At 34.2% G+C, this 57,671-nt stretch carries 50 protein-coding genes and 5 pseudogenes (2 of these 55 cut by a window edge); 40 read left to right on the top strand and 15 right to left on the bottom strand.

Translation table 11 applies throughout. The features are described from left to right. The 16 genes from ACUN26_RS28650 to ACUN26_RS28575 form a co-directional block, all read left to right on the top strand. Positions 1-2,258 carry the 3' portion of a pLS20_p028 family conjugation system transmembrane protein gene (locus ACUN26_RS28650; RefSeq protein ID WP_197209987.1) on the top strand. Its footprint begins 268 nt before the window's first position, so only the last 2,258 of its 2,526 coding nucleotides appear in the window; the start codon falls outside the window, past its left edge; its stop codon occupies positions 2,256-2,258. A gap of 47 nt (positions 2,259-2,305) precedes the next feature. Beyond that, complete coding sequence (locus tag ACUN26_RS28645; protein WP_001258275.1) at positions 2,306-2,593, top strand: DUF5592 family protein; 288 nt, start codon at positions 2,306-2,308, stop codon at positions 2,591-2,593. A 14-nt stretch (positions 2,594-2,607) separates the two neighbouring features. After that, positions 2,608-3,417 carry a hypothetical protein gene (locus tag ACUN26_RS28640; protein WP_001173332.1) on the top strand — a complete coding sequence of 270 codons (810 nt, stop codon included), beginning with the start codon at positions 2,608-2,610 and terminating at the stop codon, positions 3,415-3,417. Between the two features lie 15 nt (positions 3,418-3,432). Then, complete coding sequence (locus tag ACUN26_RS28635) at positions 3,433-5,370, top strand: VirB4 family type IV secretion system protein (RefSeq protein ID WP_000457226.1); 1,938 nt, start codon at positions 3,433-3,435, stop codon at positions 5,368-5,370. 4 nt (positions 5,371-5,374) lie between these two features. Beyond that, positions 5,375-6,502 carry a bifunctional lytic transglycosylase/C40 family peptidase gene (locus tag ACUN26_RS28630; protein WP_000550846.1) on the top strand — a complete coding sequence of 376 codons (1,128 nt, stop codon included), beginning with the start codon at positions 5,375-5,377 and terminating at the stop codon, positions 6,500-6,502. 27 nt (positions 6,503-6,529) lie between these two features. Continuing rightward, a complete protein-coding gene (locus ACUN26_RS28625; protein WP_000653496.1) occupies positions 6,530-7,108 on the top strand; it encodes a hypothetical protein in 579 nt (192 codons plus the stop codon). A 21-nt stretch (positions 7,109-7,129) separates the two neighbouring features. Beyond that, positions 7,130-8,026, top strand: a complete 897-nt coding sequence (locus ACUN26_RS28620) for a hypothetical protein (RefSeq protein WP_000578558.1) — start codon at positions 7,130-7,132, stop codon at positions 8,024-8,026. A gap of 259 nt (positions 8,027-8,285) precedes the next feature. Continuing rightward, positions 8,286-8,546 carry a hypothetical protein gene (locus ACUN26_RS28615; RefSeq protein ID WP_002093867.1) on the top strand — a complete coding sequence of 87 codons (261 nt, stop codon included), beginning with the start codon at positions 8,286-8,288 and terminating at the stop codon, positions 8,544-8,546. Beyond that, complete coding sequence (gene mobP2, locus ACUN26_RS28610; RefSeq protein WP_000063692.1) at positions 8,539-9,729, top strand: MobP2 family relaxase; 1,191 nt, start codon at positions 8,539-8,541, stop codon at positions 9,727-9,729. The genes ACUN26_RS28615 and mobP2 overlap by 8 nt, the downstream gene beginning before the upstream one ends. Before the next feature lie 3 nt (positions 9,730-9,732). Further along, positions 9,733-10,170, top strand: a complete 438-nt coding sequence (locus ACUN26_RS28605) for a hypothetical protein (RefSeq protein WP_000368961.1) — start codon at positions 9,733-9,735, stop codon at positions 10,168-10,170. 42 nt (positions 10,171-10,212) lie between these two features. Beyond that, complete coding sequence (locus ACUN26_RS28600; protein WP_000923992.1) at positions 10,213-10,488, top strand: hypothetical protein; 276 nt, start codon at positions 10,213-10,215, stop codon at positions 10,486-10,488. Continuing rightward, the gene (locus ACUN26_RS28595) at positions 10,481-13,006 is read left to right on the top strand and encodes an LPD25 domain-containing protein (protein WP_000042391.1); all 2,526 of its coding nucleotides are present in this window, start codon (positions 10,481-10,483) and stop codon (positions 13,004-13,006) included. Before ACUN26_RS28600 ends, ACUN26_RS28595 begins: the two co-directional genes overlap by 8 nt. Before the next feature lie 144 nt (positions 13,007-13,150). After that, positions 13,151-13,285: a hypothetical protein gene (locus ACUN26_RS28590; protein WP_001103678.1), complete on the top strand. Its 135-nt coding sequence runs from the start codon at positions 13,151-13,153 to the stop codon at positions 13,283-13,285. A gap of 15 nt (positions 13,286-13,300) precedes the next feature. Then, positions 13,301-15,958 carry a type IA DNA topoisomerase gene (locus tag ACUN26_RS28585; RefSeq protein ID WP_000520754.1) on the top strand — a complete coding sequence of 886 codons (2,658 nt, stop codon included), beginning with the start codon at positions 13,301-13,303 and terminating at the stop codon, positions 15,956-15,958. Positions 15,959-16,043: 85 nt separating this feature from the next. Then, positions 16,044-17,021 (top strand): DUF3991 and TOPRIM domain-containing protein, encoded by a 978-nt coding sequence (locus ACUN26_RS28580; RefSeq protein ID WP_000135030.1) that lies wholly within the window; start codon positions 16,044-16,046, stop codon positions 17,019-17,021. After that, positions 17,014-17,676, top strand: a complete 663-nt coding sequence (locus ACUN26_RS28575; protein WP_000067639.1) for a restriction endonuclease — start codon at positions 17,014-17,016, stop codon at positions 17,674-17,676. The genes ACUN26_RS28580 and ACUN26_RS28575 overlap by 8 nt, the downstream gene beginning before the upstream one ends. Before the next feature lie 215 nt (positions 17,677-17,891). Here ACUN26_RS28575 and ACUN26_RS28570 read toward each other — a convergent pair whose 3' ends face one another. Then, positions 17,892-18,044 carry a hypothetical protein gene (locus ACUN26_RS28570; protein WP_000290204.1) on the bottom strand — a complete coding sequence of 51 codons (153 nt, stop codon included), beginning with the start codon at positions 18,042-18,044 and terminating at the stop codon, positions 17,892-17,894. 115 nt (positions 18,045-18,159) lie between these two features. On the opposite strand from ACUN26_RS28570, the gene ACUN26_RS28565 reads away from it, so the two are divergent. From ACUN26_RS28565 to ACUN26_RS28540, 6 genes and pseudogenes are all read left to right on the top strand, one after another. Then, positions 18,160-18,348, top strand: coding sequence for a hypothetical protein (locus ACUN26_RS28565; protein ID WP_000440215.1), 189 nt, complete (start codon positions 18,160-18,162; stop codon positions 18,346-18,348). Between the two features lie 26 nt (positions 18,349-18,374). Further along, complete coding sequence (locus ACUN26_RS28560) at positions 18,375-18,638, top strand: hypothetical protein (protein WP_002040359.1); 264 nt, start codon at positions 18,375-18,377, stop codon at positions 18,636-18,638. An 855-nt stretch (positions 18,639-19,493) separates the two neighbouring features. Continuing rightward, positions 19,494-21,041 (top strand): NPP1 family protein, encoded by a 1,548-nt coding sequence (locus ACUN26_RS28555; RefSeq protein ID WP_000767375.1) that lies wholly within the window; start codon positions 19,494-19,496, stop codon positions 21,039-21,041. 645 nt (positions 21,042-21,686) lie between these two features. After that, positions 21,687-22,205, top strand: coding sequence for a GNAT family N-acetyltransferase (locus tag ACUN26_RS28550; RefSeq protein ID WP_000405934.1), 519 nt, complete (start codon positions 21,687-21,689; stop codon positions 22,203-22,205). A 310-nt stretch (positions 22,206-22,515) separates the two neighbouring features. Continuing rightward, positions 22,516-22,653 (top strand): annotated as a pseudogene (locus ACUN26_RS28545) (recombinase family protein); the annotation flags it as partial. Between the two features lie 255 nt (positions 22,654-22,908). Beyond that, positions 22,909-24,321 carry a cytochrome P450 gene (locus ACUN26_RS28540; RefSeq protein ID WP_000809077.1) on the top strand — a complete coding sequence of 471 codons (1,413 nt, stop codon included), beginning with the start codon at positions 22,909-22,911 and terminating at the stop codon, positions 24,319-24,321. A gap of 200 nt (positions 24,322-24,521) precedes the next feature. Here ACUN26_RS28540 and ACUN26_RS28535 read toward each other — a convergent pair whose 3' ends face one another. Further along, positions 24,522-25,877 (bottom strand): TrkH family potassium uptake protein, encoded by a 1,356-nt coding sequence (locus tag ACUN26_RS28535; RefSeq protein ID WP_000250127.1) that lies wholly within the window; start codon positions 25,875-25,877, stop codon positions 24,522-24,524. A 552-nt stretch (positions 25,878-26,429) separates the two neighbouring features. Next, entirely contained in the window at positions 26,430-27,866 is a 1,437-nt protein-coding gene (locus tag ACUN26_RS28530) for an IS4 family transposase (RefSeq protein WP_001053981.1), read from the bottom strand. Positions 27,867-28,133: 267 nt separating this feature from the next. On the opposite strand from ACUN26_RS28530, the gene ACUN26_RS28525 reads away from it, so the two are divergent. Then, on the top strand, positions 28,134-28,331 hold the full coding sequence (locus tag ACUN26_RS28525) for a DUF3955 domain-containing protein (RefSeq protein WP_000760016.1): 198 nt from the start codon (positions 28,134-28,136) through the stop codon (positions 28,329-28,331). A gap of 418 nt (positions 28,332-28,749) precedes the next feature. Here ACUN26_RS28525 and ACUN26_RS28520 read toward each other — a convergent pair whose 3' ends face one another. Next, positions 28,750-30,162: an IS4 family transposase gene (locus tag ACUN26_RS28520; RefSeq protein ID WP_001053932.1), complete on the bottom strand. Its 1,413-nt coding sequence runs from the start codon at positions 30,160-30,162 to the stop codon at positions 28,750-28,752. Between the two features lie 313 nt (positions 30,163-30,475). Between ACUN26_RS28520 and ACUN26_RS28515 the strand changes: the two genes are divergently transcribed. Next, on the top strand, positions 30,476-30,955 hold the full coding sequence (locus tag ACUN26_RS28515; protein ID WP_001033377.1) for a DUF2691 family protein: 480 nt from the start codon (positions 30,476-30,478) through the stop codon (positions 30,953-30,955). Between the two features lie 312 nt (positions 30,956-31,267). On the opposite strand, the pseudogene ACUN26_RS28510 reads toward ACUN26_RS28515, so the two are convergent. Beyond that, a pseudogene (locus ACUN26_RS28510) lies at positions 31,268-31,516 on the bottom strand (Tn3 family transposase); the annotation flags it as partial. A 279-nt stretch (positions 31,517-31,795) separates the two neighbouring features. On the opposite strand from ACUN26_RS28510, the gene ACUN26_RS28505 reads away from it, so the two are divergent. The 4 genes from ACUN26_RS28505 to ACUN26_RS28490 all read left to right on the top strand — a co-directional run bounded on the left by ACUN26_RS28505 (position 31,796) and on the right by ACUN26_RS28490 (position 34,236). After that, entirely contained in the window at positions 31,796-32,074 is a 279-nt protein-coding gene (locus ACUN26_RS28505; RefSeq protein ID WP_000648352.1) for an AbrB/MazE/SpoVT family DNA-binding domain-containing protein, read from the top strand. 248 nt (positions 32,075-32,322) lie between these two features. Next, positions 32,323-32,658, top strand: coding sequence for a hypothetical protein (locus tag ACUN26_RS28500; RefSeq protein ID WP_000788513.1), 336 nt, complete (start codon positions 32,323-32,325; stop codon positions 32,656-32,658). A 26-nt stretch (positions 32,659-32,684) separates the two neighbouring features. Further along, positions 32,685-32,873 carry an RNA chaperone Hfq gene (hfq, locus tag ACUN26_RS28495; protein WP_000282535.1) on the top strand — a complete coding sequence of 63 codons (189 nt, stop codon included), beginning with the start codon at positions 32,685-32,687 and terminating at the stop codon, positions 32,871-32,873. 133 nt (positions 32,874-33,006) lie between these two features. Further along, entirely contained in the window at positions 33,007-34,236 is a 1,230-nt protein-coding gene (locus tag ACUN26_RS28490) for an NAD(P)/FAD-dependent oxidoreductase (RefSeq protein WP_001044754.1), read from the top strand. A 234-nt stretch (positions 34,237-34,470) separates the two neighbouring features. Here the strand turns inward: ACUN26_RS28490 and ACUN26_RS28485 are convergent, their stop codons facing one another. After that, positions 34,471-34,680: a zinc ribbon domain-containing protein gene (locus ACUN26_RS28485; RefSeq protein WP_080001279.1), complete on the bottom strand. Its 210-nt coding sequence runs from the start codon at positions 34,678-34,680 to the stop codon at positions 34,471-34,473. A gap of 24 nt (positions 34,681-34,704) precedes the next feature. Continuing rightward, positions 34,705-34,887, bottom strand: a pseudogene (locus tag ACUN26_RS28480) (nucleoid-structuring protein H-NS); the annotation flags it as partial. Positions 34,888-35,199: 312 nt separating this feature from the next. On the opposite strand from ACUN26_RS28480, the pseudogene tnpB reads away from it, so the two are divergent. Then, a pseudogene (tnpB, locus tag ACUN26_RS28475) lies at positions 35,200-36,321 on the top strand (IS200/IS605 family element RNA-guided endonuclease TnpB). A gap of 28 nt (positions 36,322-36,349) precedes the next feature. Here the strand turns inward: tnpB and ACUN26_RS28470 are convergent. Next, complete coding sequence (locus ACUN26_RS28470; RefSeq protein ID WP_000758859.1) at positions 36,350-36,874, bottom strand: DUF2716 domain-containing protein; 525 nt, start codon at positions 36,872-36,874, stop codon at positions 36,350-36,352. Between the two features lie 663 nt (positions 36,875-37,537). Here ACUN26_RS28470 and ACUN26_RS28465 point away from each other — a divergent pair. After that, positions 37,538-37,870 carry a DUF1904 family protein gene (locus tag ACUN26_RS28465; RefSeq protein ID WP_001120957.1) on the top strand — a complete coding sequence of 111 codons (333 nt, stop codon included), beginning with the start codon at positions 37,538-37,540 and terminating at the stop codon, positions 37,868-37,870. Positions 37,871-38,236: 366 nt separating this feature from the next. After that, complete coding sequence (hfq, locus tag ACUN26_RS28460) at positions 38,237-38,425, top strand: RNA chaperone Hfq (RefSeq protein ID WP_000282528.1); 189 nt, start codon at positions 38,237-38,239, stop codon at positions 38,423-38,425. A 106-nt stretch (positions 38,426-38,531) separates the two neighbouring features. Here hfq (ACUN26_RS28460) and ACUN26_RS28455 read toward each other — a convergent pair whose 3' ends face one another. Further along, positions 38,532-39,227 (bottom strand): ArsR/SmtB family transcription factor, encoded by a 696-nt coding sequence (locus tag ACUN26_RS28455; protein ID WP_000993334.1) that lies wholly within the window; start codon positions 39,225-39,227, stop codon positions 38,532-38,534. 100 nt (positions 39,228-39,327) lie between these two features. On the opposite strand from ACUN26_RS28455, the gene ACUN26_RS28450 reads away from it, so the two are divergent. After that, positions 39,328-39,948, top strand: coding sequence for a flavin reductase family protein (locus tag ACUN26_RS28450; RefSeq protein ID WP_000738042.1), 621 nt, complete (start codon positions 39,328-39,330; stop codon positions 39,946-39,948). 550 nt (positions 39,949-40,498) lie between these two features. Here the strand turns inward: ACUN26_RS28450 and ACUN26_RS28445 are convergent. Both ACUN26_RS28445 and ACUN26_RS28440 read right to left on the bottom strand, forming a co-directional pair. Then, positions 40,499-41,587 carry a saccharopine dehydrogenase NADP-binding domain-containing protein gene (locus ACUN26_RS28445; protein WP_001036803.1) on the bottom strand — a complete coding sequence of 363 codons (1,089 nt, stop codon included), beginning with the start codon at positions 41,585-41,587 and terminating at the stop codon, positions 40,499-40,501. A gap of 120 nt (positions 41,588-41,707) precedes the next feature. Beyond that, positions 41,708-42,019, bottom strand: coding sequence for an ArsR/SmtB family transcription factor (locus tag ACUN26_RS28440; RefSeq protein WP_000995772.1), 312 nt, complete (start codon positions 42,017-42,019; stop codon positions 41,708-41,710). A gap of 358 nt (positions 42,020-42,377) precedes the next feature. On the opposite strand from ACUN26_RS28440, the gene ACUN26_RS28435 reads away from it, so the two are divergent. After that, positions 42,378-43,811: an IS4 family transposase gene (locus ACUN26_RS28435; RefSeq protein WP_001053925.1), complete on the top strand. Its 1,434-nt coding sequence runs from the start codon at positions 42,378-42,380 to the stop codon at positions 43,809-43,811. Positions 43,812-44,115: 304 nt separating this feature from the next. Here ACUN26_RS28435 and ACUN26_RS28430 read toward each other — a convergent pair whose 3' ends face one another. Then, positions 44,116-45,522: an alpha/beta hydrolase family protein gene (locus ACUN26_RS28430; protein WP_000889694.1), complete on the bottom strand. Its 1,407-nt coding sequence runs from the start codon at positions 45,520-45,522 to the stop codon at positions 44,116-44,118. A 631-nt stretch (positions 45,523-46,153) separates the two neighbouring features. Between ACUN26_RS28430 and ACUN26_RS28425 the strand changes: the two genes are divergently transcribed. Together ACUN26_RS28425 and ACUN26_RS28420 are read left to right on the top strand one after the other, a co-directional pair. Next, positions 46,154-47,044, top strand: a complete 891-nt coding sequence (locus tag ACUN26_RS28425; protein WP_000395463.1) for a helix-turn-helix domain-containing protein — start codon at positions 46,154-46,156, stop codon at positions 47,042-47,044. Between the two features lie 504 nt (positions 47,045-47,548). Beyond that, positions 47,549-48,400: a hypothetical protein gene (locus tag ACUN26_RS28420; RefSeq protein WP_001093203.1), complete on the top strand. Its 852-nt coding sequence runs from the start codon at positions 47,549-47,551 to the stop codon at positions 48,398-48,400. Between the two features lie 504 nt (positions 48,401-48,904). Here the strand turns inward: ACUN26_RS28420 and ACUN26_RS28415 are convergent. Then, entirely contained in the window at positions 48,905-49,036 is a 132-nt protein-coding gene (locus tag ACUN26_RS28415) for a hypothetical protein (protein WP_000442770.1), read from the bottom strand. 100 nt (positions 49,037-49,136) lie between these two features. Between ACUN26_RS28415 and ACUN26_RS28410 the strand changes: the two are divergent. The 3 genes and pseudogenes from ACUN26_RS28410 to ACUN26_RS28400 all read left to right on the top strand — a co-directional run bounded on the left by ACUN26_RS28410 (position 49,137) and on the right by ACUN26_RS28400 (position 53,390). Then, positions 49,137-49,319 (top strand): annotated as a pseudogene (locus tag ACUN26_RS28410) (hypothetical protein). A 359-nt stretch (positions 49,320-49,678) separates the two neighbouring features. Further along, the gene (locus ACUN26_RS28405) at positions 49,679-51,208 is read left to right on the top strand and encodes a thiol-activated cytolysin family protein (RefSeq protein WP_000859049.1); all 1,530 of its coding nucleotides are present in this window, start codon (positions 49,679-49,681) and stop codon (positions 51,206-51,208) included. 532 nt (positions 51,209-51,740) lie between these two features. Continuing rightward, a complete protein-coding gene (locus ACUN26_RS28400) occupies positions 51,741-53,390 on the top strand; it encodes a M4 family metallopeptidase (protein ID WP_002093862.1) in 1,650 nt (549 codons plus the stop codon). Positions 53,391-53,615: 225 nt separating this feature from the next. Here ACUN26_RS28400 and ACUN26_RS28395 read toward each other — a convergent pair whose 3' ends face one another. Together ACUN26_RS28395 and ACUN26_RS28390 are read right to left on the bottom strand one after the other, a co-directional pair. Continuing rightward, positions 53,616-54,785 (bottom strand): hypothetical protein, encoded by a 1,170-nt coding sequence (locus tag ACUN26_RS28395; protein ID WP_000022069.1) that lies wholly within the window; start codon positions 54,783-54,785, stop codon positions 53,616-53,618. A 426-nt stretch (positions 54,786-55,211) separates the two neighbouring features. Continuing rightward, a complete protein-coding gene (locus ACUN26_RS28390) occupies positions 55,212-56,147 on the bottom strand; it encodes a nucleoside hydrolase (RefSeq protein ID WP_000756794.1) in 936 nt (311 codons plus the stop codon). A 329-nt stretch (positions 56,148-56,476) separates the two neighbouring features. On the opposite strand from ACUN26_RS28390, the gene ACUN26_RS28385 reads away from it, so the two are divergent. Further along, entirely contained in the window at positions 56,477-56,746 is a 270-nt protein-coding gene (locus tag ACUN26_RS28385) for an amino acid carrier protein (RefSeq protein ID WP_225988031.1), read from the top strand. A 331-nt stretch (positions 56,747-57,077) separates the two neighbouring features. After that, on the top strand, positions 57,078-57,671 hold the beginning of the coding sequence (locus tag ACUN26_RS28380; RefSeq protein ID WP_000732095.1) for a right-handed parallel beta-helix repeat-containing protein. The gene runs 684 nt beyond the window's last position; only the first 594 of its 1,278 coding nucleotides appear in the window; its start codon is at positions 57,078-57,080; its stop codon lies off the right edge, out of view.

Here is a 57,671-nt window from a genome sequence, read left to right as displayed (position 1 = left end):
TCATTATGAACAAACAAATGAACCGTTCTCAAATTATCATCAATATTTTTGTAACACTGAGTGTACTTTGTTTATTAAGTACTGGTATGACAAAGGTTGATAAGTTCACCGATGACGCCATAGCAGTTGTAAAAGCAGAACAAAAAGGTTCCTTAAGTGATGAAATTATTAAGAAGAACATAACAGATGTTGCAGTAATAGATCAAAATGGATGGAAAAAGAAAGAAGATTTGAATCCGAAAAATAATATTCCTGAAAAAAATATTAGACAAATAGATATTACAGAAAAAATTGATTCCGATTTCAAATTTACGAAAGACAAGGATTTATCAGATGGTGGTCAAAAAATCCTACAGAATAAAAGGGTGATGGATGCATTAGGAGTTGCATCTTTAGCTGAATTAAAAGATGGGTGGTTTGATTTCTTTCCAGAAAAGTATTATCGCTGGCATTGGAATTTTTGGAACATATTCTTTACTTTACTGATAACAGGATTAACTTTGCTATTGGTAAGTATTAAATTAGCTAGATTATTTTATGAGTTAGCATTTAACTACTTGTTAGCGAACATATTAGCACCAGCCGATGTTGCGAATGGTCAAAAGTTAAAAGCTGTATTATCTAATATCCTCAATATATTTATAGCAACGATTATGATATTCCTATCTTTGAAGCTATATATAATGGGAACAGCGTTTCTCCATGACAAATTAAATGGTGTACCGTATCTGATTGCATTAGCCGCATTTAGTATGGCAGTTCTAGATGGCCCGGCAGTCGTAGAAAGACTATTTGGAATAGATATTGGTTTAAAGAGTAGTTGGGGCATGTTAGTAGGTGGTTACGCACTTGGTAAAGGAATCGCTGGTCTTGCAAGTTCAAAACCAATGAAGGGTCTAGGAAATATGATTGGAAAAGGAGCGAAAGGTGCAGCGCAAGGAACTGGTGTTGCAGCGGCTAAAACCGCAAGTGCGGCAGCGATGGCAACAGGTGGAATGGCTGGTCTCATAAGTGGCTTGAAAAATGGAAATGAATCTGAAAATAAAGATTCATTGCAAGATCAAATGAAAAAAGCTGGTGAGAAGAAAGCAAATGGAAATGATGTAGCAAATAAGGAAAAAGGTAACTTAAATAAGGAAAAAGATAAAAAGAATGGTGGTATGCCATCTATTCAAGAAGACATGAAAAAAGGAGGGAACGAAAACCCAGGGGTAGCGAATGGGCAAGAATCGGGAACAACTAGTCTTCAAGATGAAATGAAAGAAGCTGGAAAATCAAATGGAACAAGTGAAGGAAATCAAACACCAGGAACAGTAAGACAAGGAACAAGTGAAGGAAATCAAACACCAGGAGGCGTAAGACAAGGAGCAAGTGAAGGAAGTCAAACACCAGGAGGCGTAAGACAAGGAGCAAGTGAAGAAGGTCAAACACCAGGAGGCGTAAGACAAGGAGCAAGTGAAGGAAGTCAAACACCAGGAGGCGTAAGACAAGGAGCAAGTGAAGGAGGTCAAACACCAGGAGGCGTAAGACAAGGAACAAGTGAAGGAAGTCAAACGGCAGGAACAGTATCAAGCGGAAGTAGCCCGGCATCAATGGAAACATCAAGACCAGTGCCAAGTGGAGGAAGCCCGGCATCAATGGAAACATCAAGACCAGTACCAAGTGGAGGAAGCCCGGCATCAATGGAAACATCAAGACCAGTACCAAGTGGAGGAAGTCCGGCACCAGTAGAAACGTCAAGACCAGTGCCAAGTGGAGGAAGCCCGGCACTAGTAGAAACGCCAAGATCAGTACCAAGTGGAGGAAGCCCGGCACCAGTAGAAACGCCAAGATCAGTACCAAGTGGAGGAAGCCCGGCACCAGTAGAAACGCCAAGATCAGTACCAAGTGGAAGTAGCCCGGCACCAGTAGAAACGCCAAGATCAGTACCAAGTGGAGGAAGCCCGGCACCAGTAGAAACGCCAAGATCAGTGCCAAGCGGAAGTAGCCCAATTATTCCTTATGAAAGTGATAAGGAAGTGGCAGCAAGTAGAAGTCAGGAAACACGTACATTAGGACAATATGCAACGGATACAGTTAAAAAAGGTTATAACTCCACTACATCATCCGTTAAGCAAACAGTAAGAGGGGTTCAAGAACGAATCAATAATTCAGACACGGTACAAAATACAAAGCGTTTTTATCAGATGGGGCAAAACACGGGTAAAAGTTGGAGAGATATTGTAAACAAAAATAAAAAGAATACAGATAAAAAATAAGCGTAATCGTACGCTTATTTTTTATTGTCGAAAAGGAGGGAATCCCGATGAGAAGCTATCGGATTCCAAAGGAAATCAGTACAGAATTACGGATTAATAAAGTGCTTTATTTAATAGATTTCTTTTTATTAATTGGCTTATTAGTTGTAACGATGATTCTTAGGAATTTTGTACATGATTCCTTTCAATTACCATTTGTTATTTTCATGGCAGTTATTGCAATTATCATGATTTGGCGACCAAGTACGAATCCTCAAAAACGAATGTATGAAGTATTGATTATTACATTGCTAAGAAGAAAAGGTGCATATTGCGCCATTGATAACGATCAATAAGGGAGGGATCACATATGGCGTTATTCAGCGAAAAAGATGTAGAGAAAGAAGAGCCAAAACAACTAGAAAGACCGAAGGAAAATGCATTTCGATTTAACGAAAAAAATGTAAAAGAATCAATTTCTGAACCAAAAGAAATTGTGAAGGTGGTACCAAGCAAAAAGAAAGAAGAAAAAACAAAGGTAGAAACAAAAGTAAAAAAACAGAAGAAAGAAAAGCCAAAGAAAGACATTTCGAAAAAGAAAAATCAAAAATTGTTGGTTTTTTTATCTAGAAAAAAGAAAGAAGCGCCACCAAAGGTAAAGAAAAGTATTGCGGAAATTATGCAAATTGTAGACATGACGGAGGATGGCATATTTGAACTGAAAAATGAGGAGTTTTTAGAAATTCTTCAAGTAGAAGGTGACGATATGTTCTCTAAGAATAGTGATGAACAAGCATTTGTTATCTTCTCACATGCGTATTTTTATCAAGCCTACAAACAGTCCATTAAACTCGTTTTTTTAAACTTCCCATGTCAAACAACCGAACAACAACGATATATTGAGAAGAAAATTAAAGAATGTACTAGTCCTTTGTATGAACGAATTTTAAATCAAAAGTTAAAAGAACTTCAGTTTTTAGAATGGGGTAGAACCAATCGGGAAGCCTTCTTATTTATTTACGGAGAAACGGAATTAATCGTAAAAGAACGTGTAGATGCAGCAAAACGATATATCAAACGCTCTACTGAACTATTAGAGGTGGATGAAGAGAAAAAGTTAGAGCTTATGTTTAAATTGTTCAATCAAAATGCAAAATTAGGAACGAAAAATATATGGTAGTAAGGGGGAAACAGTATGTTTGCGTTCAAAAGTAAAAAATCCAAAAAGGAAAAACAAGAAGAACTAAAAAAGAAGAAAGGTTACAACCCTTATTTAGTGGCTAGAGTTCAGCCACAAGGGGGAATTAGTTTTAAAGAAAGTTATTTTCAAACAGGTGATGGATTAGGTACTTGTGTGCATGTTTTTGACTTTCCAACAGAGGTAAATGATTTTTGGTTAGAGCAAATTATGAATATGCCAAATGTGATCACAACATTAGATGTAATGAGTGATGACCGAAGAGAGGTTGTTGAATCTATTAATAAATCCATGAGTGAACAAAGTGTTCGACATGATACGGCAAAGGATAATATAGATCGGATCGATGCAAAAAATGAATTTTTAGAGCTGGAAGCTCTCTATACGGATTTGAAACAAGGTGAGGTCATGAAACGTATTCACATTCGTATTTATGTCTCCGCTAGAACAATAGATGAGCTAGAAAAACAAGTAAAAGAGATCCTGGAAACATTAGAATCTTATAACTTTCGAGGAGCTGTCTTTTTAAATGAACAAGAGTATGAATGGGATGCACTCGTAACGAGCTTTGATACACAAAAAAATTATGTGAACCGAAGAAAAGGGAAAGAAATTCCGGCAGTCAGTTTGGCTGGTGGGTGTCCGTTTCATTATTCATATTTGCACGATCCATACGGTACGTATTATGGAACAACGAAAACAAAAGGAAATGTTATTTTTGATATCTTCCATAAAGACAATCAAAGAAAGAGTTATAACGGTGTAATGATTGGAAAGTCTGGTGCGGGGAAATCAACGTTGTTAAAAAAGAAAACGGTGGATTATGCAAGTAAGGGTCACTTTGTTCGGGTGTTTGATGTTGTAGAAGAGTTTACAGATACAGTAGAAGAGCTAGGTGGAAAGACAATTGCGTTAGACGGATCACAAGGTCAGATTAACCCACTTCAAGTATATAAGACAGCAGAAAGTGAGGAAGTTAGTTTTACCCAGCATTTATCTAAACTGACAATTATTTATCGGTTCATTGCACCAGAAGCAAAAGATGATGAAATTAAAGAATATGAAAATTTACTTCGTAAACTATATATTCGTATGGGATTATGGAATGACGAAAAAGGAGCGAAAAATGAAATTACAACAAGAACACCAAATGAGTATCCCATTTTCTCAAACTTTTTATCTTTTGTTCGTGATGAATTATATGAGAATGTAGACAATAGAAAACATCATGGGAATTTAGGAGAAAACAGAAAACATCGTTTAGAACTGATCGAATTAAATCTTGTAAATTTAGTAGAAACATATGCAGAATTATTTGATGGACCTACTACAATTGAAGATTTCAAGAAAGAACAAGTTGTATCTTTTTCCTTACGAAATATATCCAGTTTTAAAGCAGAGGTATTCCAGGCACAGATCTTTAATGTGTTAAATCTCCTTTGGAATGAAATGATTTCAAATGGTGCACCTCAATTAAAAGCATTTAACAAAAAGCAGCTTGCTTTTGAAGATGTAACTCGTTATTTCATTATTATTGACGAGGCGCATCATATAATCAACACGAAAAAAGAAAGTGCTCATGCGCTACAATTTTTAACGAAACTTAGCCGAGAAGATCGAAAATACTTTGCAGGGCTTCTATATGCAAGTCACACGATTCGAGATTTTGTACCGGAAGGATCTTCACAAGAAATGATTGATGAAATTAAAAAACTATTTGAACTTACACAGTACAAATTTATTATGCAGCAAGATAATAACAGTTTAGATATGTTACGAAAAGTATTTGCAGGACAGTTAAGTGAAAGTGAGATTGCAGCAATTCCACATTTACCAACCGGGGATGTCATTTTAAGTATTGGGGCTGTAAAAAACATTCATTTTCATGTAGAAGTAACAGACGAAGAATTGATGTTATTCGGGGGAGGTGCTTAATACCATGCATCTAGTTTTAAAGGTTATACCAAAGAAATGGCTCATCACTTTAGCGCTAATTGTGATGGGTCTTTTTTCTTTTCTTTTACTTGGAGTTATGAGTATTTTTATTGCGGCAATGGGTGGAGAAAGTGGAACAGACGCAGGTGATATTACGTATACAGGTGAAGGGCAAGTCATGAATGTTTCGCCCGAAGTTTTAAAATGGGAACCTACGATTCGGAAGCATGCGAAAGCTTTTGGCGTGGAACCGTTTGTCGCTTTAATGCTTGCTCAAATGATGCAGGAGAGCGGAGGCCGAGGTAGCGATCCGATGCAATCATCAGAGGGTGCTTTTAATACGAAATATTGTAAATCACCAAACTGTATTACAGATCCAGACTACAGTATTTGGGCTGGTGTACAGGAGTTTAAACATGCGATAGAAAGAGCCGGAGTAACGAGTCCAGGGGACATGGATCATATCAAAACCGCCCTTCAAGCATATAATTTCGGGACAGGATTTTTCGATTTTATTGGTGCAAATGGTGGCAAGTATACGAAAGAATTAGCAATCAAATTTTCACAACAACAGTATCAAAAAGTTAAACATACTGGCATGTATCATTGCCTTAGACCAGAAGCCGTGCCATATCAAGCGTGCTACGGCGATATTTTGTACGTTGACGCAGTTTTAAAATATTATCAGCCGGGTTCTGTCGTTTCTGGTGGAGGAGGAAATCCAGGAAGTGGAGGCAGTAGCGGTTCAAAAGTTGCCGATGTAGGTCGCCAATGGATAGGGCGTTCTACCTATGTATTTGGTGGAGGACGTAACACAAATGACATCGCAAGAGGAATTTTTGATTGTTCAAGTTTTGTACGCTGGGCATTCGAACAAGTAGGGATGTATACCAGTCCGATAGGAGCTGTAAGTACGGAAACATTAAACAAAATTGGTACAAAAGTATCAGCAAATGATATGAAACCGGGTGATGTTATTTTCTTTGATACCTACAAACATGACGGACACGTTGGAATTGTAATTGATAAGAATACTTTCATAGGATGCCAAACGAATAAAGGTGTTTCTATTGAAGATTTAAATAATCCGTACTGGAAAAAAGTCTTTTCTGGTCATGTAAGAAGGTTCTAAAAACCGAAGGAATAGGAGACTGTAAGAATGAAAGATAAACGAAAATCTTTGTTTATTGTGTTTGTCATTTTAGTTGTAGGTGTGACAGCTTTTAATATCTATTTGAGCAAAAAGTCAATGAGTGATGGCAAAGAAAAACAGTTAAAACTTTCAAATGAATTACTAACAAAACAAAATGAAGACTTAAAAAAACGACTAGATAAGGTGCTTCCTTCCGCACAGGAACAACAGAGAAGGGCATACTTATCGACAGCCGAAACATTTATACAATTATCATTTCACAGAGAAAAAGAAGGGTACAGCGAGCGAAAAGAAAAGGAAAAATCCATTATGAGCGAAGAACTTTTACAACAATTTTATCCAACTGATAAATACGAATTAGGAGATACGTATAAAACGAAACCAATAGAAATGAAGTTTTATTTACAAGAAAATGAACCCGATAAAGAGGAGGTAAATGTGTTAGCTGAATTTATAAATGTCACGACAGATTCAACGCAAAACCGAGAAGAAAAAGTAAACAATGTGTTACGAATCATCATGAAAAAAGATAAGGAAACATGGCGAGTTACAAGTGTGGAAGAGTTAAATATGAAAGTTTTATAACGAAAAAGGTGGGGTGAGAGTGTGATAGGTGCAATTGGTAAGAAGAGTGAAAGAATCAATCTAAGAAAAAATAAGTCGTGGATTTACCTAACAATTATCAGCTTTCTATTTTTTGGATTTTTCGCTTTCTTGACATCTAAAATTTACATGCCAAACGATGAAAAACTATTCCATACAGAGACAAATAAAGTAATTAAGTTGTCGGGTATGGGGAAATTGATTGTAGAAAAAAGGGAATACAATCCACACAAAAACTTTATACAAATTTACTTTCGATTAGAAGGATATGAGGAAACAGGATATACATTTAAGGCACAGCAAAAAGTAAATCCAGGTGTTCAGTTACCTGTCAAAGTATTGTATGAAGAGAACGGAAAATACGTTGTAGAAGTAAAAGAGTTATCTCCGAATTGGGGAGCGTTAGCTTTCGATATTTACAATAAAAACGGTGAAAAAGAACAAATGGATATTCGTAAATTCACACAAGATGTTAATCAATATGAAGAAGAAAATGCAGCAACAAAAAGTCCGAATAAATTAGTTCAGACGATTTTTACGGATCAAAGTAAAACAAAAGCAAATGACGAATTGTTAGCTGAAGATAAAAAAACATATGAGCTAGATTTTATAGAAAGAGACAAAAAGGATATCGAAACAAAGATAAAAAATTATGGGAAAGCAATCAAACTGGAAGAAGAAAATGCAAAGACAGTTTATGAAAAAGTAAAAGAATTACAAGATGAAATGAAGTACCAAACTGAAGCAGAAAAAACAGAAACACAATCAAAAATAGCATCCTTAGAATCTAAAATAAAATCATCAGAAAAGAACGTGGAATTGTTTAAAGGAGAACAAAAAATTGCACGAGATAAGATCAAAAAATTAGAGCAAAAGTCACAAGAAATTAATAAAAAGTGAAAAAAGATATAGGGACATGATGGAGACATTGAGGTGAAATAAGGGGACATGAAAGGGACATTAAGAAAAAATAACGGGACGTGGTGGAGACATTAATCAAAAAGATAGGGACGTAATGGGGACATTCAACTTCTTTTCTTGCCCCCACCGTTTCGCTAGGCTCCGCCTAGCCCCACACCCTTGGTGGGGGCAGAAACCCCTTATGCTCTTCTCACTATTTTTGGTTCTCTACCCACAATTGCAGAAAGGAGCGGAAATTGTGAATCTAAAAATAAGAGACATAGATCCAGTTGCCTTAAAGAAAATAGATGAAATTGCAAAGGAAAAGGGAATATCCAGGCAAAAGTTTTTGAAAGCACAAATTGAAATGTTGGCGTTTTTTCAGCAACAACATAAAAGGGAAATGGAATTAGAAAATCTCATTGAAAAGAACATCCATATGATGAGTGATTGTTATAGCGCAATGGAAAAAATGAATGAGTTTATTCAAATGATGATGCAGGATGTTGAAAATGAGTAATGCCGTTCCTGTTCAGTCTTCAATAACACCAGGTGTTGTTTTAAAAACGAAATTTGTGTTACCAAGTTCGGACGCATTTCAGAACTATATTGATTATGTAGATCGGGAGGAAGCGAAAAGTGAAGTGAAGCTGAATCCGAAAATGTTCCAAACGTATCAAGACTATATGGGGAATTCAGAAAAGACATCGGCACTATTTACGGAACACGCAAATCGTTTAACAGAAAGTGAAAAAAAGTCCTTAAAGGAAATGTTTAAAACCGCTCATGAGAATGGAAGTATCATGTGGCAAGATGTCATTTCTTTTCATAATCCCTGGTTAGAGAAACAAGGAATTTATGATGAGAAAACAAAAACGTTGGATGAAAAAAAGTTAATGGATGTAACACGGCTTGCGATGAAGGAAATGCAAAAGAGAGAGGGGATAGAAAAAAGTTCAATCTGGTCAGCAGCCATTCATTTTAACACGGATAATATTCATATTCATGTAGCAACTGTTGAACCATTTCCAACAAGAGAACGTGGCAAAAGAAAACCCAAAACATTAGATGCGATGAAGGGCAAAGTCGTAAACAATTTGTTAGATCGTAAGCAGGAGCAAAAACAAATTAATGATCTGATTCGAAATAATATGGTAGGAAGTAAAAAAGAGGACTCCGTTTTTGATTGGCGTAATCAACATCTGAAACCGTTGTTTTTACGAATTTATAAACAGTTACCAAGTGATAAAAGACAGTGGCAATATAGCTACAATACAATTCAACCATTGAAGCCGGAAATTGATGAATTGAGCAGTAGATATATTCAACATCATCATAAAAAAGATTACGATCAGTTTCTCCAAAAATTAGATAAAGAAGTTCAAGTTTTTAAAGAAGCTTATGGGGAAGGAAAGTATGATAAGAAGCAATATGAAAATTATAAAACGAATAAAATCAATGACCTATATAAAAGAATGGGGAACGCTTTTTTGCAAGAAATGAAGGCATATGATAAGGAACAAAAGAGAATCCATCATATGAAAAAATCAAAGCCGTTTCAAAAATTTCAACAGAATGTATCTATTCAGTATTCCATGAAAAAAGTGGAACGTGCTTTTAAAAGTGAGTATGAAAGTTGGAAAAATCAAAAGTATTATGAGCGTATGCAAAGAGAAAATGCATATGAAAATGAAAGGGGTTAAATCATGGATAATAAAAAAATACGAATGAAGTTATCGTTAAATGAAAATGTCCATCAATACATTCAAGATTATATGGATGAATATAATATTACACATCCAGGAGATGCTATATCGAAAATTTGTATGGAACATCAAGCATCAAAAACTTCAGAATGGTCATTGAATTATATTTCTGAAGTTGTATCAAAAAACTTACACGATGTGTTGAAAAGTGAACTAACAAAAATTCGTCTCGGTGCAAATAGTGCGGATAGAAATACGCAAATTTTAATTGAGTTATTAAATGGTTATTTCTTTTTAGAGGGCGTAGATAGCCTTATTACGACTGATAAACAAGAGATGGGAAGTGTGAAGATAGCAAAAGAAGTCGTAGCGGAACGAATTAGTCATGCAAGACAAAAACGTATAGATCATGAGGCATCAAAGAACAATGTAACGTAAGCTACATTGTTTCTTTTTATAAAAAAACAGGAGGTTATTAGGATGTTATTATTTCGTGAAGATATCGCATTAGGTGTCATTAAAGAGGTTGGAGAAGGTGAACTTGTTTTACTTGTAAAAGAGGAAGAATTAACAATTAAAATTACACGAGAACAAGAGGAAGAACTTGAAGTTCATGTTATGAATCAAGAAAATATGTTAGTTCCGGTTAACGTAAAAACACATGCACTTTTCTTTGATACAACGGAAAGATGGAATGAAGAAGAAATGGAGGAATTGCAAAGAGCAAGTGAAAGGGTAGGAGAAGATCATGAGTAAAAATTATAAGAAAAAGTATCAAACGAAATCACCAGAAGAAAAGAAAGAAGCGGTGCAAACTTTAACAAAAAAGATGGAAAAAAGCGTAGAAGGTTATTTTCGTACACCGGAAGATTTAAAAGAGTACTTAACCTTTATGGCAAAGTTTTATCACTATTCACCATCTAATATTTCATTAATACAGAGTCAATTCCAGGGAGCCAGTGCAGTTGGTTCCTTTTCTTTTTGGAAAGAAAAAGGATTTCCAGTTAAGAAGGGTGAGGAAGGAATAAAAATCCTTGTTCCAAACCGAACCGTAGCAAAATTTAAGGACAAAGAAGGCACTTGGAAAACAGTAACTAAGGCAAATGAGGAAGAGAAGAAACAAATTGAATCTAAAAGCGTAGAAGTGATGCCTGGTCGCTTATATTTTGCTGTCGGTCATGTGTTTGACCTGTCTCAAACAAACGCAAAAGCGGAAGATCTACCTCGTATTTTTCCGAATCGTTGGCTAGAAGGGAGCGTTACGGATTACCAGAGTTTGTATAAAGGAATGGAAGCCATTGCGGAAAAAAACGGTGTAAAAATTATTGAGCCGAAGCAAGAACTTGGGGTCGCAAAGGGAGTTAGTTACACCTTAACAAAAGAGGTTGCTTTGAATCCTAGAAACAGTGAATTACAAAATGTTAAAACACTTCTTCATGAATTGGCACATGCCAAACTTCATACAGCAGAGACACATATGAATTACACAGCACCAGAAAAAGAGTTTCAAGCAGAAATGACAGCTTACGCCGTTTCTTCTTATTTTGGAATTGATACAAGCGAATATTCATTAGGATATTTAGCGAGCTGGACACAAGGAAAAGAAATGAAAGATAAAACTAAGTTGTTGAAAGAAGTACATGAAACTTCGATTGAATTTATTGAGACGATTGAAAACACATTAGAAAAGGAAAAAGAACAAATAAATGAAAAAGAGGTGGAAAGTATGGCAAATCAAAATGAAAAACAGGATGAAAAAAATATTTTATTGGTCGAATTTATGAGTTTAAGTAACACGACACAAGAACTGGTTTCTGTTGCAGAGTTAAGGGAACAAGCAGATAGGAATCGTGAGTTTGAACCTGTAGAAGGTGGAGAAAAATTGAGTGATAAAGAATTTATTGATGCATTTAACGTGGCAAATCAAGAGAAGTATGCAGCATTAAATCAGGATGAAATTACTCGTCCAACTATGTTAATTCAATGGAGCGAAAACGAAAATTTTAAGGGTAGTCAGTTGATTCCATTTGGAGAGGCCAATGAAAAAATGGCTGAAGTCATTAAAAATATTGAAAAAGCAAAAGAGGAAGCAAGAGAAAGGGATGAATACGTACCATATGATAAAACTCGTTATCATATTGCCATTCCAAAAGAAGTAGATAGAGATTTTGGGAGAATGGAGCTTGTGAGTATGGAGCTTGTGAGTATGGATCGTTTGGATATGGGGGATGGGGACTACAAGACACCGTATGAACAAGTATTAAACGAGAAAAGGTATTTATCGGATGAAGTAAAACAAGCGTTACGAGATGAAGTGATGAATTATAGAAATAACAAAGAAATACCGATGGAAAAAGCACAAGAAAATCCATTAGAAAAACCGAAAGAGACACCCAATCACTTAGTTACAATTGAAGTATTAGCAAACGGTATACAAGATGAAGAACTGGCAAGAATCCACATGATGGATGCTGTTACGAAAGATATAAATTATTTGTCTGTATGGAATCAAGATAAAACCGATCGGGACGATTTATACGTTTCCCTAATGGAAAAGAACGGGAAACGAGAAAATGTCTATTTAGATAACATTTTGAAACCAGATTTATATGAAAAGGTTCAAAGTTCTATCTTTGATGGAAGAGGGAATTTGTCATTTGTTGTGTATGAAAAAGATGCAAATATGAGTCTAGATGAAATCGTAAAAGATGAACGATATGGACTCTTAGTTGATAAAGCGGAGGGACAAAAAGATTACTCATTTAATGAAAAAGAAGTGGAATTATATAAAGAAATGAAGACAGATGGATATGCACCTATTGCTTCTCTAGATCAACAAATTCAGCCTTTAAAAGAAGAGGAGCCAACTACATTAGATAAAGATTTAAGCCGAAAATTCGAAGCATACAGACGTTCACAATATGAAGAAACACCAGATAATATTGATAGTATTGTCACTCGTGTAAAAGCTGAAGAGCGATATTATACAACAAAGTATGTTTCGATTGATAATGAGTTGGTAAGCCAAGAACACGTTGTGAAATTAGAAAATCGGGTGGATGAGAAACTTGGGAAAGAAGGAATAACGGTGAATCAGTCTACAACTTCAAATGAAATGGATGTAGATAAAAGTTTTCAACCATTAAACGGAAAACAAATGAACAACAAGGAAAAAGAAAAGGAGCGAGAGCCTATTGATCCAGGTAATGTAGACCAGTCAAAGATTACAAAGAAATCAAGTAGAAAAAGAGAAACAATGGAAATGGAACGATGAAAAATTGTATAGCAGGAACACCAGATTAAATCATTTTTTGTTACTCAATTGAGAAAACGGAAAGTGATTTTTTTATATCCAGAAATGAAAGAGGGTAAAAGAAAAGCCCTCTTTCTTGTTTATAGAACGAAAGGAGTGAATGTCATGAATGTATGGCTGTTTGCAGGCTGTATGTTCCTTGTAGCTGTCTTTTTGAACATGTTGCTATTATTCGGTCAGATAATGGTGAAAAAGCGGAGAAATAAGAAATGGAAGCGTGAAACTGAAATTACAGATTAATAGGAGGTATTACGTATGGGGAAAACATTGTTTATTGCTGAAAAGTCGAAGGTAGCTGTTGAATTATTAAAATCACCTAGATTTAGAAACTCACAAAGATATCCAGGGAGCAAGCCATATTATGGCTACTATGAAAATGAAAATTACATTATTAGTTGGTGCCGGGGGCACTTATTAGAACTAAAATATCCGGAGGAAATGGATGAAAAATACAAAGAATTTAATTTTGATCACTTGCCTATTATTTTAGAGCCGGAATATAAAGCGAAATCGGATAGTCTCGAACAAATTCAAATATTAGTTAAACTGTTAAATCGTCCCGATGTAGATCACGTGGTCAACTCCTGTGATGCAGATAGAGAAGGTGAGCTTATCTATCGTGAGATAGTTGAACATGCAGGTGTGAACAAGCGAGAATCCCGTCTTTTTATTTCTTCCTATGAAGCCGCAGAATTAGAAGGAGCATTAAACCGATTAGAACCAGGAACAGACTATGACGGGCTTGCTCAATCCGCTAAAGCGAGGCAATACCTGGATTACATTCTAGGAATTAATGTTACGAGAGGTTGTACATCCAAACTAGCAAGAAATCAATTCTTATTGGCTTCTGGTCGTGTTCAAATGTGTATCTTGAATGAAATCCGTCAAAGGGAAATCGCTATTCAAAATTATAAAGAACAAACCTATTACAATTTAAAGCTACTAACGGAAAATGGTTTATCACCAGTAATGAAAACAGAAGATCAACTGATAGATCCATCGCCACTACAAAAGCTTGGAGATAGCTTGAAAGAAACGAATGTAATCGTAACGGAATTTAAAGAGAGTACGAGAAAAAAGAAACCAAAATTACTATATAACTTAACGGATATCTACAAAGATGCTCACGCCAAACTGAAGATAAATGCAGAAACAGCAAAAAAGCATATTCAGAGTTTGTATGAAGAAGGCTTTATCACATATCCTCGTTCTTCATCCAGGCACTTACCTACAGAACAAGTGGAACGAGTGAAAGAAGTAATGGCAGCATTAGAAAAAAGCGCCTATGCAAATCTTGTACAACAAGTTTTTCCATCTTCGATTACGAAAAAACATTCTACTTTTAATGATGAATTAGTCAGTAGTCACTTTGCCATCATCCCAACAACAAAATTATATGTCGGGACCAACCGAGAACCATTAGAAAAACAGTTATATGACTTAATTGTAAAACGATTTATCGGGAATTTTATGAAACCAGCAATCTACCTGGTAAGAGAAGTACATTTTATAGATCAAGAGGGCAACACATACAGTACAAAAGAAAAAATCCTACAAGAGAAAGGGTTTCTAAGTGTGTTTCAAGAGGATATAGAAGAGGGGTCAGTTGAAGCATTCCAGATACCTATTTTACAAGAAGGAGATTCTTTCAGAATCGTTCAGTATGATTTGATTGAGTCTCGAACAAAGAAACCAGCCTTTCATACGGAAAGTTCCATTTTAACCTTTATGGAGACGGCAGGGCGTAAATTAGATGATGAACATTTGAAAGAACTTATGAAAGGAAAACGGATTGGGACAGTCGCAACGGAAGAAACGTTCATTCCAAAACTGTTAGAGCGAAGCTATATTGATGTTACCAATAGTCAGATTCGAACCACTAATATTGGTCGTGCGTTTATAGATGCTTTTCCGGTAGATGAAATCAAAAATCCAGCTTATACGGCTGAAATGGAAGGGATGATCTACATGATCGAAAAGAATGAAATGAAATATGAGGAATTTGTGGAGAAAACAAATTCGTTTGTAAAAGACACGGTGGAACAATTAGGCGCAATGAATGATAAGGTGTCGGATAGCATTATTAATACTTGGAATCAGCAAATTGAGGTGTGCAAATGCCCTTGTAGAAAAGGAAAAATCCTTCATAAAGGCAATTTTTATGGGTGCAGTAATTATCCGGAATGTGAAATCTCCTTACCGAAAAAAATTAAAGAAAAAGCGATTCCGGAGGCGCAAGCGAAAAAGCTGTTTGAAGATAAGAAAACAGATCTTTTAAAAGGATTTAAGTCCAATGAGAAGGAGTTTTCCGCTTATCTCGTATTACATGAAGGAAAAGTTAAATTTCAGTTCCCAACACAAGAGGAGCTGTCATTTGGTAAATGTCCAAAATGTAAAAAAGGGGATATGCTTCATCGTAAAACATTTTATGGATGCACAGAGCATAAAAACGGATGTGATTTTATGTTATCAGCCAAAATGAAAGGGAAAGCAATCCCTGGTAATCAGGTGAAAAAGTTAATTCAGTATAAAACAACGGATTTTATCAACGGCTTTCAAGGAGAAAAGGGAGAATTTACAGCAGCTATCTATATGGAAGCGGACGGAAGTTTGAAATTCCGTTTTCCAACGACTGAAGATCGTACAATTGGTAAATGTCCATTGTGTAAGAGTAGAGTCCTTGTAGGGAAAAGTAACTACTTATGTGAGAAATACAAAAAAGGCTGTGACTTCATTATTTTTGGTACATTCTCTGGCAAAAATCTAAGTAGTAACCATGTGAAAAAGTTATTAGAAAAGAATGTAACGGATCAGATTAAAGGGTTTATCTCAAACAAAAACGGGAAAAAATTTGACGCTCGTTTATCATACAGCGTACAGGAGAAGCGATTAAAATTCTTATTCGGCAAATAAAAATTGAATGTATGTAAAAGAGGACTAGGAAACGGAATAGTCCTCTTTTTTATTTCATTTTATAGAGTAAAGGGGGGATTCCGTAATGGCACGTGTCAGTACGGAGGATGCGATGAAAGCAAGAAAAGTTGACTTGATTTCATATCTAGAAGCAAAAGGAGAAACGTTTAAGAAAGAAGGCAACTATTATCGTCATACGGAACATGATAGTCTCATCATTAAAGGGAATCAGTACGCCTGGAATAGTCGAGGAGAAAAAGGATATGGAGCGATTAGCTTTGCCATGATGTACTATGACATGACATTTCCTCAAGCCGTGATGGATATTCAGAAGGGGGACTACAAAGAGTTTGATCGTTCAAAAGCTGAAGAGGAACGCAAAAAAGAGCAGCAGCCTTTTAGTTATCCAAAACACTTAGAGGTGCCGAAACAAACAGAAATCAAGCAATACTTAATTGATGAGCGGAAAATAGATCCCCGCCTGGTGAACTGGTTAATTAAAAAGGATCTTATCGTCCAGGATAAGAAAAACAATGTCGTGTTCAAATGGAGAGAAGAGGGTGGCAAAGGGCAAGCAATTGGAATGAACCGTCAAGGTACTGTAAAAATGGAGAATAAAAGAGGCAGCTTTAAACAAATCGTCCCGAATTATGAAAAAATCAATGCAGGTTTTACGGTTGATGTGGGTAAGCCGGATAAGATCTATTTTTATGAAGATCCAATCGACATGTTATCTCATTGGAGCATTAAACAAAATAATATCCAAAACGCTCGTCTGGTTTCTATGCATGGATTGAAGTCAAAAACAGTGATTCAATCTTTAATGGATGCGAAAAAAGAAGGGCACGATATTAAAGAGGTCATAATGGCAGTTGATAATGATAAGGCTGGGAAAGACTTCATTCAGACAATGAAATGCTTTGTAGATCTTAAAGAGGATATTCCAACGAATGAAAAAGATTGGAACGATGTCCGGAAGAAACAAGTGAGTGAGCAACAGCAAAAAGAAACAGCTCAACCAAAGAAAATGAGACCAATTAAAGAGGTGGAGAGAAGTGTCTAATCTACCGGAAATGCCAAACATATTACAAATTTTGATGTATGGTTTTATCCTTTATGTTCTTTTTCGTATTTGTAAATTTATGTACCGTAAGATCAAGGAGCGAAGAATATTTAAGCGAATGGCTAAGTCTGGTATACGTTATATAGACAAAATGGACGGCCATCAATTCGAAGTATACCTAAAAGCTCTCTTTCGAGAGTTGGGTTATTCTCCAACAGTCACAAAGCAGTCAAATGATTTCGGAGCGGACCTGGTATTGAAGGGAAAAAATCGTATTGTCATCCAGGCAAAACGCTACGGTATGAAAAATAGAGTCGGCATTAGTGCCGTACAAGAGATATATGCAGCACAAGCCTATTATAAAGCACATGAGGGCTGGGTTGTAACAAACAGTGTATATACAAGACAAGCAAAGGAATTAGCGGAAGTTTGCAATGTAAAACTAATAGATCGTGTGGAACTTCAGAATTTAATTAATAAAATTAATCCCGAATATTCGGCTGAAGATGTATATCAAGGAGTAAAACCTGCAGAACGGAAATGTCCAACATGTAAACATGATTTAGTGATCCGTAATTCAAATAAAACAGGAAATAAGTTTTTTGGTTGTTCTCAATATCCTACATGTACACATACAGAACCAATCAATACATGAGCTGTGATGAAAATCCGGCTCTTTTTTCACTTGTTTAAAGAATACATGAAAAAAATCAGTTGAACTAAAAAAATGACCCTTCAGATTTTGTTGTATGGGGTTTTGGTGGGAATATTAATGTAATAAGTCGTATTTGTTATAAAAACGCATGTAAAGGAAGAAGGGGAATTTAAATGCGTATTTAGGTTTTTTAGGAAAAATAAAAAGGGTAGTCATTATTTACGACTTAACCCTTTGTCTACGATCTGACGTATTGCTTCGTTTCGATTCTTCAGCTTATTATCATGCCAATAATTTTCTATTTGTTCTACTTGTTCTTTTGTAAAAGTAACTAAAATTTGAGTGTACTTGTCTTTATTAACAGCCATATTACAACCTCCTCTTTAAAAATAATTATAAGTTATATAACTTATATTGACAACTGGAAAAATGAGTAATAGAATTGTTATATAAGTTATATAACTTTATTGAGGAGGTTATTATATGGAACGGAAAGTTAAAAAGATGATGGCTGATCTTCAATTTATTATGAATCATGGTCAAATCAGTGTAGATTTTATGGATCAAGGATATAAAAGAATGCTTTTTAGTGCATTAGAAGCTACGGGAAAACAGTTTAATGTGAATACCAATGAACATAATGAAACAACCTTGTTCTTAGAGTTAGTTTAGTAAATTTACGCAATGAGGAGCTGTTAATGATGGAACAGTTAACTATTTTTGACGTAATGGATGAAACTAAAAATAAGCTTTATGAGGTATTAGAGAAAAATGGATTAAATTATAAAATTCATAAATACTATTTATATTCGAATTATGAAGGGGCTGTTCAGTATTATTATATAAGAACAACTGATAATACAATTATTGATTTGTGTCTCTCGGATTTTCCAGAAATCTTCGCAGTCCATGAAGGATTTAGCGATAAACAAATTAGAAAGATTTACAACTGGAACTTATAAGCTATATAAATAACAAATTTAATTATTGGAGGAATGGAAAATGAAAATTGGTGTATCTGAGTGGAAAGCATTGAAAAGAGAGACAAAGTTAAAGCTATTGCGCTATGCGATGTTAGAAAGTAAGTATAAGTATGCAAAATAAAAGCTCTTCATTTGCAAGAAGCAAACAAAGAGCAAAGTCATGAGTGACCATCTGGGAAAGAAATTGGCACATTTCTTTCCCTCTTATTTTAACATATAAAAAGATGTAGAGAAAAGAGGCATGTAGGATGGAAGAAGGACGTATTTCCTTTCAGCAAAGGTTTAAAGAATTTCTTGTTATGATTGTCTGTTTTTGGTTCATTATGTTTCTCATGTATGGCGAAAGCCTGTTACAATAGAATGAAGTCGAAAGTCTAAATACCCTTAGGTAGCTCTCATAGGTTTAAGATCTATGGGGGCTTTTTTAAAAAGAGGAATATAAAATTTCACGTACCGTAATGATTAATAAAAAATAAACTACATAATCAATAGTCTACATTTAATTTTTTGCCTAAATAATCCGCTTAATGGATACTGCATTGTTTGGGATGTTGCAGATTCCTTATAATAAGGATTCTTTTTTATTATATATAAGCAAAAGAGAACTCTTAAATAAAAATTAGAATAATAGAAGGCCTTCGAAAGAGTGCTTTATCTATTTCTGAATATAACACTGATTTGAATTGTATTTCTCAATAAAAAAGAAATGAAAATGGGATAAAATAAACTTTATGATATATATTTAGGGGTCACCACGCTATTTTGAGGATTTTTACGTTTAGGCACAGGTTGACCTTTACGATGTATGTTATTTATATAACTAGGAGGGGGAACATGAAATTAATATCAAAAATAGTAATGACTGCGTTAATAGTATTGAGTACATTTGCATTCAACTTAGGTGGAGAATTTGATAAGAGTTTTCTTTCTACCCCAAAAGCATATGGGGATGTAATCAAAGCACTTCCACAAAATGCGTCAAAGATAGAGTTAGATTATGCTCCTAAGTATGACTACGACACAGACGGGTGTTATGCGACTGCAGCAATTTCTCCAGATGGCACGACTAACCCTGGCCTAAGTTTGGGCGGTTCCCCGGAAAGTGTCTGTAGAGATGTTAACCGACTGGAAAATTCAAACACTTATTCTCGGGCCAAATCAAATAATGGTTGGACTGCCATTATGTATGCGAGTTACTTTGAGAAAGATCAATCAACTTCGGGCCCTGGTGCGCTTGGACATCGACATGACTGGGAACACACAATAGTTTGGGTTAAAGATAGTCAGGTTCAATATGTAACTTATTCAGCACATGGTAATTGGTACACTAACCCTCGCTCAAACGTTAGATTCGATGGAAACCACCCGAAAATTGTATACCATAAGGACGGCGGCTCGACACATGCTTTTCGCCTGGCTAATAGCAATGACGAGCCGCCAGAAAACTATTATGACCAGTGGCTCCAACTACCAATGGTTGGTTGGAATGGCTATCCAAGCCCAAATATTCGTGAAAAACTAATGACTACGAACTTTGGAGAAGCAACACTTGAGATCAAAGATGGAAGATTTGAAAAAGCCCTTGCTAACGCAAAGCCACCCATTAACTTTGACCCTTATGCACCGGAACTGGAAGATGGTGGTACTTATCAAATAGTTTCTATTTTAAATAATAGTAGTGTCGTTGACTTAAATCAAGCAGATGGAAATGTTCAATTGTGGCAAAATGGCAACGCTAATAATCAAAAATGGAAGCTAGTATATGATTCAAATAAATCAGCATACCAAATTAAAAATATAGCAAATCAAAATTTAGTATTAGCTTGGAATGATCTTAATGGTTCTAATAATGTAGTTGCTACATCTAATCAAAATAAGGAAGAGCAATATTGGATACCAACAGAAGCAGGAAATGGATATTATTATGTAAGGAATAAGAAGGATCAAAACAAAGTGTTAGATGTAAGTGGTTATGGTACTGCAAATGGAACAAATGTTACAGTATATAATTTCCATGGTGGTAATAATCAAACATTCCAATTGTCTAATGTAACAGGGACTTTAACAAGAGAAGTGGAGTCACTCTATAAGGCACAGCCTGGTCAAACCAGTAGATCAAGTAATAATTTTTCACTTGAACATCTCGCGGCAGGTACCAAAGTACGAGTTGTTTTAGAAGGAGCAGGTGCTACCTCTTTGTCATTTAAAATCGCAAGAGATAAATCAGGTACAGACCCTGTAATTTGGTCAAATGTTAGAGATGGTTCTATTCTAACGATCCCTTCAGGAGATGATAGAAAGAATTTGTATATCGCAGGTCCTCCTAGCGGATATACTTCTAACGGTACATTTAAAGTGAAATTTTACGCTCTTCCAAACTAAAAAATATTATAACGTTTCTATTCCTTTTATATTAATCTAATTAGAAAATGAGTATGCATACTTCAAAAAATTATTTCGGCTTGCTCGATTGGATTAACTATATTAATAGGAAATATAGTGTTCTGTTGCAAAGTTTTGTTAAGAGATAAAAAGGTGGGGTTAAGTACAGCTGAAAAACCGAAGTTTGAGCCATGACTTCGGTTTTTTTTATATAGGCCTAGTGATGGGGTAGCTGTTCTGGTTTGTAGCGAAGTTTCCTAATAATGGATTTTTGTATTTTTAGTCGCTAATTGTCCATCCAGTTCTGTTGCAAAGTTTTTTAAATGAGGGGTACAACCGAGATACGTGTAAAAATAGGTCTTAGACTTACTTTTATTTCCAATGTTATTTAACATGAGTTTTTTGCCTAGTATCGCTTTGTAAAAATCCTTGGTATATCTAATAAATATTTCACTGTTGTTGATTTAAAATAAAGTCGGATGTTTTATAATAAAGTTTGATTAAAAGTCCTGTATGATATGCAGGATTTTTTGTTCCGCAAACGAGCTATAGTATGTAATAACACTTGTTAAGCCAACTGGGATTGAAGAAAGAATGTTATAATAAATTTTATTATTTTACTGTTTTACATTGGAGGCACTTAACTTGGAAATTAGGAGAGCAAATAAAGAAGATATAAAGGGCGTTTCAAGGGTTTATGTTGATAGTTGGAGGACTACTTATCGTGGTCTAGTACCTGACGATTATCTGGATGAATTATCGTACGAAGATGCAGCAAAAAGATGGGTTGATTTTTTAAATAACGAAAATGAACCTTTTATTTATGTTGCGATTAATGATACAGGGAATATTATAGGTTTTGCATCAGGTAAACGTATTGATGAGAAGAATTTTGATGGAGAACTATATTCGCTTTATCTCTTACAGGAATGTAGAGGATTAGGTGTTGGTAGGCAGCTTATTTCAGCTATTGCTAAGCATTTTAAAGAAAAAGGTATTTATTCTATGATGGTTTGGGTAATGAAACAAAATAAATCTGGACTTGGTTTTTATGAACGTATGGGAGGAAAAGAATATATTCATAGGGCTAGTACGTTTGGAGGAACAGTAGTAGAGGATGTTGCGTATGGTTGGAAGGAGATCTCAGAATTATGTGTTGAGTAAGAGGAACAAAGATTTACACGCGTGTACCTTGTTTATTAAGGGGCGCGATTGTAGAACATGAAGTAAAAGGGCGATACATATTAGTCATTTCTAATATGTATCGCCCTTTATTTTTTATGGCTGTTACTTTACCCATAAAATTGACGCTAAAAGAAGCATATCTTTGCCGGAAATCACATGTTTTTGAGGAGTTTTAGTTGATTATTTGAGGAAAAAGGAAGTATATTTTTGCCGTGGATAAATTATTAACCCATAAGTTTGCCGTGAATGCTGTTGGTTCGTAATAAAGTTTGATTAAAAGCATGCTACAATAGAAGAAACTTATCCTAAGTGGAAAAATAGAGAAATAACTGGGGTTCAATTTATGGAACTATTAGAGCTGAAGAAAAATCCTTTATATAAAATAATGAAAGAATATGAGGAAAGAAAATTAGAAATTAATATGTAAAAATTATGAGCCGAATTTTTATTAAAGAAAGAAATTTGGCTTATTTTATGTCGAAATTGCTTAGCGTATAGTTTCGTTAAATTTTAGGCGATACCTCATTAGTAAATAAGAAGGATTTTTTAGATAATTTATAGTAAGTATCTATTATAAAACGATCCATCTAAATAAGATTTCTGTTCAACATATGAATGAAAAAATGACTCGTTTAAACAGTACAAGAAGTAATATGTATGGCAAATAAAAAGGGGCGTGCATATGAAACAAGGAAATGATATAGATCAAATGAGAACACTACCAAAAAACATCCCTGGTCCAAAGTCTATATTCGGTTGGCGAATGAATATGATTCGTTTTTATCGTAATCCATTTATATATTCACGTTGGTTGCACAATACGTACGGTAAGGTCGTTGCATTGGGACAAGGAGAGAAACCTTCCTATGTATTTGCCTTTGGACCTGAATTAAACGAACGGATTCTCACTAATCCAGATCTTTTTAAAGTCAGTTCTTCACTTGTAAAAATCCCCAAGGACTCACTATTAGGACGAATGTTTTTTAATAACCTAATAATGATGAGTGGTGAGAAACACAAGCAACATCGTCGGCTAATGCAACCCGCTTTTCATAGGGAGCAAATAAAAACGTATTGTACCGACATGGTTCAACTTACACAACGTTTAAGTAATAGTTGGCAGGAAAACTCTGTAATTGAGTTGAATCATGAGATGAAGACGTTAACGCAACGGATTGCTGTCAAAACACTTTTTGGGTTATATGACGAAGCAGAATTAGATCAGATGGGTAGATTGATTTATCAAATGACGAAATCGTTATTATTTGTTACACTTGCCCCTATAAACCTTCCAGGAACACCTTATAATCGGGCTTTGCGTAGTGCCGAACAACTCAACAATCACGTTCGGGCAATGATTGCAGAAAAACGCTTAGAGACAAACGCAACGGATGTACTTGCTTCACTAATTCAAGCACGTGATGAAGATGGTACTCAGCTAAATGATGATGAATTAGTTGGTCACACCTTTACTTTATATGTTGCAGGGCATGAGACAACAGCAAATGCTCTAACATGGGCTATTTTTCTACTTAGTCAACATCCTGATATTCTGTATAGACTCTTAGAAGAATTAGATGGAACTCTGGGAGGCTGTGATCCAACAATTGAAAAGCTAGGTTCTTTGTCATTACTTGATGGTGTCATAAAAGAAACCTTACGTTTATTACCACCTGCAGGTATTGGCGTACGAATCACATCTGATTCTTGTAAACTGGGAGATTTTACGATTCCCAAAGATACGAATGTTTTTTTTAATCAAATGATTACACATCGATTACCTGAACTTTATGATGAACCAGATTGCTTTAAACCAGAAAGATGGGACATCATTAAGCGCTCACCTTATGAATACTTACCATTTAGTGCGGGCCAACATATGTGTATTGGATGGAACTTTGCTCTACAAGAAATGAAAGTCATACTTGCTGTACTCCTCCAACGTTTTCAGTTCTCTGCTGTTCATAATGCTAAGATTTCCCCTAATATGATGATGCGACCTAAATATGGAATGCCTATGTATATTCTGAAACCAAACAGACAGTTAAAACAAACTTCTGTTCGTGGAACAATTAATCAATTAATCACTTTTTGATTTTATTAATAAAGAACGGTAATGAATAAACTGAATAAAGAAAGCTTATATATAAGTGTTTTTTGTCATTTCTGATAGCACGGATTATGTTAGTGAAAAAGTTACCCCTATTTACAAAAAGGTCGGTAATTCCGTTGTTAAGTAAGGAATTACCGACCTTTTTGTAAACTAATATTTTCTTTTTAACCTTTATCGTAAATCTATCCAATCAAGATTTTCTCTTCTGCATAACGTACCTTACTGTTCTTATTTCCAGACATAGCAAGAGCAAATGCCATGGTTAAAGGACCTAATCTACCTATAAACATCATCAATGTAATCAAAATACGTCCTGTAGGAGTAAGATCACCTGTAAATCCTGCACTCAGTCCTACTGTACCAAATGCAGAAACAGTTTCAAACAGAATTTTTGAGAGTTCGGCTCCTTTTTCCGTAATCGTCAGTAAAAAGAATATGATGAAGATAAAAAGAATGGCTGCAGTAGCGATTGACAATGCTCTATTAACTTGGCCTTGAGGAATTCTTTTCTTAAATACGTTAATATCTTCCTTATTTTTTAATACTGCCCAAAGCGAAAGGAGAAGAAGTATAGCTGTAGTAACTTTAATCCCCCCACCAGTTGAACCTGGAGATGCTCCTATGAACATTAAACCTATGATATAGACTTGAGAACTTATCGTCATTTGACCAATGTCAATTGTATTAAATCCAGCAGTTCTAGGTACGGTTCCTTGAAAATACGCCGCCCATAGCTTATCCCCTAATGGTAAAGAACCTAGTGTAGAAGGATTATGATATTCTAAACCTAAAATCACGAATAGACTAATCGTATTAAGAAAAATTGTACCACCTAAAACGAGCTTGGTATGTAGTGAAAGCTTCCTCAAGTTTTTTTTCTCAAATATATCTAGAATAACGGTAAAACCTATACCACCTGTCATGAATAAAACCGTAATCATGATGTTGACGATAGGATCACCTACCCACTTACTGAGGCTATCAGGCTCTAATCCAAACCCGGCATTATTAAATGCGGAAATGGAGTGAAATATACCATAATATATTGCTTTTTGCCAAGGCATCTCATATGACCAGCGAATGGCTAAAACTAGAGCTCCTAGCAACTCAGTAGCAAGTGTAATGACAATGATTCTCTGAACTAATTTTATAATTCCTTGCAAAGACAAGGAATTAATGGATTCTTGAAGCAAAATTCTCTTCCTCAATCCAATTTTTTTCCCTAATATAAGAAACATCAAAATTCCACTGGTCATAAACCCCCAACCACCAAGTTGGATAAGAATAAGTAAAACAACTTGTCCAAATAAAGTAAATGTGGTCCCAGTGTCGACTACTGCGAGCCCTGTTACACATACAGCAGATGTAGATTCAAAAAGGGCATCTATAAATGATAAATGATGACGATCTTGGGTTGATATAGGTAACATGAGTACAAAGGTTCCAATTAAAATTAAGCCTAAAAAACCTAATACTAAAATATGTGCTGGATTTAGTTTGAAGAATAGGTTTTGTCTTTTGAAGATTTTTTGAACCAAAATAATAACTCCCCTCAAATGGTAAATATATATGGATGATTAGTTTTCCCATAAAAAACAATATCATATAAAGAACAACAGTGTGATATAAATTAAAAAAGTCCACTATTCACAGATAGGACTTGATAAAATAAATTGCAGGAAGGTTGGATTTAGATGGCAAATGGCTATCTAAAAACACCTAACAGCCAGCACGTTTTAACACATACATCTAAAAAAAGAAAGAGACTTACGAAAAAGCTATATTACAACGTTTGGAGATTCAGCTGAGACACGTGTATATCTCGGCTGTACCCCATTACGAGATAAAAACTTCATAAAAAAGCAGTAAAATAAATAACCGGTTCCTTAACGTACAGGGAATCGGTTATTTGTGTCCAAAATGTGTCTAAACGTACAATTTTCTTTTTTCGATATGGTGCCCATGCCCATCAACTTAAGAGTGAAAACACACTAAGCTTTCGTTTCATCGGATTAAAACATTCCTAAAATAGGAGTATACTCTTAAAAATATGCATATCAAATAAACCCTAACGGGTTTCATTTTTTAAATTATGCAGCTTTCTTTTGTTTTTTTAATCCACTATACTCATAGACAACCCCCATGATATCAAAGACAGTTTTCTTCTCATATCGATGAGATTTCCGTCCATTCTTCTGTAGGAGGTGGAACAGGCGGATTAAAATCTTTGTTATTTCGTGGGTGTCTTTCTGTATGGCTTGATACAAAAGAGATAGATGATCCTGAATCATACCAATCGCTTTATATTCACTTAACTCTTTTTTCTTCTTTTGTAAAAGAAGTTGGCGCATTTTAAACATTGTAGAGGAACACAGGAAAATAGCGATTAACTTTCCATATAGTTGGCACTCTAATCGTTCCTGTTTTACATTACGATGATGGTCTATTTTGAAGAATGATTTCCACATTTTAAAGACAATCTCTATTTGCCAACGTAAAGTATATAATTCATGTACCTGTTCCATCGGAACCCATTCCCAAGGTGTATTCGTCACATATACGTTTAATCCCGCTATCATTTTACTTTTCTCTGAGTACGTTCTATTTTTAGATTTTTCTTTTTCTGCGATTTTCGCTCTTCGTTTTTGGAGTTGTTTATCTGTTAATCGATTAAAAATAACGCGTGCAAACAGTTGTTGTTTATCGCCAATATAAGCATTTTTTAATTCAAATGTTTCTCCAGGCTTTAGTTGTTTCAAAATCTGTTTCACATCGATTTGTATGTATTCCGATTGTTTCTTAATTGCACCGTTTTTAAAGTATTCTGGGTTTGGATTTTTTGCATATACATTTGTGTTTAATTTTAAACGAGAAATATAGTATGTACCTCGTTGATCCATTTGATCTAAATCTTCCAATGAAAAGTAACCCAAATCACGAATACATAAATCTCCTGGTCGTAAGGTATCTAAGCATTCCGTACCAAATGTTTTATCATTATTTTTTCCAGGTCCTACTTGAAAATTAAGAAATTGCCCACTATGTAAATCATATTCTAATTGAATTTTGATGCCAGCTGTTTGGACGCATCCTCCAGAGCCTGGATATACATTCTCTAAAACATTTGGTACTTGAAATAAGGTGGCATCTAGGATACGAATTCGCTCAAAATACGGGAAAAGTTGGTTAGAGATTTGTGTTTGTTCACATATTTTTTGTTGTAACAGTAAAGAAAAAATATGTTGTAAAAATAAAACTGCCTTTGTGTTTAAGCGTTTATTTAAGCCCTCAGGGCTGAATAAAGTGCCTGTCGTAGCATGAAGCCTACTACATAATCGGACTAAGGGATCACTTGCAACTCGTTGACTAATCCAGATACAAATAGTGGCTAAGTCTGAGCCAGAAAACTTACGTTTTCGCTTTACAAACCCAAGTTCTCTTGCAAGTTCTTCTAAAAATACAGGTGTCACATATCGTTGTAATTCCTCTGCAAATGGTTGTAGTTCATCTTGAATCGAGAGATTCATAAGAAAACGTCATCCCTTCTAATCTAGCTTATTTATAAAGGATAACGTTTTTTGTACTTGAGGGTATTAAAATCTCTTAATTTGACGGGCACGGGGTGGCACCAACATTTCGTGGATTTCGTACGTTTAGAGTTTCCTATCCATACCTTACGAATTTGTAAGCTTTTTGTCATGTATTTGAATAGTACTAACTAATACGAGGAGATTATAATATTGGCTATACAGCAATTATTATATGTTAAATAAACTTACAGACGGAGGTCTAAAATGAAAAAATATATTTTATCTTTAATACCATTTATCTTAGGAGTCGGATGTTTAGTTAGCTTTAATATGATCGGATCTAAAGTCGCAGCGGATGGTACTCTTGTAGAACCATTTTATTTACTACCAATTGGTTATTTATTGATAGCTATCGGTATCATTAGTCTTTTTGTAAGTAAAATGAAAAAAGTTAATAGATAAAAAAGAATCTTATCTTAAGGAGGTCACTGAAAAAGTCGACCTAATAAGAAAAAGGAGTCCATCGCCTACTATATACAGGTGATGGGGCTCCTTTTCGTTTTCTATATATTGATAAAAATGCGCGTTATTTTTTCAAAGCAATCACTTTTTCAGTGCCTTCATCTTAAGTAAGGTTCTTTTTTTATGGAGTATCGTTTTGAAAATAAGATTAGCGTACAAAATTTTCTAAATGTTGGCGGTACCCCACCGCTATCAAGCTAATATTTTGAAGTACCCCATCGCCATCAAGCTAAGGGTATTAAGAGGGTATATGTGAGTGTATTTTTGGGGGATTTCTACGGCTACATTAAAAATGTGCATAACAAATAAACCTATCAAAAAGATATTTTGAAAAATATTATGCAACTTTGAAACTCTGTCACAACGTACAATCATACATAACGCCTAGGATATCAAAGACTGTTTTCTTTTCGTAACGGTGAGATTTCCGTCCGTTTTTCTCTAAAAGATAAAATAAACGCAGAAAAACCTTTAATAATTCTTGGATGTCCTTTTTTAATCCATGGTAAAACAATAGATAATAATTCTTTATCATATAAATGGATTTGTACTCACTTAACTCTTTCTTTTTCTTATCTAAGAGTAACTGACGCATTTTAAACATCGTCGATGAACAGAGTAAAATGCTAATAAGTTGACCATATAAATGACATTCTAAGCGTTCTTTCTTGATTTCTTTGCATTTGTGAATTTGAAAGAAAGATTTCCATGTTTTGAACAAAATTTCAATTTGCCAGCGTAATGAATACAAGTCATGGATATGTTCCATTGGAACATTTTCTGCAGAAAGATTCGTAATATACACGTTGATTCCACTCAATCGTTTACTTCGTTCTTTGTAGGTAATACCTTTCTTTTTTTCTTTTTTGGCTTGTTCCTTCAACCTTTTCTCTGTTTGTTCCTTTGTTAATCGATGAATAATAACACGAGCTGGTAACTTTTGATACTGTCCAATGTATGCTTCTGAAATTTCCAATGTTTGACCGGGGGGCAATTGATTCATGAGTTCTTCCATATCTAATTGAATATAGAGTGTTCCTTTCTTCACGGTCCCGTTTCGAAAATACCTTGGCTCATCATTCTTACGATAGATTCGAGAATTTAATTTCAAACGTGAGACATAGTAAGCGCCTTTATCATGAATCTCCTGTAAGTCATGTAAGTCAAAATAGCCTAAATCTCTTATATACAAGTCTTTTGGTTGAATGGTTTTTAGGCTTGTTGAACCAAAGGTTTTATCATTTTCTCTTCCTTCTCCTACATAAACGTACAAGAACTTCCCACTCAACAAGTCATACTCCAATTGAATTTTGACTCCTGCCGTATGGCTACTTCCACCTGTACCTTGATAATGTGAAGAAAACTGATCTGGAAGCTGAAATGTTGTAGAATCTAGAATTCGAATATGCTTAAAGATCGTGGTATATTGATGAATTATTTCTTGTGTTGAATGGATTCTTTGGGTTAGAAGGTTAGCTAGAACTTGTTCAAGAAACTTTACTGCGGAAGCATTAAATCGTTGGTTAAGTCCTTCAGGACTTATAAGAACACCTGTAGATACTTCAAGACAGCTACATAATTGCGTGAGGGATGTACTTGCAACCTGTTGACTAAGCCATACACATAAAGCAACTAACTCCTGTGCTTGATATTTACTCTTTCGCTGAACGAATCCTTTTTCTTTGGCTAAGTGTTCTAGAACATGAGAAGACATATGTCGTTGTAATTCTTCAGCAATCGGTTGAAGTTCATCAAGAATCGAAAGATTCATAAAGAAACGCCATCCTTTCTTATAATTCTACAGAAAGGATAACTCCATTTTTGCTGTATGGGTAGTGTAAAAACATAGCTTGATAACGATGGGACGGTCGCCCTATAAACAGCTATTCCTTTTTCAAAACGATTAAACTTTTATATAAACGGTTAATCTTCATTTCAAATCTACACCTTACAATAAATTAGTTTTTTCTATATCATTTAAAAAGAATATAATATTTAATATTTGAATTTAATTTACTATTATTAACCTAATGAGTAGTTTTGTGTACTAAAAAATGAATGAAATAAAAAAAGGAGTAGTACAAATGAATAAAATCGGGATTTACCTTGAAGTACCAGAGGATAATTACAATTTAAATATAGAAAGCATATTAGAACTATTTCTAAAAATCGAGGATTACAATTGGCGTATCACTGAAAATGATGTTTTAGCAAAAATTAACGATGACTGGGAAACATACAGTTTTTTAAGTGAGGAGGAGTTTGGAAATGGGAGTAATCTAAAAAAAGAGTTGCAGGAGATAGATTATTATCCAATATTTTTAAATCTTGAAGCTTACCAACCTGAAATAACAATTCTAGAAATAAAAAACACCCCAATATATAATATTCCAGAATTTCTAAATAGTAAATGCAGTTTAAAGATAGTAATTATTGACTGTTATGAGATAGCAATTTTCGTGAAAAATATAAAGGATTTTCCAAATATACAACAGGAGATTTTGTCACAAGGATATGAGAATTTTCGATTTATAGATAAATCTGCAAACTGGCGTTTCTCCTGATTAACGTACGTGGATATAATGGTTACTTTGTAAAGAAAAAGTGGATAATCTGAACTATCTTGAACATAGTATCCACTAATCATTGTATTATGTTTAAGTTATAAACGATTAGACTTTATTTCAAATACACAAATTTGTTATTTTGGAGTAAAGTTTGATCGGAAATGTGCTACGAGCGTTGATTTTTGTACTAACTTGTAACAAAATACTCATTTTCTCGTTTTGGGGTATTTGCATTTCTTAGCTTGATGGCGATGGGGTCACCATATCAAAAAAAGAAAATTGCACGTTTAGACATATTTTAGACACAATTCATCCGATTCCTTGTACGTTAAGGAACCGGATGCTTACTTTACTACTTTTTATGAAGTTTTTGTCCCGTAATGGTCTTAAATTATTAAAATTTATTTTTGCATTTAAGTTCCAAACATAATCACCTGTCAACGTAATATGCTCCCATCCAAGTTAAGATATATGTTGTAAATATTCTTCTGGAATGTCCATACATTTTGCACCTAAAGCATCTACTGCACGTGATATATATAGCGTATTCCATAATAGAGGTTCAGTCGAGATACATGTAGTTTTGGGTCATTGTCTGTATTTTCTTTCCGTTATCAGATTACGGTGTAACAAAAAAGTGTTTTACTAATTATCTTACGAATTATTTTTGATACAGTATTTTGTACAGCTAGTTCAACGGTTAGGATATTTCATATTTTTAAATACAAAACTCGTCAGTTTTTGGATCATTATGTTTCTCATGTATGGCGAAATCCTGTTACAATAGTTAAGAATAAATTGGGTACAAATTGATAATGAAATGGGGAAAGATGCTAGATGAAAGCAACCGGAGTAACTAGAAAAGTAGATGAATTAGGGCGTGTAGTAATTCCAAAGGAACTTAGAAATACGCTTGGTATTAAAGAAAAATCACCATTAGAGATTTTTGTAGAAGGGGAAGACATTGTTTTACAGAAGTATCAGCCTGGTGGTGTTTGTGCATTAACAGGAGAAGTTTCAACTCATAACATAGCACTAGCAAATGGTAAAATAACATTAAGTCCAGAAGGTGCAGAATTATTACTAAAAGAAGTAGAACAGTATCTTGTAAAATAAGTGCTCCTTTCAAGGGGCTTTTTTAGTAAAGATATTTAAAATTTCACGTACCGTAATATTTAATAAAAAACAAGATACATAATCAATAGTCTACATTGAATCTTATGTTGAACTCATCTGCTAAATGGATGCTGTATTGTTAGTTTTGGATACATTTCTTGCGAAATATGTACTTAGACCAGTATTTCGATTTAAATGTGATACGATAGTTATATATTCGTTTTGCTAGTATAAGGGGATGAGTGTCGATGAAAAACCACATAAAAGTAAATGGAAAAATCCTTCAAACAAATAAAAAATGGTCACATCTCAAGCAAAGACAAAGGCAACATATTTCTAATTGGTTACGTAGAGAATATACACAGTTTGTAAAAACACATTATAGAAAACCTAGGAAGTATGAACATGATGAGATTCTTCATGAAGTGATGAATCAAATACAGGAACGTGAAATTTGGATTCCTAATGGTGAAGTAAAAAGATATTATCTAAGTAAAATAGGAAAATGGTTTAGAAAAATAGAAAGTGAATGGGAATCACAAATATCCAACAGTGAAAAGCAGCAGGTATTAGAAGAAAAGTAAATACAAAGAAATCAGGGGGAGATTTCATGTATAATTTACAAGAAGATATGTATGAACAATTGAAAGAAAAAAAAGGGGAAGTTACTGTATTTTTAAAGAATGGCGTTCCAGTACGTGGGCAGATCCTTGCAACAGATAAATTTACCGTCCTAATGATGATTCATGGTAAACAACAATTAATCTACAAACAAGCAATCTCTACACTTGCTATATAAAAAATGATTGTATTATATAAAAGGAGAGGGATATATTGATTTTTTTATTTCGATTTGACATAAAGGATGCTGGAATGGGTTTTATCTTAAACGAAAAAATAGCTGAAGATATACTTGAAAATGGAGTGATACGATGAATAAGACGTATGATGTCATCATTACCGGTGCTAGATGTGCCGGCTCTACCCTGGCAATTTATCTTGCTAAGGCAGGTTTCCATGTGTTGTTAGTGGACCGAGCGAATTTTCCAAGGGACACATTATCAACCCATACCTTTTTCAATAATACTGTCGCTCTTCTTCGAGAAACCGGTGTCCTGGACAAGTTATTGGAAACAAAAGCACCGCCGGTACGGGATATTAAATTTCAATTTGAGGATACCGTGATAGAAGGTCTCATCCCTGAGGTTTACGGAGAGGAAAGTTGTTATTGTATTAGAAGAACTTATCTCGATCATATTCTACTTGAACAAGCCAAATCCCAAATGAATGTAACTGTTTTAGAAGGATTTCGTGTGACGGATGTCATCCGTGATGACGAAACAGTGATAGGCGTGAAAGGTTTAGACGGCGACAACGAGAAACAAGAATTTTTAGCTCGCCTGGTAGTCGGGGCAGACGGCCGATCCTCTATTATTCGCAAGCTGGTAAAAAGTGAACTCAAAATAAGTATTCCGGCAACAGTCGGCATCTATTTCGGGTATTTCTCTGGATTTCGCCACGATAATGTCCCTAAATTTGAAGTATACAAGATAAAAGATAACACAGCCATTCTCTTTCCGACGAATGATGATTTATATGTAATTGTCGGCATTTTCCCATTAGAAAATAAGGAATTGATAGAACGGTTGAAATTAAATCCGGAAAGCTGTCTACGCAATTTCTTTACAGATAACTTTCCGAATACAACAATTGGGGCGCGCTTGAAAAATGCAGAACTAGTAGAACCGGTCAAAGGTATTCTTGGATATGATAATTACTGGTATAAAGGAATGGGAAAAGGATGGGCGTTGGTTGGAGATGCAGTTTGTTTTAAAGATCCTGGCATGGCGCAGGGTATCCATGATGCTATATGTGGAGCACGTATATTATCCAATATTCTATCAAAATATAAGGGACAATCCGATCAATCAAATCAAATGTCTGAAGAATATCAAAAGGCTATAGAAGATGAGTTTATGGTTCGGTTTCACATGGGATGCCAAATTTCGAAGAATGAACGCATATCTGAACAACAGGATGCTGTCAACAAGCTAATCAGTTCCCATCCAGAGGCTATAGAGAAGTTTTTAGGGATTTACAATTATGCAAACGAGCCCGCTGCTTTAGAAAAAGAACTCGCACGAATTATGCAATCGATCTAGCAATGATTTTAGAGATTAAGTGATTTAAGTACAAAAATAATTCACTATGAACCTCCCCCACTTACTCGCTTCCGCTTGAAGTGGGGATTTCTTAGCATCAACAAAGACAAGGTCCCATGAGAAGCGGATTTTCCATCTCCTCTCTGCACCTATGCAGGGACTCCTTTTCTTCATTTGACTAAGCAACTTCTGCACATGCAGAAGGGTGGGAACGCACCGTCTACTACTTTTTGCTTACGCAATCCACAAATACTTTCTCTTCGTTTCTTCCGGAATATGACACATCTTTCCGTACAGTTCTTTTGCCAAAATGTTGCGGGCACCGTGAATGTCCCAGTGTTCTTCGTAGCCGCACACACAAACGTAGTTACGTGTCCGCACTTTCTTTCTTCTTTGGCAACAAGGGCATGTTTGAGAAGTGTATGCTTCGTCTACGAGAAACAATAGAGGTACCTTTAGCAATCTAACCTATTTCGATGCTGGAGCCAGAGTGACTTCGGGTGATGTTACCTTGTCATAAAAATCTAAGAATTTGTCACGATCGGCGCTATCACGGTAAGCCATGGCGACACGTGGATGTTCATTAAATACACCAGAGATCATGTAAGGTATGATATAGCCTCACTCCCACTCTTGTCGCATTTCTAACAAGAGTATATCTTACTAGTGAATTCTGTATGTATTATTATGTGGGGTACCGCCAGCATTTCGGAAAAAAACCACGCTAAGCAAAAAATACAATAAGCTGTCCATATGGGAAGTGAAATTTATACTTTATCATTTTAGCCAAGAAGACTCCTTCCTCAAGGAACGCGAAGTGAGTAGGTGGGAGATGAATTGGCTTCGGACAAGAGATGGCAGGAAGCCATCTTAATTGTTCGACATACATAAACTGTTACTTCACTATCTATCGAATGTATGTTTGTTGTATAATAGACACATGCCGAAATGGGGGTGAAATGAATGATGATTAATAAAGCATATAAATTTCGTATCTATCCAAATCAAGCACAAGCGATCCTAATCAAAAAAACGATTGGCTGCTCTCGTTTTGTATTCAATCACTTCCTATCTCTATGGGATAATGCATACAGAGAAACAGGAAAAGGTTTGACATATGGTACATGCTCTGCCAAACTTCCTGCCATGAAGAAAGAGTTTGTTTGGCTAAAAGAAGTGGATAGTATTGCGATTCAGTCGTCTGTTCGCAACCTTGCGGATGCTTATACACGCTTTTTCAAAAAACAAAACAGTGCCCCGTGTTTCAAATCTAAGAAAAACAACGTATAATCTTATACCACAAAACAAACAAATGAAAACATTGCCGTTGTCGGAAAAAAGATAAAGTTGCCGAAACTAGGTCTTGTTCGATTCGCCAAAAGTCGTGAAGTAAAGGGACGTATTGTAAATGCTACAGTTAGACGGAATCCTTCTGGCAGATACTTTGTGTCATTGTTAGTCGAAACAGAAGTGCAAGAACTTCCGAAAACACATTCTTACATTGGAATGGATGTGGGACTAAAAGATTTCGCCATTTTGTCAGATGGAACAACCTATAAAAATCCGAAATTTTTTCGATCATTAGAAGAGAAGTTGGCAAAAGCACAGCGTGTTCTTTCTAGAAGAATGAAAGGATCTTCTCGCTGGAATAAACAACGAGTAAAAGTAGCTAGAATTCATGAATACATGACGAATGCTAGAAAAGATTACTTGGACAAAATCTCGACTGAAATCATCAAAAACCACGATGTTATCGGTATAGAGGATTTGCAAGTATCGAATATGTTAAAGAATCATAAGTTAGCAAAAGCAATTAGTGAGGTATCATGGTCTCAGTTTCGAACTATGTTGGAATATAAGGCAAAATGGTACGGCAAACAAATCATTGTCGTATCGAAAACATTTGCTTCCAGCCAATTATGTTCTTGTTATGGATATCAAAACAAAGACGTTAAAAATCTAAACCTACGTAAATGGGACTGCCCTTCTTGTTGTACACACCATGATAGGGATATTAACGCAAGTATCAATCTAAAGAATGAAGCGATAAGGCTTCTAACCGCAAGGACTGCGGAGATAGCCTAATAAATTAGAGTTCGATAGAACTCTTTACTTAGGAATCCCCCTCTTCTAAACGAAGTGAAAGTGGGGGTAGTTCAACATTGGTCTTTTTTAATCTACTAGCCCTTAATTCTTTGAAATTCTTGATTAATTCTTCTCCGAAAATATAAATAACTTTTTCCCATGGATGCCCTAAATAACCCCACTTAAAGTCTTTTTGCAAAAAGAAATAATAATCTCCATCCGGAAAAAATGGGATTTTCCATTGATGATCATCTTCGTTTAAATTTAAACTAGGATTCATCCAGTAGCCAGCATGCTGCCAATCTAACGCATATATATATTCATGTTTCTCGGTACATAAAATAAGAGCTTCCAATAATATATGATCAAAAATATAATCATCGTCATCAGTCCATTTTCCTTCAAAATAATTAGGTAAATCATAAGTAATATATGGACAAGAAAATTTAAATGATTGGTCACCATCAATATTAGGATTAAAAGCAAATTCATCATAAAATCTATCCCAAACATTCTCATATTCTTGTTCATTTAACAAAATCCATTTTTTCAAACTCCGTACCTACTTTCTAATATTATTATATAATTAAAATACCAAGATGAAATTGTATATTCTATTCATTGCTAATTTACATAACACATTATTATCAGTAGCAAGGAAACGGAGGAACCCTACTCTCTCAAGGGAACCTCCTTTTTTCGTTCTATGGACCTATGCATTTTTTCATACATTCCCATTCTGGCGCGGTTTTAGGTTTCTCGTTTGTTTTTGGATCCACCAAAAAACTGTATTAAATCTTGTTTGATCCTAGGGGTCACTATATATGAACACTACGTATTTGACTTTCTCAATAACCAACATTACTTAACGTGGTAAAATAATATTCGGATGGGAATCCAATGTTATTAAAATTAAAGTGGTTATCAAGTCGGAGGAAGGCACCTTAGGGTGTCTTTTCTTTTTAAAATATATAAGCGCACCATCCCTTTCCTAATAGAGGTCCCCCTCATGCCTCCTTACAGGGAGAATGATAAGGCATATTTACCCAATAACCAATTTCTCACATGTTTTAAATAGTTAGAATACTTGTATTGCTTCAATAACATATGATCATTCTTAAGAATGTCATTGAAATGTATTAATAGATTCTAGTGCAGCAAAATAAATTATGCTATGATGTGAGCAAATATAAAGCTATCTAACGGAGGGATTTACATGCCGCATGTTGTGTTTCGTGGAATTACTACTGAACAATTAAAACACATAAGCAAGCCATTAGTAGAAGAGCTCGCAGAGATTTGTGAGTGTGGTACGGATAATTTTACGTTGGAACTACCAAGTTCTACGTTTGTATTCAATGGAGAAGAAATAGAAGCGTTTCCTCTTATTGAAGTGAAATGGTTCGAGCGTGGACAGGAAATTCGTAATCGATTTGCCAAGGCCATTACTACATATGTAATGGAGTTTGGGCTTCCAGAAGTAGAGGTTGTATTTACGGTTTTCACAGAATCAGCGTATTATATTAACGGGAAGCATTGTGCAAGTTAGAGCCAGTTGAAAGATTTTTGTAATATTTATAAGGGGTAGAACCACATCGCTATCAAGCTAACTAGACAAAATACCCCCTAAAAAGAAAAAGGCGTTATTCTTTCTGAGAAATCATAGGAAAGGATAACGCCTTTATATCAATATGACGGTATCCTATATGAAAAATTAACATCGTTCCAAATGTATATATTGTGTTCATAAGCATCTAAAAGGCAAGGAGTTGAATCATGAGGATCTTATTATCTAATGTAAGCAAAATAGGAGAATGGTTTGGAAAAATAGAAGGTGAATGGGAAATACAAATAGACCACAATGGAAGGTAGAAAGTATTAAAAGAAAAGTAGCTAAAAATAGGGGGCGCATTTCATGTATAACTTACAAGAAGATATGTATGAACAATTGAAAGATAAAAAAGGAGAAGTTACTGTATTTTTAAAGAATGGCGTTCCAGTACGTGGGAAGATTCTTGCAACAGATAAATTTACCGTCCTAATGATGGTTCATGGTAAACAACAACTAATCTATAAACAAGCAATCTCTACACTTGCTATTTAATGGGTACTGCCAGCATTTCGGAAAAAAACCACGTTAAGCAAATTTCAACACAAAATAGCCGACTTTAATCCCTTTAAGACTCAATCGGCTGTTTTATATTCAAAACTTAGTTGTTTGTAATATCAAAAGAAAATGTTTCTTTTAGTCCCTTTTTCCCGTCAGAAGTGATTTTTATTGCTCTTGTTTTAGGTAAACGTTGAACCCAATTTAGTTCTAATAGTCTTTCTAGAAGGGCATTTCCTAATGCTCCCGCAAGGTGGTGACGTCTTTCACTCCAATCTAAACATTTGTGTGTAAATGAACGACGCTTTTTCTTAACCCTTTCAAGATCAATTTGAAGATTTGTAAAGAATGACTCCCCTTTTTCAGTAACAGTAAACCCGTCCTTTTCTTCATAAATAACACCTATTTTAATTAAAGAATCTGTTAATTGTACTCCTAAATTTCCCGCAAGATGATCATAACATGTTCTTGCAAAACGCATCGCTTTATCTTCCGAAGCCTGTTTTAATGATTTAATTTCAATGGGTGGAGCTATTGATAAAAATGACTCCATAACTTGAGCAACTTCCGGATTTCGAATTCCATAATATCGATGTCTCCCCTGTTTTTCAACTATAACTACATTCGCATCGACCATTTTTGTCAAATGGAAACTAGCCGTCTGTGGTTTGATTCCTGCCATATATGCTAATTCGCTTGCAGGGTGGAATCTACCATCTAATAAGACTGTTAATATTGCTGCACGAGAAGCTTCACTCACAAGAGTAGCAATCATTGCTACATTTGGATTTGCGTTCATTTTAATTTCCCCCTAATGTAATCCATATTTCGATGATAATCGAAATGTTTATATTCTACAATAAATAAGGAAGAACATATGAATAGGAGGAGAAATAAAGATGAAAAAAATGGCTCAGGTTTCAAACACAGAGACTATTAAACCTAAAATTCTATACTACGGAACTCCTGTGATTTTACTAAATTCACTAAATGAAGATGGAACAGTAAACATCAGCCCTATGTCATCATCATGGGCATTAGGGGATTGTATTATATTGGGAATTGGACTTGGTGGGAAAGCTATCGAAAATTTAGAACGACATCCTGAATGTGTAATCAATGTTCCGAGTCCTTCATTATGGGAGAATGTTGAACAATTAGCGCCCTATACAGGGAAAAATCCCGTTCCAGATTATAAGAAAAAGAATGGGTTTACATATGAAAAAGAAAAATATGATATTAGTAGATTAACACCTACTGAGTCTAAATCGGTAAAACCTACTCGAATTATGGAGTGTCCAATTCAAATTGAGGCAAGGGTGAAACATATTCGAATTCCTGATTATTCTCCTGATTTTGCAATTGTTGAGACACAAGCTATACATGTACACGCTCATAAGGAAATCATTCTTGAAGAAAATCATATTGACCCAAATAAATGGAGCCCACTTATATATAATTTCCGTCATTATTTTGGTCTTGGTAATCAGTTAGGTAAAACCTTTCGATCCGAAATATAAATAAATATATTATCTTTTAAAGTGGACAATCTTTTCCTAATTAAAGTTAAATATTGTAGTAAGAAACCGAATTCCACCTGTTAAGGAATTCGGCTTCTTTATTATTTTTAATTTTGCTAAGAAGTGTTATTTCGATTTCCTTATAGCATCCAATACAACACAATTTAAATTAGCGTTAAAATGGCTCAAAAATCCTTAGCGTGGTTTTATTCCGTTTTGCGGTCTGTATCCCTTAATGGAGGAATGAAGAATGAAGATTGCTGTATCGGAATGGAAAGCATTGAAAAAAGAAACAAAGTTAAAGCTATTGCGTTATGCGATGTTAGAAAGTAAGTATAAGTAGGGGTCCTGCCACATCGCCATCAAGCTAACAAGGACGATTTACCCCAAAACGAAAATTTTATTTCTGTACAGTTGTTTCTTACAATTCAGCTCATTTTTTTCGTTTTGAGGAATACTAGACTTCTTAAATTGATGAATGTGAGGAATTCGATTTCTTAACTTTAGTTTGATAGCGATATGTGTACTACCACGTATAGAACGGTACCTTTTATATATTTTCTGTCGTAATATTAACTCCGTATTCTCTATAAAAATCTAAAATTGTAGATGCATTCACACCCAAATCTAATAGATTTTCTGGAAAGTAAATTTCAGAATTCGGAACCACAATATCAGATGTTTGTAAAATATTCTCTGCTTGGACAGATGCTCCTAAAGCAGTAAGATGTGTCTGTCCTAACGGATCCGATATGTTCACACATCGTCTATGCAATACACCAGTATCATCATAACCTTTAAGGTGAATAACTATGTTATGTGCACTTCCCTTTCCGGGTTTATAGAGAATATTTTTCCGTAAACCGGTAAATTTTTCTCCGCTAATTATTTTCCAAATTCCTGTATTCACCAGAGAAACCAATCCATATGTAGATATTTTACTATCAAAAGCAATACGAAAGTTAGCCGAAACAGCATGAATAGATTCTGGCAGAGTTATGTGATCAGGAGTATCCAAACGATAACATTTTGTTATATAACCGTTGGGAAAGCGGACTTTGATTGGATCAGTCATTGGATAGGCCTGTCGCATTCCCTCTTGAGATTTGACTTCAAATGGAATAGTTAACCGATCCATATATGCTGTTGAATTTGGTCCTGCTTTGTCTTGAAGAGAATATAATGCGTTGATATCAACTGTAACCTCTTGAAGATCTTTTGAATAAATTTTAGAAAAAAGGGCTGCTGTCCCCCCCATCCACCCAGAAGCTAATACAACAGGGGATTGAACTTCAACATTTTTCAATCGAGCAATAGAACTCTGAAATCGTTCAGTCCAACGAGTAATGTCAACCAATGGAATTCTTCTTTTGACCGCGGATAGAAGTAGTCTATCTTGAGAATCATTAACCGCATTAACAACTAATGTGAGATTATCATTCAAACTTCTTAAAGGATCATCTGTTGTGTTGTCCACCTTGACTATTTTTACTCTCTCTGATTCAAAAGGTAGTGCTTTCCCTAAGGTTCTTCCTCCTAATCTAATTTCCAAATCAGGATGTCGATCATGTAAAATTTGAGCAATTTGGCTACCAACAACTCCATATCCACCAACAATTAATACGGTTTTCTTATTCATCTGAAACCTCCATTTTAATTAGTATTCACTTATAAGTTTAAATGATTAAAAACTTAAACCTTTTAACATAAAAACCATTAAAAAAGGGGCAAAATGTGTCCCTAAATTATAAATTTGTATCTAATTCTTACATTCATCTTCGACTAAAGAAACAAGTTCTTTTAAAAGATTTATTGTTTCATTAAATTCAAGGCAATAATACATTTCAGTGCCTTTTTTCTGAACTTGAAGCAACCCTGATTGTTTCAATATTTTCAGATGATGAGATACAGTAGGCCTTGACATAGGAATATGCTCCGCAATTTGCGTCACATTTAAGCTATCTTTATCAATTAAAAGTGATACAATTTGCCGACGTGTTGGATCTCCCAGCCCTTGAAAACACGGTCCTAAACTTTCTAAAAGATGCATTACTTTATCATTACAGTTCATTTCACTCACATTTCCTTTTGTTGAAGAATTTAATCATTTAAACGTATTATAAATTACATTACTATCTAATGCAATAAAGAAGTAGCACCAACTTTGAGTATAAATATAGAAAGTTTCATACACGGCCGTTTTCGGTTTTCCATATTTGTCAGAATGTCGGTTCTTTTTCCCGTAACAATTGCCGAATCCATACCAGCTACAACCAGGACAAACCCACGAAATTAAGCCTATATCAGATTGTATCCAAAGCTTCCAGGGGTACCGCCACATCGATATAAAGCTAAGGTTCTGCACTATCCATAAAGCAAAAAAGACGTTATCCTTTCTGTAGAATTATAGGAAAGGATGGCGTCTCTTTATGAATCTTTCGATCCTTGACGAACTTCAACCGATTGCTGAAGAATTACAACGACATATGTCTCCTCATGTTCTAGAACACCTAGCCAAAGAAAAAGGATTCGTTCAGCGAAAGAGTAAATATCAAGCACAGGAGTTAGTTGCTTTATGTGTATGGCTTAGTCAACAGGTTGCAAGTACATCACTCACACAATTATGTAGCTGCCTTGAAGTATCTACAGGTATTCTTATCAGCCCTGAAGGACTTAACCAACGATTTAATGCTTCCGCAGTACAGTTTCTTGAACAAGTTCTAGCTAACCTTCTAACTCAAAGAATTCATTCAACAAAAGAAATAATTCATCAATATACCACGGCATTTAAGCACATTCGGATTCTAGACTCTACAACATTTCAGCTTCCAGATAAGTTTTCTTCACATTATCAAGGTTCTGGTGGAAGTAGCCATACGGCAGGAGTTAAAATTCAATTGGAGTATGACCTATTGAGTGGAAAGTTCCTGCACGTTTATGTAGGAGAAGGAAGAGAAAATGATAAAACCTTTGGTTCAACAAGCCTACAAACCATTCAACCAAAAGACTTGTACATAAGAGATTTAGGCTATTTCGACTTACATGACTTACAGAAGATCCATGATAAAGGAGCTTACTATGTCTCACGTTTGAAATTAAATTCTCGAATCTATTGTAAGAATGATCAGCCAGAGTATTTTCGAAATGGGACCGTGAAGAAAGGAACACTCTATATTCAGTTAGATATGGAAGAACTCATGAATCAATTGTCCCCTGGTCAAACAATGGAGATTCCAGAGGTATACATTGGACAGTATCAAAAATTACCAGCTCGTGTTATTATTCATCGATTAACAAAGGAACAAACAGAAAAAAGGTTGAAAGAACAAACCAAAAGAGAAAAAAAGAAAGGTATTATCTACAAAGAACGGAGTAAACGGTTGAGTGGAATCAATGTGTATATTACGAATCTTTCTGCAGAAAATGTTCCAACGGAACATATCCATGACTTCTATTCATTACGTTGGCAAATTGAAATTTTATTTAAAACATGGAAATCTTTCTTTCAAATTAACCAGTGTAAAGAAATCAAGAAAGAACGCTTAGAATGCCATTTATATGGGCAACTCATTAGTATTTTACTCTGTTCATCGACGATGTTTAAAATGCGTCAGTTACTCTTGGATAAGAAAAAGAAAGAGCTAAGTGAATACAAATCCATCTATATGATAAAGAATTATTATCTATTGTTTTATGAAGGATTACAAAAGGACATTCATGAATTATTAAAAGTTTTACTGCGTTTGTTTTATCTTTTAGAGAAAAATGGGCGGAAATCTCACCGGTACGAAAAGAAAACCGTCTTTGATATCTTAGGTGTTGTGTATGATTATACGTTGTCACAAAGTTTCAAAGTTGTATAATATTTTTTGAAATACCTATTTAATAGGCTTATTTGTTATGCCCATCTTTAATACAGTCGTAGAAATTTAAAGAAATAACTCTCACATATACCCTCTTAGCACCCTTAACTTGATGGTGATGGGGTCCTGCCAACATAACGCGAATTTCGTACGTTAAGGAATTATTAGATGTCTGTTATTTGTTTTAATTCATTTACTTATATTATTTTTTGAGCGCCCCAGTGATGGGGCCTTTTTTTATAATTGTGTTAAAGTAGAAACCCCTCAAGTATAAGGAGGGGTTACATAACTCGGAAAATGGTTATTAGTGTTTAATCAGATGAAGTTCAGGATATTGCTTCTGAATTTCCTCTAAATGATTTTTGTTTATTCCTTTTAAATTTTGATCGAAGAAGCTAGTTACTAGTTTATTAATGAGTGTATAATTTGCGGCTACATCTTCGTCTGGTGCGTTAATAATAGGTGAAAGTGCTGCTAAATCTGTAAAACTAATATGATTTGTTTTTGGAATTACCACTGTGTACACGCCAGGTTTTTCAATAGTTTTATTTCTTAAATAGGATATTTCCAATAATTCATTTTGGATTCCGGTTGTCTTTTGATTTTTAGCTTCTTTCATATAATGAATCGTAGCCTCAGCATTCATCAACATGAATGGTTTCTGAGGACCGTCTTTAGGCATTGGATCACCAAACAATCCGCCATCCATATCAATTGCAGCTTTAATACGCGTATCCTTTACTAACATTTGTGCGGAAGTTGCTCCGCCAAAAGAGTGACCGAACATTCCAATTTTGTCATAGTTAATTAAGTCTGCGATAGTTTTAAAACTTTTATCGAAATTCCCTTCTATTACTTCGTTTAAAATAAAAGTAGTATCCTGTTCCCATTTTTGAACTATGTTATTTAAGTCAGTAGGTGTATATTCAATTGGTATAGAGTCTACACGGTTTCCGTTAGGGAAAATCGTTGTTGCTGCATATCCTGTGAAATTAAGAGCGATTACTACATAGCCTTGACTAGCTAATTCCTCTAACTGAAATGTATTTTGTTGACCATATAATCCCATCCCATGGCCGAATAAAAGGAGGGGGAATTTTTCTTTATCTTGAAGTGGCTTAGCATCTTGATAAGAATGTGTTTTTGTCAGCCCTAAATGTGTCGTTACGATATACGGAGCACCGTTTAGTATTGCCAATTGTTCACCCAGCTCGTTTATGTTCTCAAAATAGACAGAAGGGTTTCCTGATCCTTTTGCGGCAGGATAGTATACTTGTATCATTAACTCACGATTTCCATGATTATTTGGTACAGTTGTTTCTTTTCGATTTGTATCAATTAAATGAAAAGCTTTCGTTCCTACTGTATATTTTCCAGTAGGCTCTGGGAGTGTTATGATCGGAAAAAGTAAAGGTAATGTAAACATTGCGATAGCAGTTACGATAATTCCTAAACCTTTTAAAACTTTCATCACTAACTTTTTAGAAACGGCTGTAGTTTTTGGTTTCAAAAAAACTTGTAATGTTAAAACGAACAATAAGAAATAGGCGGGAATCATACGCCAGTTTGCACCAATTACAATGATGGTGGCAAATAATAATGCATAATTTATTAGTAAAATGACGCCATTTTTTTTCGTCAAACCCCGCTTGATAAAGATGGGAATGATACTAGATAAAAGTAATACAGCAACAAAAATGATTTCTAACATTTTCAGCTTTTAGCTCCTTTCCTAATCATATAAATGTAGATTGATAATTTATAATCTTCTCAATTATATAACCATCTTTGATAATTGTATGCATGTAAGTAAGTTTAGAATGTTTTTACATGACATGGTAAGAAAAAGTACTCATACGAGTACTTTTTTTAAATAAATGTAAACGTCAAGTAACCCTAAAATATACAATAAAAGGTAGTAGGTAATCCTAAGTTGATGGCGATATGATGATCCCCATCAATGAACAAAATAATGTAACATGGTAAAATAATATTTGGATGGGGTTCCAATATATATTATTAAAGTAGTTCAATTCGGAGGAAGGCACCTTAGGGTGTCTTTTCTTATGTACATTAAAAAGCCTCGCCATCCTATGGAAATGGTGAGGTTCTTATGTATATTACTCAGTATCTTGTTTCCTATAATACTTTCTTCTTGATGGAACATCTATTGCCTCATAATCATAACAACAAAAATAATTCCTGCAATTACGAGTACCGAAAAACATAGACTAATATATGCAATATTAATTAACCAATAATTGCAACTATATTAATTTTACATTACATTAAGGGTGGAGAATATTCTTATACTAATACAGCGCTAAATAGTAGGGGGAAAAATGGAATTTAACGATTTGGGTATTACCATTAAAGAACTTCGAATTAAAAAAAATATATCACAATCCGAATTATGTCATGGAATATGTTCACAAAGTCAAATTAGCAAGATAGAAAAAGGTATGATTTATCCATCTAGCATATTGTTATATCAATTATCAGAAAGACTTGGTATAGATCCAAATAATATATTTGCAATAACTCAAAATAAAAAATTAAAATATGTAGAAAATGTAAAAAGTGTAATTAAAGATTGCATAAGGCAACATCAATATAAAGAACTTTATGAAATAGTAAAAAAAGAGAAAAACGAAAACAATTTCCAATCAACAGAAGATAAACAATTTCTAGTATGGCATGAAGCAATTGCCATATATCGTGTGAATAACTCAATAAAATCGGCTTTAACTCTTTTAAATCATGCATTAAAACTAACTTTAACCAATGCTGATTGTTTATCAGAAAGAGAAATAGATATTATGCAGACAATGGCTATATTTTATGCAGAAAACAAAGAATACAAAAAAAGTATTAATATATTAAGAAGATGTTTAACTAATTTTAATAAGTTAGATTTTCCTAGAGATAAAGAAATTAGATTAAAGATCATTTATAATTTATCAAAATGTTTAAGTTCCACATGTCAATACGAAGAGGCAATAAAATACATTGATAAGGGCATCCAATTAGCTATTAATTTAAATACTTTATACTTATTGGGTGAACTATACTATGGAAAAGGTTCAAACCTATTAAAGCTTAACCAATCTAATGACGAAAATGTTGCTAATAACATGAAAACAGCATTATTTATATTTGAATTAACAAAAAACGAAAACAAATTACAAATAATTAAAAAAGAGTATTTTGAAAACGAAGATAACCATTCATAATTTCTTAAAAACTACTTACACAGCTCAAAGGAGAAGTCCCTATAGTTTTTAAACTTGGAACCATAGTATTAAAATTAAAGTGGTTCAAGTCGGAGGAAGGCACCTTAGGGTGACTTTTCTTTATACATTAAAAGGGGCTCGGTCTCGACAGCATTTCGGAAAAAGACCATGCTAAGAGTATGCAAGATTTTATACAATTTTGCGGATAATTCAGTACTAAACAAGAGCCCTAAAACCACGCCAGGATAGGAATGTATAAAAAATGCATGGAGCCATAGAAAAAGAAAAAGCCAGATTTCTTGTGAGAGCGAGAATCCGGCTTTTTCTTACTAGCAATAAAAGACGTTATGTCGACCGATTATGTATACGATATATAAGAAAAACTTCTTTACTACCGCATTATCAAGATGGTAAAATTTAGAAAAATAAGTGACGGTGAGTTCAGTGGAAAATTTATTTTTAATTTAAAACTTTTTATTTTGTCTTAGAAAGGTGTAGATTTTTTTGAATACAAAATTAATCATAGTAGAAGGGCTTCCAGGCTTTGGGAAATCCACCACTGCAAACTTGCTTTACGATATTCTAATTGAAAAAAATATTGATGTTGATTTATTTCTTGAAGGGAATCCAGACCACCCTGCCGATTATGATGGGGTATCTTGTTTTGATAATAATGAATTCGAAAGTTTGTTAGTGAATAGTGGTAATTTTAGGGGAGTAATTAGTGATAGAGTCACGAAGCGAGGGAACAATTATTTATTGCCATATAAAAAAATTAAAAATGAATCCAGCTCTAATTTTCCTGAAAGTTTATTAAATACCATTTTCAAAAATGATATATATGAATTACCGCTAGAGAGGAATATTGAATTAATAACTGAAAAATGGAGGGATTTTGTTGAAATAGCCAACAACGAAAATAAAATTTATATTTTTGAATGTTGCTTCATACAAAATCCATTAACAATCGGAATGGTTAAATATGGTGAAAAAAAAGAGAAAGTTATAAGTTATATTAATGCATTAGCGAAAATCATAGAGAAATTAAATCCAGTATTGTTTTATATAGAACAAGATGATTTGGAATTCTCATTCAGAAAGGTATTTAATGAAAGAGCAAAAGAATGGTCTGCTGGATTTATTGAGTATTATACAAATCAAGGGTATGCGAAAATGAAAGGCTATCACGGTTTAGACGGAACAATTAAAGTTTTAGAAGCAAGAAGAGATATTGAAAGAGAAATATTTGATATGTTAAATATAAAAAAGACAAAAATTAATAATTCACAGTATGAAGCTATCAAATATAAGTCAATGATAGTTGAAAAATTGAAATCACTTGAATTTCTAGATTAATGTAGTGCTTTAATTGAGCAAGAAACTAAGAATTTTTAACTTCCGCTTTCGATAATTATTTAAATAAGCTGTCCATATGAACAGCTTATTGTATTTTTTGCTTAGCGTGTTTTTTTTCCGAAATGCTGGCGGTTCCCCTACTAGTATTCTTGCATTTAAATTATTTTTAATATATTATATTTATATGGTTATATAGAGATGGATGTATGCAAAAAGAGTTTACCAAAATGTAATATAACTTATGCTTGTCTTTTTAATATGTATCTAGTAAAAATACATTTTTTATCAATACAATTATGTTTTCAATATAAACGGAATCTTTTAAATGGAAGTCTATTTACTTTCAATGATAGGAGTTACTAGTTCTAGAACATAGAGGAACAAGGCACCATACAGAGTAATTTGACGAACCTAAGAAGTATTGTATGCAGTTTATTCATCTCAAGTACAACAAGAGAGCCTTACTTCTTTAGGCAAGACTCCATTAGTGTAGTTGTATAATTTTCACATATCAAATAAGAAACAGAAAACATATAACACAAAGTAGCAGAACCCTACCATTCCGCCTACAGCTAATACCTGTTTAACCCAACTCTTAAATTTTAGATTACTGTAAATCTCTTGTACTCTTTCCATATTTCCTCCTATTAAGAAGAACCCTTAAAGACTCTCACCTTGCTATGGTACCATTAAAGAATGACTAATAGAGGTCTAATTATTGTCTAAACGTATAAATATGCAATATTGCATACAGTATTGCTACGAATGTAAACGCTTACTATAATAGGGGTATAAAGATTAATCACATCCTAGTACTAACAAAAGAGGAGGAAATAATATGGAAATCGCAATGGCAGTTTTAAAATTTATCGGTGGAGCAATCCCATTAATTCAAGAACTTTTAAAAGCATTTATGTAAATTCACTATTTAGCAATTATTTATAAAAATTATCATACAAATGATCTGTATATCAAAGATGAATTGATATACAGATTATTTGTGTGAGTAAAGTTCCTTTAACACTATTAATATGCAATATTACATATAAAAATGTGTTGATAGAATTGTAAGCGCTTACTATAATGAGGGTATAAAGATAAATCACATCTTAGCAACAACAAAAGGGGCGGAAATAATATGATAATTTTAAAATTTATAGGTGGAGTACTCCCATTAATTCAAGAACTTTTAAAAGCATTTATGTAATTTCACTATTTAGCAATTATTTATAAATAATTATTATACCTTAATACGAAAAAAGGAAGAAGTTGATTTTTATGAAGACTACAAGAAATACAAAAGGAAAAAAATTACTAGCAAGTTTAATAATCGGCTTTTGCACTATTAATTATTCATCTATTTCATTAGCGGAAACATCTAAAAGTAATTCAGCTAATGCACCCAAACAAGCTATTGGCATTGATACTGGTATAGCAAATTTAAAGTATGATAGTAGAGATATTTTAGCAGTAAATGGGGATAAAGTAGAGAGTTTTGTTCCGAAAGAAAGTACAAATTCAAATGGTAAATTTGTAGTAGTGGAACGTGAGAAGAAATCACTTACAACTTCACCTGTGGATATTTCAATTATTGATTCTGTGGCTAATCGTACGTATCCAGGAGCAGTACAACTTGCAAATAAAGCTTTTACCGATAATCAACCTAGTTTATTAGTGGCTAAGAGAAAACCTATAAATATTAGTATAGACTTACCTGGAATGAGAAAAGAAAATACGATATCTGTCCAAAATCCGACATATGGTAATGTGTCTGGAGCAGTAGATGATTTAGTATCTACTTGGAATGAGAAGTATGCATCAACACATTCGTTACCTGCAAGAATGCAGTATACAGAATCTATGGTGTATAGTAAATCACAAATCGCAAGTGCCCTTAATGTCAACGCTAAATATCTTGATAACAGCCTAAACATTGACTTTAATGCCGTTGCAAATGGAGAGAAAAAAGTGATGGTTGCGGCATATAAGCAAATATTTTATACCGTAAGTGCTGAACTACCTAACAATCCATCTGATCTTTTTGATAACAGTGTTACGTTTGATGAGTTGACTCGTAAAGGGGTAAGTAATACGGCTCCGCCTGTTATGGTGTCAAATGTAGCCTATGGTAGAACCGTTTATGTAAAATTAGAAACATCATCAAAAAGTAAAGATGTACAATCTGCTTTTAAAGCTCTAATTAAGGGTCAAGGCGTTGAAGCAAGTGGACAGTACAAAGATATTTTTGAAGAAAGTACCTTTACCGCTGTAGTATTAGGCGGAGATGCAAAAGAGCATAACAAAGTTGTTACAAAAGATTTTAATGAAATCCGAAATATTATTAAAGATAATGCAGAATTAAGTTCTAAAAATCCAGCATACCCAATTTCATATACAAGCACTTTCTTAAAAGATAACGCAACTGCTGCTGTTCATAACAATACAGATTATATTGAGACTACAACTACAGAATATTCAAGTGCGAAAATGACGCTTGATCATTACGGTGCATATGTTGCTCAATTTGATGTATCTTGGGATGAATTTTCATATGATCAAAATGGGAAAGAAGTATTAACACATAAAACTTGGGAAGGAAACAACCAAGATAAAACGGCTCATTACTCTACAGTAATACCGCTTCCACCGAATTCAAAAAATGTAAAAGTCGTAGCGAGAGAATGTACAGGTCTTGCATGGGAATGGTGGAGAACAATTATTAATGAACAAAATGTTCCATTAACAAATGAAATAAAAGTTTCAATTGGAGGAACAACTTTATACCCAACCGCTAATATTAGTCATTAGGTAGAAATGAAGCACCCTGTTTACAGGGTGCTTTTTTACATGGTCACAAGTATATTGGGGTCTTTTTCAAATATAGCATACTCATCAGATAGCGATGGAGTGTAGACTCATTTAGTAAACTTTGCAACTGAACCACTAATTTTAATTTTTATAGATTTGCAAGAATTTTGTTGTATTCAACTTAGCGTTTTTTGACACTCCCACGGCTAAAGGCACAAGCTGACTAACGCCAGTGGGATTCTTGCTACCAAAGGCGAAGTCTATTTCTAGTATCGCTGACGTGTAAGACTGCGGTGTTCCATCACCACTCTCACAACAGACTATATAGGTTTGTGGGCTACGGTACTGTGACCATACCGTACAAATAGTTGGTTCTCATATGATTTTACGTCTTTTGCATGACCATGAAATGTTTATAAGTTTTTTATCTGAATTTTCTGTTTTGTTTTTATATAATTTCAAACAGGAGGCGATTTACTATTATATCTAGAATTGTGTAAAAGTGTTAAAAAATGGGATGGGAAGTGGTATTTTGAAAAAGGTGATTTTATCTTCAACATTAGCTGTATCTATGGCTTTAGGTGCATTTGCGACATTAGGAACGTCACGTACATATGCAGCAGAGCAAAAGATTCAATACAACCAAGAATTTCAAACACCATCTTATATTGGGGAAGAGTGGAAAGCACCAGAAGGACTAGATAAAAAAGAGACTGTGTTCGAGTATTTAAAGAGTAAAAAAGACATGTTTAAATTAGCAGGAAATATGGAGAAACATTTTGAAATCGTTAAAGAAGAAAAAGACACAGAAGCAGAAACAACGCATGTGAAGCTTATTGAAAAATATAATGGTGTTCCTGTATATGGATCTGATCAAACAGTAGCACTTGATAAAAATAATAATGTGAAAGCATTTTTTGGACAAGTTATACCGAATTTAGAAAATAAAAATATCCCATCAACTGCAAGCATTTCAGAAGATGATGCTGTAAATATTGCAAAAGCTGGTATTGAGAAAGAGATTGGAAAAGTAGATAACTATGATGGTATGAAGAAAGATTTATACGTTTATGAAAGAGATGGACAATATTATCTTTCCTATCTGGTAAAAGCCTCTGTTTCAAAACCAGCACCAGGCTACTGGCATTATTTTATTGATGCAACAAATGGCAATGTGATCAATAAATATAATGCGGTCGATCATATTACTGGTTTTGGATATGGTGTTTTAGGAAATAGACAATCATTTGAAATTGTTCAAAATGAAAAAACAGGTGCATTCCATTTATTTGATGGTAAACGTGGAAACGGTGTTTATACGTTTGATTGGAGAAATTTGTTGAAACAATCCTATGATTCAACATCAAAAGGACTGGGATATACAGGTTATGAAATTGAAAGTAAATCCAAGTTCTTTGAAGATAAAGCAGGTGTTGATGCACATGCAAATGCAGAAAAAGTATATGACTATTATAAGAAAACATTTAATCGTAATTCCTATGATAACAAAGGAGCGAAGTTACGTTCTGTTGTTCACGTAGGAGAAAACTGGAATAACGCTAGTTGGAACGGTGTGTATATGGCGTATGGTGATGGTGATGGAAAACTGTTTATTCCATTTTCAGCGAGCTTAGATGTAGTTGCCCATGAGTTAACACATGCTGTAACAGAGCATACAGCAAATTTAGAGTATCAAGATGAGTCTGGTGCATTAAATGAGTCATTTTCGGATATTTTCGGTGCGATGGTAGACCGTGATGATTGGGAGGCGGGGGAAGATATTTATACACCAGATATAGCAGGGGATGCGATGCGATCCTTAAGTCATCCTGCATCTATTCCCAATCCATTAGAACCCACTCAAGGTTATCCAGATCATTATAGAAAATATTATCCTGGACCATATGATAATGGCGGTGTTCATATTAACAGTAGTATCAATAATAAAGCAGCATATTTATTGTCGGAAGGTGGCTGGCATTACGGTGTGGAAGTAAATGGCGTTGGCCGCGAAGCTACAGAAAAAATTTACTATCGTGCTCTTACAAAATATTTAACGGCAAAATCTGATTTTAAAATGATGCGCCAAGCTGCACTTCAAGCCGCAGAAGATTTATATGGTAAAAATTCAAAAGAAGTACAAGCTGTAGCGAAAGCTTATGATGCAGTTGGTATAGAGTAAGACCTGAAAAGGACCTGATATATAACTTCAGGTCTTTTTTTACTGCGTAATCAGGAATGATTTTCGCTATGACTTTATAAACATTCATTAAATGAGAATGTAAACCTCATAACTCGATAAATATATTGTTCACGCTTTTCTTCTTCTGTTTAAGATAAGAAGAATACAATTTTGCAACAACAATGTTTCTTCTACGTGTCCTTGTACGCTAAGTGACCGTGTATATTAAAAAATTTCAACTTGAGCTACAGTATCTGTTGTAGCATTTGCACCTCCTGTCGTTACTTTTAGTGAAATACGATCACCTGCTAGAAATGTCACCGAAATATCATTATTTATATTGGAAGTTTGAGTACCAGTTAGTGAAACAGTAAGAGGTGTATCTACACCATTTTTTCGAATTGTCAAAGTGACCGTGTTTGTACCTCCAGGTCCAGTTAAGGCCTGAATTGCTAAAGATTTTATTACGGCTTTTTGGCCTAATCGTAGAAAGGCTTCTGTAGTTGAAACGGCAGCCGTCCCAGGTCGATAAAAACGAGTCGCACTATTTGGTAAACTACCAGGATCTGCCCAAACAAGGAATGTAGGTTGTGAAATTGTAGAAAAACCAAAATTGTTAGCATTTGAGTTTTGAAGATTTGTTGAACTTAAAACCAAAGTTCCGGCAGTTTGAGATATATCCGCAGTAGGACCTTGAATAGATGCTAAACGTAAACTTAATTGTGCTCCAGCCCGATTAACTTCTGCACCAATATATGATCCAGATCCACCTGAACTAGTAGTAATTAAATTAATATCACGACAATGAAAGTTATGTGGATTCGTGTTAACTAATAATGTTCTTTTATTTCCAAGACCAATTGATCTAGTCGTTATTGTGGAAGCTCTTACTGTACTTATACTTTCATCCGGAGTTCCTGTTCCAAAAGAATGAATACCATAAACATTGGAAGTTCCGCTTGTTGATGCAGTTGAATTATCTACTGTTACAACTGCGTTTCGTAATCTAGCTGTTAATGATGTGGTACCCGGAAAAGCAACCCCTGTTAAATTGACATGATTAATTGAAGTTAATAGTACAGTAATATCTTCAACTCTTGTATTTTCACCCATTGTTAACACAGTTGTATTCGAGGTTACATTCTGTTGACGAATTGTTACAGTTAACAGGCTAATCCCTCTTAATGAATTTCCATTTGGAATGACTACTGTCTCATCGTAGATTCCAGGAAACACAAAAATCGTTATTCCAGTGGCACTTATTGCATTAATTGCTGTTATGGCGCCATTAATTGTTTTAAAAGGATTCCCTCCAATGAAAGCCGTTGAATCATTTCCTGATTTCATTACTACAGCTGTATTAGCTCTAGATATCAAAACTTCATGTATACTCATTTAATCTCGCTCCTTTGCATTACTAAATAATTTTCAGACCAAATGATGTATACTTCCTTTTACTTTCAGCATGTAAAAGGATTTCGGTAAATATTAATTATTCTCCTTTATATCAAGAAATTGATTGAAATTCCGCTCAACCGTAATATCTTTTTTTGGAATGGTGCCAATTATTTTTGCATAAAAAAGAGACACATCTTGTGTCTCTTAGGATTCTTTAATAGTATGAATTAGATAGTAGAGTTTTTACAAAAAGAATATAGCATACTACATCATTAATAAAAAAATCCACCCAATTGTAAGTACTATGTACTTTAAAAATCCTACAAAAAAATGCATATGTACTCCTTTTAGGTATATTGTATGCTATTTAAAGAATATTTATTATGCCATACTGGTTTACATACGAATGGGTAAATTCACTTTCTAATTTGTTCCTCTATCTATCATAATTTCCATGAAATTCTTAATAAACTGTTTTTGATTTAATTTCAATCCAATTCTAGCTCCCTCAGTTTTTGCACCTGGTCGAAAATCTGCGACAGTCTGTCCCCTTAAAGATTCTAAATCAACCTCTACTTTTCGGTACATGTATTGAAGAAAATCTGGATTGACAATTGCACTCATCGCAACAACATCATGTAAAGGAGCGCCTTTAATACTAGGGTTTAATTTTTTGTAGGCATTAAAATAATAATCATAAATTGGTTTAATTAATGATTTAAATGGGGTAGTAGTGTGTTCTGCAATATATTCCGCTTCATTTGGAAGTAAAATAGCTGCATTTGTTACGTTTAAAGGAATTATTGTTAAATTTTTAGATTGATTAATTACAAACCGGGTTGAAACTGGATCACCATATGCATTTGCTTCAGCTACAGGTGAGACGTTTCCTGGTTGAAGAAATACCCCCGACATTATGTATATTTCTTTTATGCTTTGCATTGTTTCTTTCCAAAGGTTTAAAGCGATTGCAAGAGAAGTGGATCTACCTACATCAACGATTGTTAATTCTTCCTTATATTTTTCAACAATTGACAGAATTAGACTAAAATTATGAATAGGAATTGATGCTACACTTTCTGGTGGTTGGATAGGTCCAAGTCCTTCTGCACCATGTATTTCTGGATAATAAGCAGTGAAACCATTAAGAAATGGTAAAGAGGCACCACTTATAACAGGGATATCTGTTCTTCCAGCTAATTGTAATAAGTAAACAGCATTTCGAGTCGTTTGTTCTTTTGTAACATTTCCGTAACTTGTAACAATTCCGACAATTTCAATTTCAGGATGCAATAAACCGTATATTATTGCCAAAGAATCATCTATACCAGGGTCTCCAAATAATAATACTTTTTTCAAGGGGAATTCTCCCTTCTTACATAACTAAATATTTAATAAGACAAGCTCTATATTATATATGTAAGAAGACCATATATTTATGATTTATATTTTTAAAATTGTTAAAGGTGATTGTTGTTGGAATATTCCGTCTTCATTTAAATGTTTATATCAAAGTAATAGCATGTGATAATAGACATGTTTGTTTAGAAAAATCTAGTTTATGTAGAAATAAAATTGACTTTTTATTTCTTATTTCACTTGTGGGGTTTTTCCGGAATGCTGGCCGTAACCTTATAAAGAACCTTCGATTTGCGCTCTCTTCATATGCTATTTTAGAAAGGGATATTATGATGAAAAAAAGTAGTATAAATATAAGCATATCAATTTTAATACCTATTTTATTAATGATATGTCTTATTAATGTTAAATACAGAATCATATTAACTTCATTATTTGGAGCTTCGATTTTTTCAACAACATTTCTTTGTGTGATTGGATGTATCCTAGCTGTTTTATCATATATAGAAAATAAAAATATTTGGGCAAAAATCGGAATAATGTTAAACGTGTTAGTATTTTTTATTCCTTTTATTTGGATTTTCGGATGTGATAAGTAGTTTAGATTTATGGGTACAACTTTATCACCATCAAACCAAGAAAAGCGAATACCCCAAAACGAAAAAATGAACTGAATTCTCCGAGACAATTGTGGCGAGATAAAATTTTTGTTTTGGGGTACTTCAAAATCTAATCTTGAAGGGCATGGAGTGGTACCCCTATTTATATTATGCACTTCTTGTGTGTGGGTGGGTAAACGCAAACCACGTCACTCTTATATAATTTTATATGTATCACAAAAACTACGTTTATTTTTCACAAATTTCACACAAATTATTGATATTCTCATCTATAGTGATAGCTAATAGCTTTGAGAGAAGGGAACTGTATATGAAAAAGCTTTGTTCTCCTCTTCTGTTATTTTTAGTTTTTTGTTTTCCAGGAGTAAGTATTTATGCGGAGTCTACATTACAATCAAAAATTGACGCGGCTTCCCCTTATGAAACAATTACATTAGAGAGTAGAGTTTATAATGAAACAATCAAAATATTGAAACCGATTACAATACAAGGAGATAAAAATACTAAAATAATCTCTTGTGGTAAAGATCCTGTCATTACAATAAATAAGGAAAACATTATCCTCAAAGATTTGAAAATAGAACAATGTAATGATAATACAGATCAGCCAGCAATATTAGTATCGGGAGATAAACACTATATCAATGGATTGGAAATTAACGCATCATACATGGGGATTAAGCTAGAAGATGCTAGGAATATAAAAGTTGAGAACAGTACAATCGTTGGACAAAAACGGGCTAATGGAATTGATTTATGGAAATCTAATCGTAATCTGATAGAGAATATCAAAATCCGAAATGTCCGTGATGGTATTTATTTAGAACAAAGCGACAATAATACAATAAGGGAAAATACAATCTGGCAGTCTCGTTATGGCATTCATCTTATGTATTCTGATAGA

Source organism: Bacillus sp. WC2503, from assembly GCF_052682895.1.
The sequence above is the reverse complement of the archived record's forward strand: the minus strand, read 5'-3'. Positions and strand labels throughout refer to the sequence as shown.

What these genes read in the sequence shown, in the direction of transcription:
- ACUN26_RS28645 (WP_001258275.1), top strand. Translation starts at nt 2,306, where the DNA reads ATGAGAAGCTATCGGATTCCAAAGGAAATCAGTACAGAATTACGGATT.
- ACUN26_RS28640 (WP_001173332.1), top strand. Translation starts at nt 2,608, where the DNA reads ATGGCGTTATTCAGCGAAAAAGATGTAGAGAAAGAAGAGCCAAAACAA.
- ACUN26_RS28635 (WP_000457226.1), top strand. Translation starts at nt 3,433, where the DNA reads ATGTTTGCGTTCAAAAGTAAAAAATCCAAAAAGGAAAAACAAGAAGAA.
- ACUN26_RS28630 (WP_000550846.1), top strand. Translation starts at nt 5,375, where the DNA reads ATGCATCTAGTTTTAAAGGTTATACCAAAGAAATGGCTCATCACTTTA.
- ACUN26_RS28625 (WP_000653496.1), top strand. Translation starts at nt 6,530, where the DNA reads ATGAAAGATAAACGAAAATCTTTGTTTATTGTGTTTGTCATTTTAGTT.
- mobP2 (WP_000063692.1), top strand. Translation starts at nt 8,539, where the DNA reads ATGAGTAATGCCGTTCCTGTTCAGTCTTCAATAACACCAGGTGTTGTT.
- ACUN26_RS28605 (WP_000368961.1), top strand. Translation starts at nt 9,733, where the DNA reads ATGGATAATAAAAAAATACGAATGAAGTTATCGTTAAATGAAAATGTC.
- ACUN26_RS28600 (WP_000923992.1), top strand. Translation starts at nt 10,213, where the DNA reads ATGTTATTATTTCGTGAAGATATCGCATTAGGTGTCATTAAAGAGGTT.
- ACUN26_RS28595 (WP_000042391.1), top strand. Translation starts at nt 10,481, where the DNA reads ATGAGTAAAAATTATAAGAAAAAGTATCAAACGAAATCACCAGAAGAA.
- ACUN26_RS28590 (WP_001103678.1), top strand. Translation starts at nt 13,151, where the DNA reads ATGAATGTATGGCTGTTTGCAGGCTGTATGTTCCTTGTAGCTGTCTTT.
- ACUN26_RS28585 (WP_000520754.1), top strand. Translation starts at nt 13,301, where the DNA reads ATGGGGAAAACATTGTTTATTGCTGAAAAGTCGAAGGTAGCTGTTGAA.
- ACUN26_RS28580 (WP_000135030.1), top strand. Translation starts at nt 16,044, where the DNA reads ATGGCACGTGTCAGTACGGAGGATGCGATGAAAGCAAGAAAAGTTGAC.
- ACUN26_RS28570 (WP_000290204.1), bottom strand. Translation starts at nt 18,044, where the DNA reads ATGGCTGTTAATAAAGACAAGTACACTCAAATTTTAGTTACTTTTACA.
- ACUN26_RS28565 (WP_000440215.1), top strand. Translation starts at nt 18,160, where the DNA reads ATGGAACGGAAAGTTAAAAAGATGATGGCTGATCTTCAATTTATTATG.
- ACUN26_RS28560 (WP_002040359.1), top strand. Translation starts at nt 18,375, where the DNA reads ATGATGGAACAGTTAACTATTTTTGACGTAATGGATGAAACTAAAAAT.
- ACUN26_RS28555 (WP_000767375.1), top strand. Translation starts at nt 19,494, where the DNA reads ATGAAATTAATATCAAAAATAGTAATGACTGCGTTAATAGTATTGAGT.
- ACUN26_RS28540 (WP_000809077.1), top strand. Translation starts at nt 22,909, where the DNA reads ATGAAACAAGGAAATGATATAGATCAAATGAGAACACTACCAAAAAAC.
- ACUN26_RS28530 (WP_001053981.1), bottom strand. Translation starts at nt 27,866, where the DNA reads ATGAATCTCTCGATTCAAGATGAACTACAACCATTTGCAGAGGAATTA.
- ACUN26_RS28525 (WP_000760016.1), top strand. Translation starts at nt 28,134, where the DNA reads ATGAAAAAATATATTTTATCTTTAATACCATTTATCTTAGGAGTCGGA.
- ACUN26_RS28520 (WP_001053932.1), bottom strand. Translation starts at nt 30,162, where the DNA reads ATGAATCTTTCGATTCTTGATGAACTTCAACCGATTGCTGAAGAATTA.
- ACUN26_RS28515 (WP_001033377.1), top strand. Translation starts at nt 30,476, where the DNA reads ATGAATAAAATCGGGATTTACCTTGAAGTACCAGAGGATAATTACAAT.
- ACUN26_RS28505 (WP_000648352.1), top strand. Translation starts at nt 31,796, where the DNA reads ATGAAAGCAACCGGAGTAACTAGAAAAGTAGATGAATTAGGGCGTGTA.
- ACUN26_RS28500 (WP_000788513.1), top strand. Translation starts at nt 32,323, where the DNA reads ATGAAAAACCACATAAAAGTAAATGGAAAAATCCTTCAAACAAATAAA.
- hfq (WP_000282535.1), top strand. Translation starts at nt 32,685, where the DNA reads ATGTATAATTTACAAGAAGATATGTATGAACAATTGAAAGAAAAAAAA.
- ACUN26_RS28490 (WP_001044754.1), top strand. Translation starts at nt 33,007, where the DNA reads ATGAATAAGACGTATGATGTCATCATTACCGGTGCTAGATGTGCCGGC.
- ACUN26_RS28465 (WP_001120957.1), top strand. Translation starts at nt 37,538, where the DNA reads ATGCCGCATGTTGTGTTTCGTGGAATTACTACTGAACAATTAAAACAC.
- hfq (WP_000282528.1), top strand. Translation starts at nt 38,237, where the DNA reads ATGTATAACTTACAAGAAGATATGTATGAACAATTGAAAGATAAAAAA.
- ACUN26_RS28455 (WP_000993334.1), bottom strand. Translation starts at nt 39,227, where the DNA reads ATGAACGCAAATCCAAATGTAGCAATGATTGCTACTCTTGTGAGTGAA.
- ACUN26_RS28450 (WP_000738042.1), top strand. Translation starts at nt 39,328, where the DNA reads ATGAAAAAAATGGCTCAGGTTTCAAACACAGAGACTATTAAACCTAAA.
- ACUN26_RS28445 (WP_001036803.1), bottom strand. Translation starts at nt 41,587, where the DNA reads ATGAATAAGAAAACCGTATTAATTGTTGGTGGATATGGAGTTGTTGGT.
- ACUN26_RS28440 (WP_000995772.1), bottom strand. Translation starts at nt 42,019, where the DNA reads ATGAACTGTAATGATAAAGTAATGCATCTTTTAGAAAGTTTAGGACCG.
- ACUN26_RS28435 (WP_001053925.1), top strand. Translation starts at nt 42,378, where the DNA reads ATGAATCTTTCGATCCTTGACGAACTTCAACCGATTGCTGAAGAATTA.
- ACUN26_RS28430 (WP_000889694.1), bottom strand. Translation starts at nt 45,522, where the DNA reads ATGTTAGAAATCATTTTTGTTGCTGTATTACTTTTATCTAGTATCATT.
- ACUN26_RS28425 (WP_000395463.1), top strand. Translation starts at nt 46,154, where the DNA reads ATGGAATTTAACGATTTGGGTATTACCATTAAAGAACTTCGAATTAAA.
- ACUN26_RS28415 (WP_000442770.1), bottom strand. Translation starts at nt 49,036, where the DNA reads ATGGAAAGAGTACAAGAGATTTACAGTAATCTAAAATTTAAGAGTTGG.
- ACUN26_RS28405 (WP_000859049.1), top strand. Translation starts at nt 49,679, where the DNA reads ATGAAGACTACAAGAAATACAAAAGGAAAAAAATTACTAGCAAGTTTA.
- ACUN26_RS28395 (WP_000022069.1), bottom strand. Translation starts at nt 54,785, where the DNA reads ATGAGTATACATGAAGTTTTGATATCTAGAGCTAATACAGCTGTAGTA.
- ACUN26_RS28385 (WP_225988031.1), top strand. Translation starts at nt 56,477, where the DNA reads ATGATGAAAAAAAGTAGTATAAATATAAGCATATCAATTTTAATACCT.